General features: G+C 53.9%; 54 protein-coding genes (2 of these 54 only partly in view). 46 read left to right on the forward strand and 8 right to left on the reverse strand.

Annotation, left to right across the window (positions count from 1 at the left end; translation table 11 throughout):
• Both ftsW and FHT67_RS09745 read right to left on the reverse strand, forming a co-directional pair.
• Positions 1-7 carry the beginning of a putative lipid II flippase FtsW gene (gene ftsW / locus FHT67_RS09740; protein ID WP_132306113.1) on the reverse strand. The gene continues 1,169 nt to the left of window position 1, outside the view, so only the first 7 of its 1,176 coding nucleotides appear in the window; it begins with the start codon at positions 5-7; its stop codon lies off the left edge, out of view.
• 3 nt (positions 8-10) lie between these two features.
• On the reverse strand, positions 11-355 hold the full coding sequence (locus FHT67_RS09745) for a YugN family protein (protein WP_167197679.1): 345 nt from the start codon (positions 353-355) through the stop codon (positions 11-13).
• Between the two features lie 314 nt (positions 356-669).
• Between FHT67_RS09745 and FHT67_RS09750 the strand changes: the two genes are divergently transcribed.
• The 9 genes from FHT67_RS09750 to FHT67_RS09790 all read left to right on the forward strand — a co-directional run bounded on the left by FHT67_RS09750 (position 670) and on the right by FHT67_RS09790 (position 9,314).
• Entirely contained in the window at positions 670-1,851 is a 1,182-nt protein-coding gene (locus tag FHT67_RS09750) for a M20 metallopeptidase family protein (protein WP_132306109.1), read from the forward strand.
• Between the two features lie 58 nt (positions 1,852-1,909).
• Positions 1,910-2,332 carry a CBS domain-containing protein gene (locus FHT67_RS09755; protein WP_207918120.1) on the forward strand — a complete coding sequence of 141 codons (423 nt, stop codon included), beginning with the start codon at positions 1,910-1,912 and terminating at the stop codon, positions 2,330-2,332.
• 123 nt (positions 2,333-2,455) lie between these two features.
• Positions 2,456-4,120 carry a DNA repair helicase XPB gene (locus tag FHT67_RS09760; protein WP_167197682.1) on the forward strand — a complete coding sequence of 555 codons (1,665 nt, stop codon included), beginning with the start codon at positions 2,456-2,458 and terminating at the stop codon, positions 4,118-4,120.
• A gap of 18 nt (positions 4,121-4,138) precedes the next feature.
• The gene (locus FHT67_RS09765) at positions 4,139-5,902 is read left to right on the forward strand and encodes a helicase-associated domain-containing protein (RefSeq protein ID WP_167197685.1); all 1,764 of its coding nucleotides are present in this window, start codon (positions 4,139-4,141) and stop codon (positions 5,900-5,902) included.
• 72 nt (positions 5,903-5,974) lie between these two features.
• The gene (locus tag FHT67_RS09770) at positions 5,975-6,451 is read left to right on the forward strand and encodes a YlbF/YmcA family competence regulator (RefSeq protein WP_132306103.1); all 477 of its coding nucleotides are present in this window, start codon (positions 5,975-5,977) and stop codon (positions 6,449-6,451) included.
• Between the two features lie 37 nt (positions 6,452-6,488).
• Positions 6,489-6,752: a YlbG family protein gene (locus FHT67_RS09775; protein WP_041614405.1), complete on the forward strand. Its 264-nt coding sequence runs from the start codon at positions 6,489-6,491 to the stop codon at positions 6,750-6,752.
• A gap of 262 nt (positions 6,753-7,014) precedes the next feature.
• Positions 7,015-7,452, forward strand: coding sequence for a hypothetical protein (locus tag FHT67_RS09780; RefSeq protein WP_132306101.1), 438 nt, complete (start codon positions 7,015-7,017; stop codon positions 7,450-7,452).
• Positions 7,453-7,551: 99 nt separating this feature from the next.
• A complete protein-coding gene (locus FHT67_RS09785) occupies positions 7,552-8,463 on the forward strand; it encodes a selenium metabolism-associated LysR family transcriptional regulator (RefSeq protein WP_132306099.1) in 912 nt (303 codons plus the stop codon).
• A complete protein-coding gene (locus FHT67_RS09790; RefSeq protein ID WP_167197688.1) occupies positions 8,454-9,314 on the forward strand; it encodes a PHP domain-containing protein in 861 nt (286 codons plus the stop codon). The genes FHT67_RS09785 and FHT67_RS09790 overlap by 10 nt, the downstream gene beginning before the upstream one ends.
• 77 nt (positions 9,315-9,391) lie before the next feature.
• Here FHT67_RS09790 and FHT67_RS09795 read toward each other — a convergent pair whose 3' ends face one another.
• On the reverse strand, positions 9,392-9,976 hold the full coding sequence (locus tag FHT67_RS09795) for a C40 family peptidase (protein ID WP_132306095.1): 585 nt from the start codon (positions 9,974-9,976) through the stop codon (positions 9,392-9,394).
• A gap of 465 nt (positions 9,977-10,441) precedes the next feature.
• On the reverse strand, positions 10,442-12,181 hold the full coding sequence (locus FHT67_RS09800) for an Rqc2 family fibronectin-binding protein (RefSeq protein ID WP_167197691.1): 1,740 nt from the start codon (positions 12,179-12,181) through the stop codon (positions 10,442-10,444).
• A 158-nt stretch (positions 12,182-12,339) separates the two neighbouring features.
• On the opposite strand from FHT67_RS09800, the gene FHT67_RS09805 reads away from it, so the two are divergent.
• The 11 genes from FHT67_RS09805 (at position 12,340) to FHT67_RS09855 (ending at position 24,385) form a co-directional block, all read left to right on the forward strand.
• Positions 12,340-15,114: a calcium-translocating P-type ATPase, SERCA-type gene (locus FHT67_RS09805; RefSeq protein ID WP_167197693.1), complete on the forward strand. Its 2,775-nt coding sequence runs from the start codon at positions 12,340-12,342 to the stop codon at positions 15,112-15,114.
• A 112-nt stretch (positions 15,115-15,226) separates the two neighbouring features.
• The gene (dapF, locus tag FHT67_RS09810; protein ID WP_167197696.1) at positions 15,227-16,063 is read left to right on the forward strand and encodes a diaminopimelate epimerase; all 837 of its coding nucleotides are present in this window, start codon (positions 15,227-15,229) and stop codon (positions 16,061-16,063) included.
• A 12-nt stretch (positions 16,064-16,075) separates the two neighbouring features.
• A complete protein-coding gene (locus FHT67_RS09815; RefSeq protein ID WP_167197698.1) occupies positions 16,076-17,974 on the forward strand; it encodes a bifunctional homocysteine S-methyltransferase/methylenetetrahydrofolate reductase in 1,899 nt (632 codons plus the stop codon).
• A 313-nt stretch (positions 17,975-18,287) separates the two neighbouring features.
• Positions 18,288-18,548, forward strand: coding sequence for an extracellular matrix/biofilm regulator RemA (gene remA / locus FHT67_RS09820; RefSeq protein WP_005548256.1), 261 nt, complete (start codon positions 18,288-18,290; stop codon positions 18,546-18,548).
• Between the two features lie 13 nt (positions 18,549-18,561).
• Positions 18,562-19,179, forward strand: coding sequence for a guanylate kinase (gmk, locus tag FHT67_RS09825; RefSeq protein ID WP_132306085.1), 618 nt, complete (start codon positions 18,562-18,564; stop codon positions 19,177-19,179).
• A gap of 17 nt (positions 19,180-19,196) precedes the next feature.
• The gene (gene rpoZ / locus FHT67_RS09830) at positions 19,197-19,409 is read left to right on the forward strand and encodes a DNA-directed RNA polymerase subunit omega (protein ID WP_132306083.1); all 213 of its coding nucleotides are present in this window, start codon (positions 19,197-19,199) and stop codon (positions 19,407-19,409) included.
• A 299-nt stretch (positions 19,410-19,708) separates the two neighbouring features.
• Positions 19,709-20,467: a DeoR/GlpR family DNA-binding transcription regulator gene (locus FHT67_RS09835; protein ID WP_132306081.1), complete on the forward strand. Its 759-nt coding sequence runs from the start codon at positions 19,709-19,711 to the stop codon at positions 20,465-20,467.
• Positions 20,468-20,495: 28 nt separating this feature from the next.
• Positions 20,496-21,224: a heterodisulfide reductase-related iron-sulfur binding cluster gene (locus FHT67_RS09840; protein WP_167197701.1), complete on the forward strand. Its 729-nt coding sequence runs from the start codon at positions 20,496-20,498 to the stop codon at positions 21,222-21,224.
• Positions 21,221-22,735: a LutB/LldF family L-lactate oxidation iron-sulfur protein gene (locus FHT67_RS09845; RefSeq protein WP_167197704.1), complete on the forward strand. Its 1,515-nt coding sequence runs from the start codon at positions 21,221-21,223 to the stop codon at positions 22,733-22,735. Before FHT67_RS09840 ends, FHT67_RS09845 begins: the two co-directional genes overlap by 4 nt.
• A complete protein-coding gene (locus tag FHT67_RS09850; protein WP_167197707.1) occupies positions 22,728-23,468 on the forward strand; it encodes a LutC/YkgG family protein in 741 nt (246 codons plus the stop codon). The genes FHT67_RS09845 and FHT67_RS09850 overlap by 8 nt, the downstream gene beginning before the upstream one ends.
• 332 nt (positions 23,469-23,800) lie before the next feature.
• Positions 23,801-24,385 carry an HAD family hydrolase gene (locus FHT67_RS09855; RefSeq protein ID WP_167197710.1) on the forward strand — a complete coding sequence of 195 codons (585 nt, stop codon included), beginning with the start codon at positions 23,801-23,803 and terminating at the stop codon, positions 24,383-24,385.
• A gap of 44 nt (positions 24,386-24,429) precedes the next feature.
• On the opposite strand, the gene FHT67_RS09860 is transcribed toward FHT67_RS09855, so the two are convergent.
• Positions 24,430-25,338 carry a DnaJ domain-containing protein gene (locus FHT67_RS09860; protein ID WP_167197713.1) on the reverse strand — a complete coding sequence of 303 codons (909 nt, stop codon included), beginning with the start codon at positions 25,336-25,338 and terminating at the stop codon, positions 24,430-24,432.
• A 205-nt stretch (positions 25,339-25,543) separates the two neighbouring features.
• On the opposite strand from FHT67_RS09860, the gene coaBC reads away from it, so the two are divergent.
• The 12 genes from coaBC (at position 25,544) to spoVM (ending at position 38,455) form a co-directional block, all read left to right on the forward strand.
• Positions 25,544-26,779 carry a bifunctional phosphopantothenoylcysteine decarboxylase/phosphopantothenate--cysteine ligase CoaBC gene (coaBC, locus tag FHT67_RS09865; protein ID WP_132306069.1) on the forward strand — a complete coding sequence of 412 codons (1,236 nt, stop codon included), beginning with the start codon at positions 25,544-25,546 and terminating at the stop codon, positions 26,777-26,779.
• Positions 26,776-29,277: a primosomal protein N' gene (gene priA, locus FHT67_RS09870; RefSeq protein ID WP_167197716.1), complete on the forward strand. Its 2,502-nt coding sequence runs from the start codon at positions 26,776-26,778 to the stop codon at positions 29,275-29,277. The genes coaBC and priA overlap by 4 nt, the downstream gene beginning before the upstream one ends.
• Before the next feature lie 33 nt (positions 29,278-29,310).
• Complete coding sequence (def, locus tag FHT67_RS09875) at positions 29,311-29,796, forward strand: peptide deformylase (protein ID WP_132306065.1); 486 nt, start codon at positions 29,311-29,313, stop codon at positions 29,794-29,796.
• A 3-nt stretch (positions 29,797-29,799) separates the two neighbouring features.
• Complete coding sequence (fmt, locus tag FHT67_RS09880; RefSeq protein WP_167197719.1) at positions 29,800-30,753, forward strand: methionyl-tRNA formyltransferase; 954 nt, start codon at positions 29,800-29,802, stop codon at positions 30,751-30,753.
• A complete protein-coding gene (gene rsmB, locus FHT67_RS09885; protein WP_167197722.1) occupies positions 30,750-32,225 on the forward strand; it encodes a 16S rRNA (cytosine(967)-C(5))-methyltransferase RsmB in 1,476 nt (491 codons plus the stop codon). Before fmt ends, rsmB begins: the two co-directional genes overlap by 4 nt.
• Before the next feature lie 97 nt (positions 32,226-32,322).
• Positions 32,323-33,369, forward strand: coding sequence for a dual-specificity RNA methyltransferase RlmN (gene rlmN, locus FHT67_RS09890; RefSeq protein ID WP_132306060.1), 1,047 nt, complete (start codon positions 32,323-32,325; stop codon positions 33,367-33,369).
• A gap of 6 nt (positions 33,370-33,375) precedes the next feature.
• Positions 33,376-34,146, forward strand: a complete 771-nt coding sequence (locus tag FHT67_RS09895; protein WP_132306058.1) for a Stp1/IreP family PP2C-type Ser/Thr phosphatase — start codon at positions 33,376-33,378, stop codon at positions 34,144-34,146.
• Entirely contained in the window at positions 34,143-36,371 is a 2,229-nt protein-coding gene (pknB, locus tag FHT67_RS09900) for a Stk1 family PASTA domain-containing Ser/Thr kinase (protein WP_167197725.1), read from the forward strand. The genes FHT67_RS09895 and pknB overlap by 4 nt, the downstream gene beginning before the upstream one ends.
• Entirely contained in the window at positions 36,358-37,284 is a 927-nt protein-coding gene (gene rsgA, locus FHT67_RS09905) for a ribosome small subunit-dependent GTPase A (RefSeq protein ID WP_132306054.1), read from the forward strand. Before pknB ends, rsgA begins: the two co-directional genes overlap by 14 nt.
• Positions 37,285-37,289: 5 nt before the next feature.
• Positions 37,290-37,934 (forward strand): ribulose-phosphate 3-epimerase, encoded by a 645-nt coding sequence (gene rpe, locus FHT67_RS09910; protein ID WP_167197728.1) that lies wholly within the window; start codon positions 37,290-37,292, stop codon positions 37,932-37,934.
• A gap of 5 nt (positions 37,935-37,939) precedes the next feature.
• On the forward strand, positions 37,940-38,230 hold the full coding sequence (locus tag FHT67_RS09915; protein ID WP_132306050.1) for a hypothetical protein: 291 nt from the start codon (positions 37,940-37,942) through the stop codon (positions 38,228-38,230).
• Positions 38,231-38,374: 144 nt separating this feature from the next.
• Positions 38,375-38,455, forward strand: coding sequence for a stage V sporulation protein SpoVM (gene spoVM / locus FHT67_RS09920; RefSeq protein ID WP_010345573.1), 81 nt, complete (start codon positions 38,375-38,377; stop codon positions 38,453-38,455).
• 441 nt (positions 38,456-38,896) lie between these two features.
• On the opposite strand, the gene rpmB is transcribed toward spoVM, so the two are convergent.
• Positions 38,897-39,085, reverse strand: coding sequence for a 50S ribosomal protein L28 (gene rpmB, locus FHT67_RS09925; RefSeq protein ID WP_015845317.1), 189 nt, complete (start codon positions 39,083-39,085; stop codon positions 38,897-38,899).
• A gap of 301 nt (positions 39,086-39,386) precedes the next feature.
• Between rpmB and FHT67_RS09930 the strand changes: the two genes are divergently transcribed.
• The 5 genes from FHT67_RS09930 to FHT67_RS09950 all read left to right on the forward strand — a co-directional run bounded on the left by FHT67_RS09930 (position 39,387) and on the right by FHT67_RS09950 (position 44,925).
• Positions 39,387-39,746 carry an Asp23/Gls24 family envelope stress response protein gene (locus FHT67_RS09930; RefSeq protein WP_015845316.1) on the forward strand — a complete coding sequence of 120 codons (360 nt, stop codon included), beginning with the start codon at positions 39,387-39,389 and terminating at the stop codon, positions 39,744-39,746.
• A gap of 57 nt (positions 39,747-39,803) precedes the next feature.
• Positions 39,804-41,618 (forward strand): DAK2 domain-containing protein, encoded by a 1,815-nt coding sequence (locus FHT67_RS09935; RefSeq protein ID WP_132306048.1) that lies wholly within the window; start codon positions 39,804-39,806, stop codon positions 41,616-41,618.
• A gap of 24 nt (positions 41,619-41,642) precedes the next feature.
• The gene (locus FHT67_RS09940; RefSeq protein ID WP_132306046.1) at positions 41,643-42,497 is read left to right on the forward strand and encodes a DegV family protein; all 855 of its coding nucleotides are present in this window, start codon (positions 41,643-41,645) and stop codon (positions 42,495-42,497) included.
• Between the two features lie 11 nt (positions 42,498-42,508).
• Positions 42,509-44,563, forward strand: a complete 2,055-nt coding sequence (gene recG, locus FHT67_RS09945) for an ATP-dependent DNA helicase RecG (RefSeq protein ID WP_167197731.1) — start codon at positions 42,509-42,511, stop codon at positions 44,561-44,563.
• A 74-nt stretch (positions 44,564-44,637) separates the two neighbouring features.
• The gene (locus FHT67_RS09950; protein WP_132306042.1) at positions 44,638-44,925 is read left to right on the forward strand and encodes a stage VI sporulation protein F; all 288 of its coding nucleotides are present in this window, start codon (positions 44,638-44,640) and stop codon (positions 44,923-44,925) included.
• Positions 44,926-44,970: 45 nt separating this feature from the next.
• On the opposite strand, the gene FHT67_RS09955 is transcribed toward FHT67_RS09950, so the two are convergent.
• On the reverse strand, positions 44,971-45,669 hold the full coding sequence (locus FHT67_RS09955; RefSeq protein WP_167197732.1) for an SOS response-associated peptidase: 699 nt from the start codon (positions 45,667-45,669) through the stop codon (positions 44,971-44,973).
• Positions 45,670-45,817: 148 nt separating this feature from the next.
• Here FHT67_RS09955 and FHT67_RS09960 point away from each other — a divergent pair, with 148 nt between their 5' ends.
• The 3 genes from FHT67_RS09960 to FHT67_RS09970 all read left to right on the forward strand — a co-directional run bounded on the left by FHT67_RS09960 (position 45,818) and on the right by FHT67_RS09970 (position 49,012).
• Positions 45,818-47,110, forward strand: coding sequence for a DUF2515 domain-containing protein (locus FHT67_RS09960; RefSeq protein WP_167197735.1), 1,293 nt, complete (start codon positions 45,818-45,820; stop codon positions 47,108-47,110).
• 175 nt (positions 47,111-47,285) lie between these two features.
• Positions 47,286-48,539 (forward strand): DNA polymerase IV, encoded by a 1,254-nt coding sequence (locus tag FHT67_RS09965; protein ID WP_167197738.1) that lies wholly within the window; start codon positions 47,286-47,288, stop codon positions 48,537-48,539.
• Complete coding sequence (locus FHT67_RS09970; RefSeq protein ID WP_132306034.1) at positions 48,536-49,012, forward strand: YhjD family protein; 477 nt, start codon at positions 48,536-48,538, stop codon at positions 49,010-49,012. The genes FHT67_RS09965 and FHT67_RS09970 overlap by 4 nt, the downstream gene beginning before the upstream one ends.
• 52 nt (positions 49,013-49,064) lie before the next feature.
• On the opposite strand, the gene FHT67_RS09975 is transcribed toward FHT67_RS09970, so the two are convergent.
• Positions 49,065-49,985: a helix-turn-helix domain-containing protein gene (locus FHT67_RS09975; RefSeq protein ID WP_132306032.1), complete on the reverse strand. Its 921-nt coding sequence runs from the start codon at positions 49,983-49,985 to the stop codon at positions 49,065-49,067.
• Between the two features lie 145 nt (positions 49,986-50,130).
• Between FHT67_RS09975 and FHT67_RS09980 the strand changes: the two genes are divergently transcribed.
• The 6 genes from FHT67_RS09980 to FHT67_RS10005 form a co-directional block, all read left to right on the forward strand.
• Positions 50,131-50,994 (forward strand): ABC transporter permease, encoded by an 864-nt coding sequence (locus FHT67_RS09980; RefSeq protein ID WP_243711642.1) that lies wholly within the window; start codon positions 50,131-50,133, stop codon positions 50,992-50,994.
• A 16-nt stretch (positions 50,995-51,010) separates the two neighbouring features.
• Entirely contained in the window at positions 51,011-51,907 is an 897-nt protein-coding gene (locus FHT67_RS09985) for a carbohydrate ABC transporter permease (RefSeq protein ID WP_132306028.1), read from the forward strand.
• A gap of 75 nt (positions 51,908-51,982) precedes the next feature.
• Positions 51,983-53,683, forward strand: coding sequence for an ABC transporter substrate-binding protein (locus FHT67_RS09990; protein ID WP_167197741.1), 1,701 nt, complete (start codon positions 51,983-51,985; stop codon positions 53,681-53,683).
• Positions 53,684-53,721: 38 nt separating this feature from the next.
• Positions 53,722-55,254, forward strand: a complete 1,533-nt coding sequence (locus tag FHT67_RS09995; protein ID WP_347880085.1) for a glycoside hydrolase family 43 protein — start codon at positions 53,722-53,724, stop codon at positions 55,252-55,254.
• A gap of 400 nt (positions 55,255-55,654) precedes the next feature.
• Complete coding sequence (locus FHT67_RS10000; RefSeq protein ID WP_167197747.1) at positions 55,655-56,437, forward strand: DeoR/GlpR family DNA-binding transcription regulator; 783 nt, start codon at positions 55,655-55,657, stop codon at positions 56,435-56,437.
• A gap of 115 nt (positions 56,438-56,552) precedes the next feature.
• On the forward strand, positions 56,553-57,671 hold the 5' portion of the coding sequence (locus FHT67_RS10005; RefSeq protein ID WP_167197750.1) for a class I mannose-6-phosphate isomerase. It continues 633 nt past the right edge of the window; only the first 1,119 of its 1,752 coding nucleotides appear in the window; it begins with the start codon at positions 56,553-56,555; its stop codon lies off the right edge, out of view.

Below are 57,671 nucleotides of genomic sequence, written 5' to 3' on the forward strand. Positions count from 1 at the left end.
TCTTCATAGATTAGGCAAGCAGCTGTTTCAGCTTCTCGAGGCGTTGATTCGCAATCGCCATGATCGGCTGCGGAACCGGCGATTCGTATTCAAGGCCATGAGGGAATGTAGCTTTTCCGATATATACGTGTTCAATTGCAAGCACGGCATTGGGATTTTCCAGCTTGCCTTCAACGGCGCGGGTGTTGACGCGCAGGAAGTATTCCGAATTTGTTGCTGGATCTTCCAGCTTCAGATCGTATGTAGCGCGATAGTACTCCCACTGCCAACGTACAAAGCCAAGCTGCTCGGCAGACTCGTCCAGATGAGCCAGATCGCTTTGAAGGCCGTTAAGACCCGAGTTTTCAATAATCATCGTTATTTCCTCCTATAGTTGCTTGTGGAATGTATGGTTTATGCTGGCAAAGCCGAGTTTTGCTAAACGCGCAAAACTTATTTGTACATCTTTTCCCATGATAGTATGTTTCCCCAGTCAGCGCAAGACTTACTCTCCGCTATGACTATGCTTTCTCTATGCCGCATCGCGCCGTTCTGTTAGAATAGATGGAAATAAGTTTTGTCTGCAAGGTCATGGTTCAACAAAACTTTTAGGTGATGCTTACGAAGCAAGTTTTGTTTCACATCGCTTTGCGTTCAGTTTATAAACAAAACTTTTAGGAGGTGTGTCCAATGAAGACTAGCAGCTATATAAAAGAGCAGCTGCAGCGTCTTTACCCGGAAATGGTCCGGTGGCGCAGACATCTCCACCAGAATCCGGAGCTGTCTTTTCAAGAGGTGCATACATCCCGCTGGATTGCGGAGCAATTAAAATCGTTCGGCTGCGAGGTGCGCGAAGGCGTTGGCGGACATGGTCTGCTGGTTACGATAAAAGGGGAAATGCCGGGTCCGGTTATCGCGCTTCGCGCGGATATCGACGCACTTCCGATCCAGGACGAGAAGGAGTGCGAATACCGGTCCAAGGTTCCCGGCGTGATGCATGCCTGCGGGCATGACGGGCATACGTCGGCATTGCTTGCGGTAGCGAGTTACTACCAGCAGCATAAGACAGAGCTGGCAGGCGAGCGCCGGCTGATTTTCCAGCCAGCCGAGGAGCAGACGCCGGGCGGCGCGATCCGCATGATTGAAGACGGGGCCTTGGACGGCGTAGACGCCATATACGGGGTGCACTTGTGGTCGCCGATTCCGTTCGGTCAGACTGCAACCAAGCCGGGACCTTTTATGGCTGCGGCAGATGAATTCACTTTGGAAATTATCGGACTAGGCGGACATGGCGGCATGCCGCACAAGACAGTAGATACAATCGTTATCGGCTCCGCTCTTGTGCAGGCGGTTCAATCCATTGTTGGCCGCAACGTTGATCCGTTGAAGCCAGCGGTCGTTACGATCGGCTCCTTCCAAGCCGGAACGACCAATAACGTCATTGCGGAGCGCTGCGCGATGAAAGGGACGGTCCGTACATTTGACGAGGAATCCCGAAAGCTTACGCATGAAAGACTTGAGCAGCTTGTTAACCATACCTGCAGCATGTACGGAGCGAAATACGACTACCATATGCGTATCGGCTATCCCCCCGTCGTCAATGACGAGCAGGAGGCCGGAAGATTCTTCCGGGTATCCGGCGAGCTGTTTGGCGCCGAGAATACCCTCCGCTCGGAAGCGATGATGGTCGCGGAGGACTTCTCGTATTATTTGGAGAAGGTTCCGGGATGCTTTATGTTTGTTGGAGCGGGAAACGAGGAGACGGGAGTCGTATACGCCCATCACCATCCGCGGTTTGATATCGATGAACGTGCGATGCTCCATTCAGCCCAGCTGCTTATACAAATGGCGGAAGATTTTGCGGCAGAATGACAAGGCTTCCGGCTGGTCATCCTAATATGGCAGAATTCGATTAGGAGGTTAGTCCGTCTTGAATAAAACGATCAAAGAGGTTATGTCTTCGCCGTGCATTACAGCAACTTTACAGGATAACGTATATGAGCTTGCCGTTTTAATGAAAAAGCATGATATCGGATTTATTCCAATTGTAGAGGGGTCAAAGCTGATTGGCGCCGTAACGGACCGCGATCTTGTCGTCCGCGGCTATGCGGATAAGCATTCCGGCTCGACGGCCGTCGAGAAAGTCATGACAACCGATGTGCTGACCATTGAACCGGACACAACCATGGATGAAGCGGCAGAGCTGATGGCCAAGCATAAAATACGCCGTCTTCCCGTCGTAGAAAACGGTCGGTTGATTGGCGTTGTCGCAATTGGTGATCTGGCTGTGCGGGATGCCTTTATTCATGAGGCGGGCGCTGCGCTCAATGAAATATCGGAGCACGTGCATTAGATGAAATAACGGGATTCTTTCGGGGCGGATGCCTTGAAAGGGTCCCGTTTTTCGTATAAAAAGATGGATATTTTTACATACTGGGAGGTGAATGCTTACCGCTATGAACGACGGGGGGATCATATGTTGGAACGACAGGATGGACCTTTAATTATTCAGTCGGATATGACGGTGCTGCTCGATTACGAGCATCCTTTATCGGAGGAAGCCCGCAGGAAGCTGATCTTGTTCGCCGAGCTCGTGAAACGTCCCGGAAATTGGCATACGTATAAAATGTCCTCTTTATCCTTGTGGAACGCTGCTTCTACCGGCATGGATGCGGCAACGGTCATCGAATCCCTAAGAAAATATGCCAGATACGGGATGCCTGGAGTATTGGAGACGAATATCCGCACACTAATGGAGCGGTACGGCAAGCTTCGCCTGGAATTAAACGAGCGCCTTCTCCTGTTATACGGAGACGAATCGCTGCTGGCAGAGCTCGCGGGGCACCCGGCCATTCTGGAATGTCTGAAGGAGCGCGGAAGCGACGGCTCTTGGGAGGTTAATCCGGAATACAGGGGCCAGCTTAAGCAGGAATTAATCCGGCTCGGATACCCTGTCATCGATTTGGCTGGCTATCATGCGGGCGAGGCTTTATCCGTGTCGCTTAGACCTGTAACGCTGGATGGCAAACCTTTCGGATTAAGGGATTATCAGCGGCAGGCGGTTGATGTTTTTTATAAGGAAGGAACGATTCAAGGAGGCAGCGGCGTTATCGTTCTGCCATGCGGAGCGGGTAAAACGATCGTTGGCATTGCAGCCTTGGCCAGACTGAACAGCGCTGCGCTTATTCTTACCTCCAACGCAACCAGCGTACAGCAATGGAAGGAAGAGCTGCTGGACAAGACAACCCTTCAGCCTTCGGAGGTCGGCGAATATACGGGCGCCTCGAAGGAGGTCCGTCCGGTAACGATTGCGACGTATCAAATTCTAACCCACCGGAAGTCGAAAAAAGATTCCTTCCGTCACATGAAGCTGTTTTCCGAGCGCGACTGGGGACTCATTATATACGACGAGGTGCATTTGCTGCCGGCGCCGGTATTCCGAATGACAGCCGACATCCAGGCCACCAGAAGGCTTGGATTGACCGCAACGCTGGTTCGGGAGGACGGATGCGAAGAGGATGTTTTTTCTCTGATCGGGCCCAAGCAGTTCGAGCTGCAATGGAAAACAGTCGAAGCGGAGGGGCATATCGCATCCGTAAAATGCACGGAAATCCGCGTGCCGATGGATCAAGGCATATCCGAGCTGTACCATTCCGCCGAGAAGCGTTCGAAGCTGCGCCTTGCGGCGGAGAACCCGGGCAAGGTTCCAATTGTGCGCGAGCTATTGGAACGGCATGTAGGGACGCCTACGCTTATTATCGGTCAATACCTTGACCAGCTTCATTCCATTGCCGACTCGTTAGACGTGCCTGTCATCACCGGAGAATTGCCGCAGAATGAACGCCGGAGTTTATACGAACAGTTTAAGTCGGGGGATGTGCCCGTTCTGGCGGTATCCAAGGTGGCGAATTTTGCGGTTGACCTGCCGGATGCGGCCGTCGCTATTCAAATTTCGGGAAGCTATGGCTCAAGGCAGGAGGAAGCGCAGCGGATTGGCCGGATTTTGCGTCCGAAGGAAGGCCGGAACGAAGCCTGGTTTTATACGATCGTGACCGATGATACCAGCGAAACGGAATATGCCGCAAGGCGTCAAATGTTCCTGCTTGAGCAAGGCTACCAATACGAACTTGAAAAACATTAGCAAAGGGAGTAATTCCTCATGTTTGTACAAGAATGGTCGGAGAAACTGACGAGCCGCGTGAAGCGGCAATTCATGATGTCTCCCCTCTGGACCGGTGCGGCAGGCCGTGGATTGAAATGGGAGGAGGCCGTACTGGACAGGTTATCCATTCAAGAAGCGGTGGACCAAATGGACGAAGCAAGCGCCGCGGTCCTGCGGGCATTTTATAATTGCTTTGGTGCCGGTCCCGTCTCGGAGGAGCGGTTTTTTTCATTGCGGCAAAGATTCTCGGGTGCCGAGTTCCGTTACGGCCTGATCCAATTGCAAAATGCGGGCTTGGTGTTTGCGCTTCGTCAAGGCTGGGGGGAGCGGCTGTACGCGATGCCAAGCGATTGTTTTATGCTGTGGCATCCCTATTTGTTCCCGATTGGTCAGCTGCCGGAAGCTGATCGGATGAGCGTATGGGAGCAGCGGCAGGAGGATATGGCTCTTCAGCCACTAGGCAGGCAGCTGCTGGCCGTTTGGGCGGAGCTTGCACGCAACGGTTCAGGGCTGACGGCGAAAGGAGTCCTGCCGAAGAAAACAACCGCAAAGCTGATGCAGGCTGCGTCCGTTACGGATTCGGATCTTCTTCAGGCCGGCTGGCAGCAGGAAGAGACGGATCCTTATAATCCTGCCGTATCTTTCATGCTGAAGCTTAGCGGACAATTAGGTGTATTGGTGAATGAAAAGAAGCTGCTAAGGTGGGAAACGCAGACGCTTGCCGCATGGTTCTCGAAGGAGGAGCTTTTTCGGGAGGCTTTGTTATTCCAGTGGTGTCTGAATGAGCTTCTGTATAAAAAGCCTGCCATGTGGCATGTCATGGCGCTTTTGACCCGGCTTGAGCCGGGGATCTGGTATTCGGATGCGGCTCTTTCGGACCAGCTTTGCCAGCTTGACTTGCAAGGCATGGAGTGGGACCAGAGCCGCAATGCCTGTTTGAAGCTGCTGCGCGGCTTTGGATGGATGGAGCTCGCATGGGCGGGAGAGAACAAAATGCTCCGGTGGACGATAATGCCGCAATTACTTTATCAGAAGCAACGTCCGCCAGAAAGGCCTGAGCCCATTATGATTGAACCTAACGGCGATCTGCTTGTTCCTCCGGGCTGTCCTTACCGAATCCGATGGGAACTGGAGCTTGTGGCAGAGCGGAAGAGTGACGATTATATGTCCGTATGGCAATTAACGCGAAGCTCGATAGAACGGGCTATTGCTCACGGACGAAGCGTTGCTTCCATTATGGCCCTTTTGCAATCGGCTTCCGGTGGAACGCCTATCTCGCCATTGCTTGCATCAAGTTTGACGGACTGGGGAAAACAAACGGAAGCGGATAAGAAGCCGCTCGCGGACGCGTATCCCGAATTGTCGCTTGAGTATCCATCAGCAGAATTTGGGTTCCCCTTGCGTTCTTCCGAACGAGAGTTTACGGGCTGCGAGCTTATGAATCATGAGGATTTCAGGATTGAACGGTTTCTGCCCGAGCTTGAGCGGGTACCTATAAATTGGATGCAGCAGTTCAGGTCCTATCATCATTCCACGCGCCTTGAGATTCTGGAAAGGGCATTGAGCTGGCAGGCGCCGGTCCAATTAAGGATGAACGACAACACCGTGGCATTCGTGCCTGCCAGACTGGAGAGAAGCGGGAACGGCTGGACCGTCACCGGCGTGCTGCGGGAAGCGGAGACGCACCGCGAAGTATGCCTGTCCCCGGAAATGTGGGAAGGGATGAAGCTGGTTGCGCCGGGAGTCAGTGGATTTGTGTAAAATTGTATCTATTCCTTGAATGATTATGATATGATAGATTCTAAGCAAGGTAAAAGAAAAGAGGGTGAACAAATGCCAACGACCACAGTTCTGCCCTATGATGGTGCAAGCGGCGTTTCTTCGCTGGATATGGCATCGCTGTTGATGTGCGCCTACGAGCTGGGTGATTTTATTAACCAATCGGCGGAAGTTGCCGATTATCTATATTGGAAAGAAGCTGTGCAAAAGGACGAGCAGGTAAAGCTGCTGTCCAAGCAATTCGCCAAAGCGAAAGAGCTGTTCTCGGAATGCGAGCGATTCGGCAGATTCCATCCGGATTACCATGCAGCTAAGGATAAAGTGAAGCAAATCGAGAAAGAGCTGGACCAGATAGAAGCGGTCAAACGGTTCAAGACGGCGGAGCAGCTCGTAGATACGATGCTGTATGACGTATCCCGCATGATTGCGGAATCGGTATCCGATACCATTAAGGTGCCGGGCAATGAAGGGAAAACGGGCGGCTGCGGAGGCGGCGGATCCTGCAGCTGCGGAAGCGGCGGCTGCGGATAAACCTTTGCTTGATTCGACTCGACGGAGGGAATAGATGTTGTTACCGGAACGGACAGGTTATATCATATGGGTGAGCGATCTGAAAGCGGCCAGAACGCTGGAAAAGTACGGAACCGTTCATTATATGTCGCGCAAGATGCATTATGTCGTGATCTATATGAACGCAGAGCGCGCGGAGGAAGCGGTAAAGACAATAAGCCGACTGCCGTTCGTGCGCAAGGTTGAACGATCTTACCGCAACGAATTAAAGACGGAATATACGAAAGATGCCGAGGATAAGACCAGATTCTACAGCATGTAGAACTAGAATTTCATAAGCTATGAACATTTATGAAATTCAAGCAAGGAAGTTAATAATAATTAAATAAAATTGCGGGAAGATCGCTGGTACACAGAGAGACCATTGTACGGCGATCTTCTTTCTTTTATAAAGTTTTACAAATAATTACATTTATGGGCTGAGTTTATTTTATTGTTGAAATCTCGGACAATCATGGTTAAAATATCCTTATACATAAAAGTGGTAAAAAAGACCTGGTTCCTAAGATGGGGGTGTGGTGACGATGAAGGACAAAACGACTAGAAGATGGAGTACATATGAGACTTTTTATATCGAATTGGGCGATAAGAAAGTGGCGGACATCGTTATTACAAACCATGCCAGGAGCCGTTGGGTGGATCGGGTTGAAAGTGAGAGGACGGGATACGAGGATATCGCCGAATTCTTATGGGAATGCCTGAAGCAAGGACGAATTGAGCCTTATTACCGGAAAGAAGAGGATGTTTACCTGATTGATGACGATCTGGTGTTTGTTGCTGAATTTGCTCCATCGGAAACAGACATTGATCTGCTTGGCAATCCGCTGCACAAGATGATTGTAGTAACCTTTTTGGGACGCATGTCGGAGACGATCGAATTGCGGGATTTGAAATCATATTATTCATGGCTTCGTCACTCCAGAAGAATGACCTTGGTGAAAAACAGCCGAAAAAGGAAATAATCGAAGAAACGCTGGCGCAGCATCCTTTCGAAGGGTGCTGCGCTTTTTTGCGTGCATTTGTAGTATAATAACCGCTAAGAAGAGAGGATGGTCGGACAGATGGCGCTTAATTTTCATCAATTGCATATTTTTTATACGGTAGCGGAACGGGGCAGCTTCTCGGCGGCCGCCCAGTCGCTGCATATGACTCAGCCGGCCGTAACGATGCAGGTGCAGTCGCTGGAGGACTATTTCGGGACAAAGCTGCTGCAGCGGTCTACCAAACGGATCGACTTGACGGAAGCGGGAAAAGCGTTGATGCCTTACGCCCGGAGAAGCATCGAGCTGATCCGCGATACCGATCAAGCGATGTCGGCGTTTACCAAGCAGCTTAAGGGGCGGCTTCAGCTTGGCGCCAGCTTGACGATTGGAGAATACATTTTGCCGCGCCTGCTTGGTCCGTTCGGGCAGACGTTTCCGGAAATATCGATCAGCATGAAGGTGATGAATACCGCTCAAATCATTGAAGAGATTATAAATCATCAATTGACCTTTGGGTTGATCGAAGCTCCCGTTAATCACCCGGATATGCAGATGGAGGCGGTTATGAGCGACGAGCTCAAGCTGATTGTCCCAAAAGACCATCCTTTGTCGAAGCGGCCGACGGTTCTGCTGGATGAAGTGGCGGATTATCCTTTTGTCGTCCGCGAACAGGGCTCCGGTACGCGATTAGTAATGGAGGAGCAGCTAAAACGGAAAAAAATCGATCCGGCCGACCTGAAGATTGTGATGGAGCTCGGCAGTACAGGGGCGGTGAAGTCGGCCGTAGAAGCCGGTCTCGGCGTTTCCTTTGTCTCCGAATCTTCGGTGAAGCATGAGGTGGCGCTTGGGCTTCTCCATGTGATTCCGATTGAAGATACCCGGTTCAAACGGCAGTTCTACTCGATTTATTTGAAATCCACGCTTTTGCCGATCTCGGCGGTTACGTTCCTCACCTTTTTAAGAGAGAAGGATTTGCAGCAATGGTTATAGGAAAAGCGGATTTGCACAATCACACGACCGCCTCGGACGGCACGATGCCGCCAGCCGCCGTTGTTGCCCGCGCGAAGGCGGCAGGTCTAGCGGCTGTTGCGATCACCGATCACGATACGATGGCAGGAGTCGAGGAAGCGCTTGCGGAAGGACGGAAGCTGGGGATTACCGTCGTTCCCGGCGCAGAGCTGAGCACGGTTGCCGACGGGCGAGACATTCACGTGCTGGCCTACTATCCGGACTGGGAGAATGAGCTCTGGCAGGAGCGGCTTGCCGGGCTTCGGGCGACACGCGGCGCGCGCAACGAGATGATTGTCGAACGTCTAACTCAGCTCGGGATTCCCGTTAAGATGCAAGAGGTCGAGCATATCGCTGCCGAGCAGGCTTTGGCAGGAGGCGGCAAAGGCAAAGGGAAAACGATTGGCCGTCCGCATATTGCGGAGCTTCTGATCCGGAAAGGTGCCGTTTCCACGATGGCGGAAGCATTCGAGCGGTATCTGGGGGAAGGCGGCGCCGCATACGTGAATCCTCCGCGTCTCCATCCATTTGAGGCGATCGAATGGATTCGGGAAGCGGGCGGGACAAGCGTGATCGCGCATCCGGGTTTGTATGGCCGGGACGATCTGGTCGAGCAGCTCATCGGGAAGGGCGCTCAAGGGATCGAAGTATACCATTCCGACCACGGAACGGAAGAAGAGCAGCGTTACGCAGGGCTGGCGAGGAAACACGGACTCATTATAACCGGGGGCTCGGACTTCCACGGGGAGCGTCAGGGCGAGGTGTTCCATGGCGAGATCGGCAGCAAAACCGTAGACGTCTCCGTACTGGAACAGCTTCGAAAGAACAGATAGCTTTGACGAAAAATAGCGGTGCAGGGAGATGATATCCCTTACGCCGCTATTTTTTAATATATGCCGGTCGGTTTAGTTTAGTTTACGATTCTTTTCGCGTAAACCAGCGAAGAGGCGAACCATGTGCCTTCCATTGGCTCGTAAGTTACTTTCGCGCGTCCGCCGCCGCATTGAAGGATGTAATGCTTGCCGTTGACGACGCCGGCGTAAATGCCGACGTGACCGCCGCCTCCGCTTGTGGAACGATTTAACGAACCGTCACCGGGGTCGGCCGAGTTTTTAAAGAACAGCAGGTCTCCGACCTTCAGATTCTTATATTTATTTTTGGAATCAACGATCACTTGCTTGCCGATGCTGCTGCTGTAACGCTGCGTGCGGGAAGCGCTGGAAAACTTGATTCCGAGCGTGCTGCTGTATACCCAGGAAGTAAAGTTGGAGCAGTCAAAGCCGTAGCCGGCCTTCTGCACACCGCTGCGCCATTTAACGCCAAGCTGGGTTTTGCCTTTCGCAATCAGTTTGCTGAGCTGCGTGCTTTGGGTCGCGGTTGCCGCTGCCGCCTTAGGGGTGGTTACTCCCAGTGCAGGGGCTTGTACAGCACCGGTTAAAGCAATAACGCCTGCCAAAGTGATGATCCCTTTTTTGAAAATCGTTTTTTTCGTCATGTATGTATTCCTCCTATATGGCTTTTTTGTGCAGGAAAGCGTGTAGGCTGCCAGTTCAAGTTTTGTTTGGCACTTTTATACTAATGACTTTCTATCGGTGTAGTCAGCTAATAAAAGTTACCAATTCTATTTTAAAACAATAAAATAAATATTCTTTTATTAATCCTTAATAATCCTATATTGAATAAAATGTTAATAAAATCGAGAATAAATGATTAATTAGGCTGAAAGTGAAAATTATGCAATGGTAATCGAATTGAGTTTGGATGTTTAAAATCAGAAAGGGAAAATAAGGCTTATAAATTGTTGGAAGATGAGTTTTTTCCAAATCGAGGATTTAGAGGGGGAATCGTTAGTTAAAGTTTTCTAATTTTCAGCTTCGTATCAGAATAAAGGTGAAAGGCCATGAACGAACAAGCAGCCCGTCCTCTTTGAAGGACGGGCTGCTTGCCGTTTGAGACGCTCTTAATTCACGCTGCGCGAAGGCATCGCTTTGATTCGTTGCTCATCAGGAGTAATATACAGGGTCTTCTGGTGGTCGTAAATCACAAAGCCCGGTTTAGCCCCGCTTGGCTTGCGGACATGGCGGATAAACGTGTAATCGACCGGGATTTGGCTGGATTGCCGTGCCTGGCTGTAATAGCCGGACAGCATTGCCGCTTCCTCCAAGGTGGCATCCCCAAAGTCGCCTCCGCGGATGACGACATGGGAGCCCGGAATATCCTTCGTATGAAGCCAAACATCCGAAGGAGAAGCAAGCCGGTTCGTTAAGTATTCGTTCTGCGTATTGTTCTTGCCGACATAGATGCTGACGCCTTCGGAAGAAGTGTAGCAAATCAGGGTTGGGCGAGCCGGTTTTTTCCGCTTTGGACCGCGCTTTACCCTGCTGCGAAGATAACCCTGCTCCACAAGCTCATCCCTGATCTCCTCGATATCGGCGAGCGATGCATTGTCCAGCTGCTGCAGCAGCGTTTCCATATAAGTGATCTCGCTTTGGGCGATAGCCATTTGCTCTTCAACGACAGCGATACTGTTCTTTTGCTTCGTATATTTGCGGAAATAGCGCTGCGCATTATCCGACGGCGTAAGCTGAGGGTCCAGCTCGATCGTAACCATTGCCTGCTCTTCGTCATAGAAGTTGATCAGCTCGACCGATGTGTCCCCGCGGTTGATCTGATGCATGTAGGCGGTCAGAAGCTCGCCCATGACGCGGTATTTATCGGCGTCTTGCGCTTCCTCGACCGTTTCCTTCAGCTTTTCTATCTTCTTCTCGTTCTTGACCTTCTCATTCTGGACGAACCGGATGAGATCAAGGGCACGCTGCTTGACCGTATCCCGTTCCGCTTTATCGCCATAGAAGGCCTCCAGGCATTCGCTGATGGAAGCAAAATGCTCGGAAGAACCTTGCACGTGGGTCAGTGGAGTTACGGAGAAGTAGGCTTTGCCGTTCGCATCCACCGCTATGGTTGGCGCGTAGGCATGCGCCCGGACTTCGTTCATCAGCGCCTGGAAGCTGTCCCAGAGGCTGCTGCTTGCTGTCTCCGCGCGGAATACCATCTCTTTGGCGAGCAGAGGGCTTAGTCCGCTAAAGGCCTGAACAAGCTGCCGCTGAGGCGGCAGGCTCTCTTGGCTTTCCTCCGCATGCTGCCCGAGCACGGCCAGAAATTCCTTTTCGCTTGCTATGGCAAGAGGATCCGTCTTTCCTTGATCGGGCGGGGCGGTGTATTTGCTGCCCGGCATAACAATCCGGAATGTACTGATGGCAGGCGTGACGTGATGGATGCCGTCATGAATCGTCCCGGTTGCGGGGTCCAGCAAAATAAGGTTGCTGTGGCGTCCCATAATTTCAATAACGATCGTCTTGAGCGAGATATCGCCAAGCTCATCGCGGTGCCGGACGTCGATATGGATAATCCGTTCGCGTCCGATTTGTTTGACTGCTTCAATCGTTGCGCCTTCGCAATATTTGCGCATCAGCATGCAGAACATCGGTGCTTCCAGCGGATTAACGTATGAAGCATTCGTCCAATGAACGCGCGGGTACGTCGGATTGGCGGACAGGAGCAGCTTGCCCTGCGCCCCGGCGCCGCGGATGCTGAATACGAGATCATTGTCCGTCGGCTGGTGGATTTTATGAATGCGAGCGCCTATGCAGCGCTGAAGCTCTTCAACTACTGCGTGAATAACAATGCCGTCTAAGGCCATGAGGGTTTAAGTCTCCTTTTTCAATGTCTTTCTCTATCATGCCATAGTTAAACCAAAAACTTAAGTCTTTAAGTGGGATATTTTGCAGTTTGTCCGAATACATTTAGGCTTGAGAGGCTGTCCGAGAGCGCTCGGCATATACGGGAGGGAGTCGTACAATGGAACAATTGAAATGGCACCAAATGGAGGCGGGCGAGCTGGCGAATAAGCTGGGCAGCTCGCTTGCGCAAGGGCTGTCTGCATCGGAAGCAGAAGACAGGCTGTCGAAGAACGGGCGAAACGAGCTGGCGGAGGGCGAGCGCATTTCCCCGGTTATGCTTTTCCTGAATCAATTCAAAGATTTCATGGTGCTTGTGCTAATGGGCGCTACTCTCATATCGGGACTCTTGGGCGAATATTTGGATGCCGTGACGATTGTGGCCATTATCGCGATTAATGCGGTATTGGGCTTCATTCAGGAATTCCGTGCGGAAAAGTCGCTTAGTGCCCTCAAGGAATTGTCCGCGCCTACGGCAAAAGTGATTCGGGGCGGACAGCAGGTGATGATAGCAGCCAAAGAGTTGGTTAAAGGGGATGTTATTCTGCTCGAGAGCGGCGACCGCATTCCCGCCGATATCCGGCTGATCGAAGCGAACAGCTGCTATGCCGAGGAATCCGCCCTGACAGGCGAATCGGTACCGGTCGGCAAGCATGCCGCGGCTATTCATGAAGAGGAGCTGCCGCTTGGCGACCAGCGGAATCTGGGCTTTATGGGGACCATGCTTACCCGCGGAACAGCCAAAGGAGTTGTTGTCCGGACGGGCATGGAAACGGAAATGGGTAAAATCGCCGGCCTTATTCAGCAGACCGAATCGATGGAAACGCCGCTTCAGCACAGACTGGAGCAGCTTGGCAAAATCTTAATCGCCGTTGCGATCGGACTTACGATTATGGTTGTTGTTGCCGGCATTCTGCATGGACAGCCTGCCTACGGCATGTTTCTGGCCGGTGTCAGCCTTGCGGTTGCCGCTATTCCGGAAGGGCTTCCGGCCATCGTTACGATTGCGCTGGCTCTTGGCGTACAGCGGATGATTAAACGGAAAGCGATCGTCCGCAAGCTGCCTTCCGTGGAAACGTTGGGCTGCGCTTCGGTGATCTGCTCCGACAAGACCGGCACGCTTACGCAAAATAAAATGACCGTCACGAACGTTTGGCTGGGCGGGCGGCATCTTCAGGTGACGGGCGAAGGTTATGAGCCGGTCGGAGCTGTTTTCGAGGATGGCTCCATGGTGGACGTAAAGCATGATATTGCCCTCAAGCGTCTCCTGCAGATTTCGGCGCTTTGCAATAACGCAACCGTTACGCAGGCGGAGCAGCAGGATTCGAAGAAGCGGAAAAGCAAAGAGCCGCAAGAGGAATGGGTGCTAAAGGGAGATCCGACGGAAGGAGCCCTTACCGTTCTCGCAGCGAAGCTCGGGATGTCCGCCAAATCGCTGGAGGGCTTATATAAGAGGGAAAAGGAATTCCCGTTTGATTCCGAACGGAAGCGGATGAGCGTGCTGGTCTCGCATCAGGGCGGCAGGGTCGTCTATACGAAAGGCGCCTCCGACATGCTGATGGATCATTGCAGCTACGTATTATGGGACGGCAAGGTTGTGCCGTTTACCGCTACGCTCAAGAAAAAATGCGCGGATGCCGCCGAAGAGATGGCGCAGAACGCGCTGCGCGTGCTTGGCCTCGCTTACCGGGATATCCGCAGCGGCGAAGCGGCGGAGACGGAAAGCGACGTGGAATGCCATCTTGTATTTGTTGGCCTCACCGGCATGATCGACCCGCCGCGCCGCGAGGTGCGCGATGCGATTGCGACCTGCCGCCGAGCAGGCATCAAGACGGTAATGATTACGGGCGACCATCAGTTGACCGCCGAAGCGATCGCCCACCAGCTTGGCATCATGCCTCGCGGCGGAGTAGCGCTGAGCGGCAGTCAACTGGAAAATATGACGGATGATCAGCTCGACAAGCATGTGGACAACATCTATGTCTATGCCCGCGTATCGCCGGAACATAAGCTCCGGATCGTCAAATCCCTGCAAAGAAAAGGGCATGTCGTTGCCATGACCGGCGACGGCGTAAACGACGCTCCTGCTATCAAAGCCGCCGATATCGGCATCGCAATGGGCATTACCGGCACGGACGTCTCCAAGGAAGCTTCCGCGCTTGTATTAAGCGACGACAACTTTGCGACCATCGTGTCGGCCATCGAAGAAGGCCGGAGCATCTACGAGAATATCCGCAAATTCATCCGTTACCTGCTGGCCTCCAACGTCGGCGAGATTCTGACGATGTTCCTGGCGATGATGGCGGGTCTTCCGCTTCCGCTCGTGCCGATTCAGATTTTATGGGTGAACCTGGTGACGGACGGTCTGCCGGCCATGGCGCTCGGAGTCGACCAGGCGGAGAAGGATCTGATGCAGCAGAAGCCGCGTTCGGCCAAGGAAAGCGTGTTTGCAAGACGGCTTGGCTGGAAAATCATCAGCCGCGGCGTATTGATCGGCGTATGCACGCTAGGCGCCTTCTGGATTACGCTCAAACTTGCTCCGGGTACGGCCGCCGAGCAGCTTACCAAGGCGCAGACGGTCGCATTTGCCACACTGGTCCTGGCTCAGCTCATTCACGTATTCGACTGCCGCAGCTCGCGATCCATTTTCCACCGCAACCTGTTTCAGAACCGTTACCTGGTGCTTGCCGTTCTATCGTCTTTGATTCTGATGATCGGGGTGCTCTACATTCCGATGCTTCAGCCGATCTTCAAGACGGTGCCGCTTAATTTCCGCGAATGGTGCCTGGTATTCGTGGCCGCCGGCATTCCGACCTTCCTGATGGGCATCGGAAGCGTGCTTGGAACCAGCAAGCCTAAGAACAAACCGGCCAAAATGGCGTTCAAAAATGTGTAACGAAGTACAAACGATGATCGGAATTATGAATAGCGTTTCCCTTTGCTTTGCGGTATGCTAAGGAAAAATGTTAGCTTATTTTATCCATTGGCTGCAGTAAAGGGGGAACACCATGACGAAATTTACAAAAATGCATGGTTTGGGGAATGATTTTATCGTAATCGCCGGCGAGCAACAGCTGCCGGGCAATGCAGCGGAGCTGGCTATAGACCGCTGCAACCGGTTTTTCGGCATCGGCGCAGACGGGCTGGTGTACATCCTTCCTTCGGAAGTGGCGGATTTCCGCATGCGCATCATCAACTCCGACGGCTCGGAGGCGGAGCAGTGCGGCAACGCGATTCGCTGCGCGGCGAAATACATTTACGATAACGGTCTTACGGATAAAGAGGAATTAACGATCGAAACGCTTGGCGCCGGCGCCCAGACGGTTCAGCTGGAAGTGGCGGACGGCAAAGTGCGGCAGGTGCGCGTGGATATGGGCGAGCCGATTCTGAACGGCCTGCAGGTGCCTACAACGGTGGACGAAGAACGCGTTATCGAGCACCCGATTGAAGTGGACGGCCGGGAATTCCGGTTCACCGCGGTATCGATGGGCAACCCGCATTGCGTCATTTACGTGGACGATGCGGCCAGCTTTGATCTTGCGACTTGGGGGCCAAAGCTCGAGACGCATCCGATGTTCCCGCGCAGGATCAATGTGGAATTCGTTACCGTAACCTCCCGCGAACACGCGGAAATGCGCGTATGGGAGCGCGGCGCCGGACCTACGCTGGCTTGCGGCACCGGCGCGTGCGCAACGGTCGTATCCTCCGTGCTGAACGGCTTAACGGACCGCACGGCGGTCGTAACGCTTAAAGGCGGCGACCTGACGATCGAGTGGAACGAAGCGGATAATCATGTTTATATGACTGGACCTGCAGCCGAAGTATACCGCGGCGAATGGGAATAGGGAGAAATGAATATGAAGCCCGATTTAAGAACGAAGCTTAAGCAGCGTATCTTGACCGGGGACGGCGCAATGGGAACCTATCTGTATCAGATGGGGTTCCCTGTCGGCGTTTCTTACGAAGAATTGAATATGACCCGCCCGGATGTCATTGAAGGCGTGCATCGCCGGTACTACGAAGCAGGCGCGCGCGTCATCGAGACCAATACGTTCTCGGCCAATTCGGTTAAGTTGTCCAAATACGGTCTGGAGCCGGATATGGAAGCGATTAACCGTGCCGGGGTGCGTATTGCGAAAGCGGCCGCTGGCGAGGATGCCTACGTGGTTGGCGCTATTGGCTCGATCCGCGCCGGCAAGCTGAAGGATGTGCGGACATCGGAAGTCAGCGATGCGCTTGAGCGGCAGCTGGATGCTTTGCTTGTCGAAGGCGTGGACGGAATTCTGTTTGAAACGTTTTATGATTTTGACGAAATGCGCCTGGCACTGGGACTTGCCCGCAAGAGGACCCAGCTGCCTGTGCTTTGCCAGTTTGCGGTGGAGGATGTCGGACGCACGCAGGACGGCACGGGCTTGCTTAATGCCTTCGCTTTATTGAAGGATGAAGGAGCGGATGTCGTCGGTTTCAATTGCCGGAGCGGTCCAAACGGAATCATGCGGGCGGTTGAGTCGATTGGCGGACCGGTAGAGCTGCCGCTTTCGATCTTTCCGAACGCGGGTATCCCGGATTATGTTGACGGCAAATACAAGTATTCGGCCGGGCCAGATTATTTTGCCGAGACCGCTTTGCAATTCGCGGATCGCGGCGCTCGGATCATCGGCGGATGCTGCGGAACAACGCCGGAGCATATCGCGGCCATGGCGAAGGCTTTGGAGGATTATGCCCCGATAGGCGGCGCGGCAGCCGTTGCGATTGCCGCCCCCCCGGAGGCGGAGGTTATCGTCATAGAGGCGGGAGCGGCCGAGGTGGTGAAGAATGCTTCCGGGGAGCGGGCGGACACGCCAATCGTTTCGGAACCATCGCTGGTCGACACCGTAAAAGTAAGGCATACGGTCATTGTCGAGCTGGATCCGCCGCGCGATCTCGATATTGCGAAATTTATGGCCGGCGCGGCTGCCATTAAAGCCTGCGGAGCGGATGCCGTTACGATGGCGGACAACTCGCTGGCGGTGACCCGCATGAGCAATCTGGCGCTTGCCGCGCTGGTGAAGGACCGAATCGGTTTGCGCCCGCTCGTTCATATTGCTTGCCGGGACCGCAACCTGATTGGAACGCAGTCGCATCTGATGGGGCTGGACGCACTCGGAATCGACCATGTGCTGGCGGTAACCGGAGATCCGGCGCGCTTCGGCGATTTGCCGGATTCCAGCTCGGTATACGACCTTACTTCCTTCGAGATGATCCGGATGACAAAGCAGCTTAACGACGGCATCGCTTTCTCGGGCAAGCCGCTTAAGCAGAAAGCCAAATTCGTCGTAGGCGCGGCGTTTAACCCAAACGTCAAGCATTTGGACAAGGCGGTCCAGCGGCTGGAGAAAAAGATCGCTTCCGGCGCGGATTATATTATGACCCAGCCGGTATACGATCCGGCTCTCATGGAGAAAATCGCGGAAGCGACAAAGCATCTGCCCGTTCCGGTGTTCATTGGCATTATGCCGCTTGCAAGCGGGCGCAATGCCGAATATCTGCATAACGAGGTCCCCGGCATCCAATTACCCGATGAAGTACGGAAGCGGATGGCGGGACTTGAAGGCGCGGCGGGACGCGCGGAAGGCGTTCGAATCTCCCGGGAGCTGCTCGACATTGCCGTCGGTCATTTCAAGGGCATCTACTTCATGACGCCGTTTATGTTCTACGAAATGGCGGTAGAGCTGACCGAGTACGTATGGGCGAAAACAGGCGTGCAAAGACGCTAAAATAGTCTGTTTTCGCAATTTCTCTTGTTTTCTCTTGTTCGTTTCTTCAAAATCCATTAAACTATATAACAATGGATCGGGCTGCCTGTTTGACCGGCTGCATCTTTCCCGGGACAGGCAGTGTCTCCGGAATAGCGGGAACAGGCGTGTAGGCGCGGCGCGGAACGTATGCTCCGGACTTTTTTCGTCAACAATAGTGCAATGGTTCTGTCGTTATTTGGCAGGGTGGAGCAATCCATCAGGGTCCAATACTTTTATACAAATATATGATTATTCGGGAGTTGCACTAGGAAGACCGGAGGGGGAACCTGACTTGGCTATTAAACTTATTAATATCGGCTTCGGCAATATTGTTTCGGCCAATCGCATTATTTCAATTGTTAGTCCGGAGTCGGCACCAATTAAAAGGATCATTCAAGAAGCGCGCGACAGGCATATGCTGATTGACGCGACTTACGGACGACGCACGCGCGCCGTTATCATTACGGACAGCGATCATGTCATTTTATCGGCCGTGCAGCCCGAGACGGTTGCGCACCGCTTGTCGACCAAGGATGACGATAACGACGAATAACACGGGGAGTCATATGGATAAGGGATTGTTGATTGTATTGTCCGGACCTTCAGGCGTAGGTAAAGGAACCGTGTGTTCCGTCCTGCGCCAAAAGGTGCCTGAGCTTGTCTATTCCGTTTCGGCAACGACGCGGAAGCCAAGACAAGGCGAAATCGATGGCATTAATTATTTCTTCAAGACGAGAGAGCAGTTCCAGGAGATGATCGCCAAAGACGCGCTCCTTGAGCATGCCGAGTATGTGGGCAATTGCTACGGTACTCCGCGCGATTTCGTTGAGAGTACGCTTGCCAGCGGCAAGGACGTTATTCTCGAGATTGAAGTGCAAGGCGCGTTGAAGGTGAAAGAGAAGTTCCCGGAAGGCGTGTTTGTTTTCCTGCTTCCTCCATCGCTGGATGAGTTGAAGTCCCGCATTACGGGCAGGGGAACGGAAACCCAGGATACGATCAATAACCGGATGACGGTAGCGGTTGAAGAAATGAGCTTAATCCGTCATTATGATTATGCAGTCGTTAACGACGAGATTGACGCCGCATGCCATCGTATTCAAAGCATTATCGTGGCTGAGCATTGCCGCAGAGACCGGTATTATTCCCATTTGGCAGAGCTGCCGGCTGCTACCGAGAAAGTCTGAGCGAGAGGTGAAGAACAATGTTGTATCCATCGATTGATGAAATGGTGAAAAAAGTAGACAGCAAATATTCGCTTGTAGTTGCGGCTTCGAGACGCGCGCGCATGTTGCGTAACGGTGAAAAATCCGAGCTTCGCAACCCGAGATCCCGTAAATTTGTCGGTGTTGCCCTGGAGGAAATCTTCCATGACATCGTGCAAGTTGAACAAACAGCGGACAAACAACAACAATAAGCTTGACTGAAGAAAGGATGGAGCTAACCAGCTCCATCCTTTTTTTGTTTTTATTCGTTTCCGGTCATGTCCGTTTTTGTTTGAAATAACAGTTTTCAAAAATAAACAAACATGTTAACATAGAAACAAACAAAAACAAATCTAGTCGGAGGGGAAACAAAATGGCTCGTAAGTTATGGGATTCCTGTTAACCCTGCGCATTGTCCCTCTGGTTCTGATCCTTCGTTGTATAATAGATAGCTTGGCCTTAAAATATCGATAGGAATCGAAAAATGAGAAGATAGAGAAAGAGGTAGGCTATGCTGGTTGCGGAACGGTACGAAACGATAGTTCGATTGGTAAATGAGCGGGGCAGCATCCGGGTATCGGAGCTGAGCGAGCTTTGTCAGGTCACGGAGGAGACGATCCGCCGGGATCTTGACCGACTGGAGCAGGCGGGACGGCTTCGCCGCTCGCATGGCGGCGCGGTCAGCGTCAAGGATACGCAGCCGGAGACTCCGGTCGCGGAACGGGAAATTATGCATGCAGACGAGAAACGACGTATTGCGGAAGAAGCGGTCAAGCTGATTAAGCCCAATGACCGGATTTTGCTGGACGCCAGTTCCACGGCATGGTATATGGCATCGATCCTGCCGGATATTCCGCTCACGGTTTTGACCAATTCGATTAAAGTTGCCGTCGCCCTAAGCAACAAGGAGAAGATCGAAGTGATCTCGACCGGCGGTATACTAGCCTCGCGCTCTTTATCCTATGTAGGGCCGCTCGCCGAACGGTCGCTTGAAACCTATCATGTAAACAAGCTGTTTTTATCCTGCAAGGGCGTGCATCTGGAGCGCGGCATCAGCGAATCGAATGAGCTCCAGGCGCGCATTAAACATAAGATGCTCGGTATCGCGGAACAAGTCATCCTGCTTGCGGATTCCAGCAAGTTTGGCGTTCAGGCGTTTACCCACGTAGGCGATCTGGCGGAGGTTAACGCCATTATCACGGACCGCCGGCTTTCCCAGGAGGCTGCAGCGGGGCTATCCGAGCGTTCAATACCAGTTACGATGGTTTAACGAATCGATACGTTTGTGAGGTGACGAGGTGAAGGTTTCATTATTTATCACCTGTCTTAGCGACACGATATATCCCCGAGTGGGAGAGGCAATGGTCAGACTGCTGGCCAAGTACGGGGTTCAGCTTCATTTTCCAACCGTGCAAACCTGCTGCGGCCAACCCGCCTTCAACAGCGGTTATTGGAAGGAAGCGCGTGAGAGCGCGAAGACGATTCTGGATGCCTTTGAGGATTCGGACTTCGTTATTTCGCCTTCCGGCTCCTGTACGGGCATGATTCATCATTATCCCAAGCTGTTTGAAGCGGATCCGGTTATGCATGAGCGGGCATTGAAGCTTCAACGGAAATCCTACGAATTTACGCAATTTCTTGTTCAAGTGCTTGGCGTTAAAGACGTTGGCGCGGTTTTTCCGCACAAAGTGACTTACCATCCTTCTTGTCACGGCAGCAGGCTGCTGGGCATTAAGGAGGAACCGATGGAGCTTATGCGGCATGTGCAGGGGCTGGAGCTTGTTCCGCTTCCTTTCGCGGAGGATTGCTGCGGCTTTGGCGGCACGTTTGCGGTGAAGATGGCCGATATTTCCGGCGCGATGGTTACCGAGAAGGTGGACCATGTGCTGGAGACGGAAGCCGAGGTGCTGGTTGGGCTGGACTTGGCATGTCTGATGAATATTGCCGGCAACCTGCGGTACCGCAATCAGCCGGTAAAGGTGATGCATTTGGCAGAGCTCTTGTATGAAGGGGTGAAGCAGGGATGAATACGGCCGGAACGGCATCAACGGTGAAAGAACGAGCGGAACTGGCGCTAAATGACGAGTTTCTGCGCAAAGCCGTCAAGTTCACGACGGAACGTCTTCGGAACGGCAAAAAGCAGGCTTCCGCCGAGCATGGCAATTGGGATGACTGGCGGGAGCGCGGACGGCAAATCCGGCTTCATACGATCGCTCATTTGGATTACTACTTAAATATGTTTGCGAATCAGGCGCGCGCTAACGGCGTGCATGTGCATTTTGCCGAGACGTCTGCCGAAGCGGTCAAGCTGTCTCTTGAGATTGCGCAGCGGAAGCAGGCGAAGTCGGTTGTAAAGTCGAAGTCGATGGTTACGGAAGAGCTGCATTTGAATCACGAGCTTGAGTCCATTGGCGTTGAGGCCATCGAAACGGATCTTGGCGAGTATATCATTCAGCTGGCCGGCGAGACGCCTTCCCATATTATTATCCCGGCTATTCACAAAAACCGTTATCAGGTGGCTGATCTTCTGTCCCAGGAAGCGGGCGAGACGCTTGCTCCGGATACGTCCATTCTTGCAGGCTTTGTGCGCAAGAAGCTTCGGGAGAAGTTCCTGGAGGCGGATATCGGGATGACCGGCTGCAACTTCGCGATTGCCGAGACCGGCTCGATGGTGCTTTTCGAGAACGAAGGCAATGCCCGGATGGTTACGACCGTTCCGAAGACGCAGATTACGCTGATGGGTATGGAGCGGATTATTCCGTCCTGGGCGGACCTGGAGGTTATGGCTACGCTGCTGCCGCGTTCGGCGACAGGGCAGAAGCTGACGGTATACATGTCCGGCATTACCGGACCAAGACGCGAGGTTGACGCGGACGGACCGGATGAGATGCATATTATTATCGTCGATAACGGACGTTCCCTGCAGCTGGGCGATCCGGAGTTCCAGGAGCTCTTGAACTGTATTCGCTGCGGCGCTTGTCTAAACGCTTGTCCGGTATACCGTCACATCGGCGGGCATGCATACGGCGGAACGTACAGCGGTCCTATCGGGGCCGTGTTGACCCCTGCCCTGCAGAAAAACGTAGCGGAGTGGGATGATATCGCCAACGCTTCAAGCTTGTGCGGAGCCTGCTACGAGGCTTGTCCGGTCAAAATTCCGCTTCACGACATGCTCATTTATTTGCGCCGGCGCAAGCAGGAGCAAGGGCATGGCAATGCGGCTGAGTCGATCGGGATGAAGGGCTTTGCTGCCGTCATGGGCAACTCGAAGCGTTATGCCGGCCTTGTGAAGCTTGGGAAGCTCGGGCAGAAGCTGGTTGTGCGGGATGGCGGCATTCGTCTCAAGCTTGGACCGCTTAAGGGCTGGAATACGTACCGGGTAACGCCAAGCCTGCCGAAGAAGTCGTTCCGCGAGCAATGGGGGACGCTTGAGCAGGAACTGCGCCATGGGCTGAAGGAGCTTGATCCCGACGTGCGCAGCCGGATGGAAGCCATTGTGCAAGGCAGAGACGGCAAGGGAGGCAACGGTCATGGCTAAGCAGGTGGATTCCCATGAGGAATGGCTGAAGCAGTTAGAGGAAGAGTCCAAGCGGAAGCAGGAGGCGTTCATGAACGGGATCGCCCAGAAGCTGAAACGTTCCCGGATGACCTCGGCGCCCGAGCATCCGTTCCGGGGCGCGCCGGATTTCTGGCAAGCCTTCGAATGGCCGCTTGAGGAGCGAATGGACCGATTCGAGGCGAACTTCAAGGCAGCCGGCGGGCATGTGGAGCGGCTTGCCGACATGGAAGCGGCTAAACGGTTTATCGCGGAGAAAGCGGAAGCGCTAAGCGCCAAATACGTCATCCGGCAAAATGAGCCGGAGCTGAATGAGCTTGGTCTCGAAGAGACGCTTGCCGCGTCGGGTGCGGTAGTCCGGGTATGGAACGACGATGCGGATGAGAACTGGAGAGCGCGCGCGGCGGAATCGGACTTCGGTATAGTAACGGCTGATTACGCGGCTGCTTATACGGGCTCCGTTGCCGTCTTATCCTCGAAGGATAAAGGCCGCTCGGTAAGCTTGTTGCCGACCGTATTGTTTGTTCTGATCCCGCTTGATCGTTTGAAGACGCGACTGGGCGAGATCTTGATCAATTTCGATGAAGCGGGACGCGAGCAGCTGCCGGCCGGGATTCACTTTATTTCCGGTCCAAGCCGTTCGGCAGATATCGAGAATGACCTGACAATCGGCGTTCACGGACCCGGCGTCGTCTACGCTTTGCTAGTTGGTTAATTTGTGCATGCCCGTATGCTTGGGCTGGCGCTTCCGGCGCCGGATTAGAGCTTGCGGGCTTTTTTGGCATCAGCAGGCACCTCTTTAAGGGATGCCAAATCTGTCATTTCGCGGATTCCGGCGATTTTTACATCGCTTAACGATGCGGGTATCGTTAAGACAGACCAAACGGGGGGGCTATTTCGCCGAAAATACTGATGCACCGAACATTTAACGGCGCCTCGCATCGTAAACGTGTCAAGCATTGCTGTAGAGCAAGCAGGAAATGACTCGAATGGATTTAATTAATAAAAGGGAGTAATGAGATTATCCGTGAGGAGGTGGCGTTGCCCGTGAAGGCAAAACCGGAGTTGGTTCTAGACGCGGCAGGCGTGATTGCGGCGAATTTCTCGCCGCGTTTTTGGCAGGAGCTTGGAATGCGGTACGAGCTGACTTATGATAGACTGGCCCGATTCAAACGAGAGATCCGAGTAAGTTTATGGAGCGGCTCTATAACCGAAGTGAAATTCTGGGACGAGCTTTGCAGTCGGTTCCCGGCAATCGACAGGGATGAGGCTCGAATCAAGCTGCTGACCCGGATTACGCCGCTGCCCGCGGCGGAACGGATACCGGGCTGGAGCCGGCATGCCAATATCCATCTGCTCAGCAACCACCGCTCGGAATGGCTGGAGCCGATTGTTTCCCCTCTGCGTCCATATTTGCGCAGCGTGACGATCTCCAGCACAGCCGGCTGCTGCAAGCCGGATGCACCCATATACGAACGGGTTGAGCAGCATTTCGAATCAAAGGCGTCCATTCTGTTTGTCGACGATCAGGCGAAAAACTTCAAGGAACCCGAGCTGCGAGGCTGGACAACTCTTCTCGCCGATGAGCAGGGTGACTGGGTAAATCGGGTCGACCGGTTTCTTGCCATATAAAAGCAGCAGGCTCCCCTCCGGGAACCTGCTGCTTTTGCTTCATCCTATTGCTTGGTCTCAAGGAATTTCTCGATGAACTGAACCGCTTTTTCGGTGTTTTTGGAGCCTTCGCGCACGCTGGCGATATAGTTGTCTTTAGCCTGCATCGGAATATTTTTAATGATCGGGCTATCGGAGATTTTCACGCCATACGTATGCTCGGCCGGATCCTCTTCCGTTTTTTGCTTGTAGCCGTCCTCCGGCTTAAGCAGCTTGGTGATATCCGCCTGCGAGTCCAGGTTCATGAACGCGCCTTGCGGGCCTACCCAGTTAAACGCTGCCGTATCCGTGATATAGATGTCCGGGCGTTCCGTCGCAAGCACGACCATGGCTTTTTGCTGGGAGGCAATGTCCATTTGATCCTTCGCATCCAGCGGTACGTACGTAAAGTTGACTTTAAAGCGCTTGAACTCTGGGAACTGCTTCAGGAGCGCTTCTTCGATATCGGCTTCTTCGGTTTGCTTGCCCGTGCTGTCGCTCATGTAATACTCGCCAAGGAACATGATGGACAGGTCTACCGGCGGAAGCTTTGCGAGACGTTCCTGCTCCGCCCGGTGGTCCAGGTAGCTGTTAATGCCAACGATAACAAGAATGAGGGCAATGATGCCGCCAAGCACGTGGAATTTGTAGTAGCGCCAGAAATGGTCTACTTTCTCCGCGGAGCCGGCCATTTTCTTGTACTTGCCGTATTCCTGCTGATTGAATGCTTCGCTGGCTTTCCGGTTGTCCTCGTCGAGAATATACCGGTAGGCGCGCGTTACTTCCTCAAAGTCAGCCTGATCGGTTCCGCCGGGATTTTCTCTTTGTCTTGCCCGAGCTTGCCGCATCAAGGTGGTGTAACGCTTATCGACCTCTTCTTTCGAAGCGTTTTCAGGAAGACCCATCGTTTCGTAAGCTCGTTTCAGTTCGTCCATGGAGTTGCTCTCACCTCTGTTAGGATTAGAAAAAATAATAGCTACTCTCTAGTATACGGATTTGAATAGAAGATTTCCATTCCTCCATCTGGGAACGGCCCAGGCTACAAATTGGGATGACCTATGGTATGATAGGAAAAAGCGCGAATGGGTCTTGCCTAAACGGTCAATACATAGATTAACAGCATAAATCGGGGGAAACAGTATGTTGAGAGGAAAAACGATAGTACTAGGCATTACCGGCGGCATTGCAGCCTATAAAGGCGCGGCGCTCTGCAGCAAGCTCGTGCAGGCGGGGGCCGAGGTGCACGTCATCATGACGGAGTCGGCAGCCAAATTCATTACGCCGCTTACGCTCCAAACCTTGTCACGCCATCCGGTGCACATCGATACGTTCGACGAGAAGGACCCTTCGGTCGTTACACACATTGACTTGGCTGATCGAGCCGATCTGGTCGTAATCGCGCCGGCAACCGCGAATATTATTGGAAAAGCGGCTAACGGCCTGGCCGACGATATGCTGAGCACCACGCTGCTCGCGGCAACAAGTCCGGTTCTGATGGCGCCGGCCATGAACGTGCATATGTACGAGCATCCGGCGGTTGTCCGCAATCTGGAGCTATTGGCATCCCGCGGCGTGATGTTCGTTGAGCCGGGAACGGGTCAGCTTGCGTGCGGTTACGTGGCAAAAGGCCGTCTTGCGGAGCCGGAGGATATCGTCATTGCGGTTCATTCTTTGCTGAAAGCGAAGGAGCACGGAGCGCTTGCGGGCAAGCGCGTGCTGGTAACGGCGGGAGGCACGATGGAGCGCCTTGATCCGGTCCGGTATTTGACAAATGATTCTTCCGGGAAAATGGGCTTTGCCATTGCGGAAGCCGCCAAGGTGATGGGTGCCGAGGTTACGGTTATCGCGGGCAGAACCTCCGTTGATCCGCCTGCCGGCGTGAAGGTTATACGGGTAGAGTCGGCGCAGCAAATGCTTGACGCCGTGCTGGAACGATTCGACGAATCGGATATAGTGGTTAAATCGGCAGCAGTGGCGGATTACCGCCCGGTGACGAGACACGGCCAGAAGATCAAGAAGTCCGGCGAAACCTTAACGCTGGAGCTGGAGAAAACGACGGATATTTTGCAGACGCTAGGCGAGCGGAAGACGCATCAGCTCTTGATCGGTTTTGCCGCCGAGACGGAGCAGCTGGAGAAGTATGCCATGGACAAGCTGAAGCGCAAAAATGCCGATCTGATCGTGGGCAACGATGTCAGCCAGGAAGGCGCGGGCTTCAACGGGGACACGAATATCGTACAGCTGTACGGCCCAGGCGGATTAATTGAAGCGATGCCGCTGCTGTCCAAGCGCGAGACGGCGCAGCGCATTCTGACGATTGCTGCCCGGCGCCTTGCGGAGGTAGCCTCCCGCGATGGAGGTCGGGGCGAAGAATGATTGCCAAAGTGATCGTAGACGTGCCGAGCCGCCAGACGGACCGGCCGTTTGACTATAAAGTACCGCCCGGCATGGAGAGCTGGATTGAGGTCGGCAGCCGGGTAGGCGTTCCTTTTGGCCCCCGGGTCCTGCAGGGCTTTGTCATTGAGCTTGCGGAGACGGCCGACGTGGATCCCATGAAGCTGAAGGCCGTATCCGAGCTGCTCGATCCGGTTCCGCCGCTGCTGCCCGATCTGATCGAGCTGGCCAAATGGATGAGCGACAAGTATTGCTGTTCTTGGACGACAGCGCTGCAAGCCATGATTCCGGCCGCTCTGAAAGGGAAAGCGGAAAGGTATATCAGCCTGAACGAGGATCCGGAATATACGGCGGAGGACTATGGCCTGACGGCGCTGCTGCCGGAGGACTTGCTGACGTGGATCGGCAGGCAGAAGCAGCTTAAGCTGGAGACGCTGCAGCAGCGGTATCCGGAGCATTCGGCATCCATAAAAGAGGCGCTCCGCGACGGGCTGCTGCAGGAGCAGACTTCGATCCGGGACCGTCTGGCGATTCGCAAGGTGCTGACCGTGTTCCCGCCGGATGACGAAGCAGCGGCGCGCGAAGCGCTGGAGAGCTTCCCGGCCCGGGCCGCGAAGCAGCGCGAGCTGCTCGCCTTCATGCTGGAGCGCGGCGAGGCCATGCCGCTGCAAGCGCTGCTGGCGGAAGCAGGCGGTTCGCCTGCCAGCGTCCGTGCGCTCGCGGACAAGGGCCTGCTTGGCCTGCATGAAGTCGAGCAGGAACGGGATCCGTACGCAGGGCGGGATTTCCAGCGGACGCAGCCGCTGCCCCTTATGCCCGGCCAGCAGGACGTGTATGAACGGATTGCGGGCACGGTAAGCCGCGGCGAGCCGCAGGTGCTGCTGCTTCATGGCGTTACGGGGAGCGGCAAAACAGAGGTCTATATGCAATCCATTCAGCATTGTCTGGAATTAGGCAAGCAGGCGATTGTGCTCGTTCCCGAAATTTCGCTCACTCCGCAGATGGTGGAGCGGTTCAAGGGGCGCTTCGGCGAAGCCGTCGCCGTGCTGCACAGCCGGTTGTCGAACGGCGAGCGTTACGACGAGTGGCGCAAGATCCGGAGCCGCCGCGTACAGGTCGCCATTGGCGCCCGCTCGGCGATCTTTGCACCTTTTGAGCGGATTGGGCTTATTATTATTGATGAAGAGCATGAATCCTCCTACAAGCAGGAGGAGAGCCCGAAATACCATGCGCGGGATGTCGCCGTAAGACGCGCCAGGCAGCATGGAGCCGCGGTTGTGCTGGGCTCCGCGACGCCGTCGCTGGAATCGTTCGCCGCCGCCAGCCGCCAGCCTGCGCCCGGCAAGGAATCGGCGCTGCTGCCCATGCCGGAGCGGGTCGGCAGCCGTCCGATGCCGCCGGTTCAAGTCATTGACATGCGCGGCGAGCTGCAGGACGGCAACCGCTCGATGTTCAGCCGCAAGCTGCATGCCGCGCTGGCCGACAGGCTCGAGCGCGGCGAGCAGTCGGTGCTGCTGCTTAACCGGCGGGGCTATTCGACGTTTGTGATGTGCCGCTCCTGCGGGTATACGGCCGCATGTCCGCATTGCGACATTTCGTTGACCTATCATCAGAAATCGCGGGCGCTGCGCTGTCATTATTGCGGTCACGCCGAGCTGGCTCCGAAGGAATGCCCGTCCTGCGGCAGCGAGCATATCCGCTATTTCGGGACGGGGACGCAGCGGGTGGAGGAAGAGCTGGCGAAGCTGTTCCCGGGGATCCGGGTGATCCGGATGGATGTGGATACAACCTCCGAGAAGCATGCGCACGAGAAGCTGCTCAAGCAATTCGGCGAGCGGAAAGCGGACGTGCTGCTGGGCACTCAGATGGTGGCCAAGGGGCTCGATTTTCCGTATGTTACGCTGGTTGGCGTAATAGCCGCGGATACGTCGCTCAATCTGCCGGACTTCCGTTCGGCGGAGCGGACGTTCCAGCTGCTGACGCAGGTAGCGGGACGCGCCGGGCGCCATCATCTTCCCGGGGAGGTTATTATCCAGACTTATTCTCCCGAGCATTACGCCATTCTTACCGCCCAGCATCATGATTATGCCGCGTTTGTGCTGGAAGAGCTCAAGCACCGGAGCGTGATGGGCTATCCGCCTTTTTGCAGGCTGGTTCTGGTGACGATGTCGCATGAACAGCTGCCTCTTTTGTCTTCGGTTAGCGAACAGTTTGCCGAGCGGCTTAGGGGTCTCGCGGCAGGCGAGGGGGTTCTTGGCCCGCTTGAGGGCGGTCTGCCGAGGGCGATGGACATTCTAGGACCGGTCGCCTCGCCCATTTCCAGAATGAAAGATCGCTACCGTTTTCAATGTGTGATAAAATATCGTGGAAACATCGACATACCGGCGCTGCTAAGGCACGCGATGGCGCCTTTTGTGGAGAGCTCGCCGGCAAAGCAGGTGCAGTTCAGCATCGATGTCGACCCGCAAGTCATTTTATAAAATAGATAACGATTGTAAAGGAAGGTAACGGCTATGGCCATTCGTATTATTGTCAAAGAACCCGATCCGGTGCTCCGCGAGACGGCAAAGGAAGTAACGAAATTCAACTCCAATCTGCAAAAGCTTCTGAAGGATATGGCAGAAACCATGTACGATGCGGACGGCGTAGGGCTTGCGGCTCCGCAGATCGGCATCTCGAAACGCGTCATTGTCGTGGATATCGGCGACGAGACAGGTCTGATCTCGATGGTTAATCCCGTTATCGTCGAAAAAGAAGGAGAACAGCTTGGTCCTGAAGGCTGTCTCAGCATTCCGAACCTGAACGGCGACGTAAAGCGCTACGAGCGCATCGTCGTAAACGGGCAGGACGCGGAGGGCAATCCGTTTACGGTAGAGGCGAGCGGCTTCCTTGCGGTTGCTTTCCAGCATGAAATCGATCATCTGAACGGTATTCTGTTCACGGATATTGCGCAAAATGTGTATGACATTACGGCAAGACAAAGAAAAGGCGGCGAGTAAGGAATGCGTATCGTATTTATGGGAACGCCGGAATTCGCCGTTCCTTCTCTGCGGCTTTTGATCGAGCAGGGCTATGATGTAGTCGCTGCCGTGTCGCAGCCGGACCGCCCGAAAGGACGTAAACGCGTGCTGACGCCGCCTCCTCTGAAGGAAGCGGCTCTTGCGCTTGGTCTGCCGGTTCTTCAGCCTGAGCGAATGCGCAGCCCCGAATCGGTTGCGGCCATTGCCGAGCTCCAGCCGGATCTGATTGTCACGGCCGCTTACGGACAAATTTTGCCGAAGGCGCTTCTGGACATCCCGCGGCTTGGCTGCATTAACGTGCACGGCTCACTGCTGCCGCGCTACCGCGGCGGTGCCCCGATTCAGCGCTCGATTATGAATGGCGAAACGGTTACCGGCGTAACGATTATGTATATGGCGGAAGGTCTTGATACCGGCGATATGATCAGCAAGGTTGAAGTTCCGATTACGGACGAGGATACATCGGGTACTTTGTTCGAGAAGCTGAGCGCTGCCGGCGCCGAACTGCTCGGACGCACGCTTCCAGCCCTGATTGCAGGCGAATTGAAGGCCGAGCCCCAGGATAACGAGCTGGCTACGTACGCGCCCAACTTAACGCGCGAGGACGAGCGGATCGACTGGAGCAAGCCGGCGCGCAGCATCTATAACCAAGTGCGCGGATTGTCTCCGATGGCAGGCGCTTTTACATACCTGAACGGCGAAGTGTTTAAAGTATGGGCATGCGCGAAGCCTGAAGAAGGCAAGGCAGGCAACGGTGCCGCTGCTCCGGGTACCGTAGTTGCGGCAAGCACCTCCGGCATTGACGTACAAACCGGTGACGGGCTGCTCCGCCTGCTAGAGGTTCAGCCCGCGGGCAAGCGGGTTATGACGATTGCGGACTGGCTGCCGGGCGCGCGGCTATCTTACGGCGCCGTATTTGGCGGTGGCGAAACATGAGCGAACGGGAATCTTTAAAGTCTCAGTCAAAGCGGAGACCGGGCGGAAAAGGCCAAGGCCGCGGCCCCGGACAGGAGGGGCGCAAGGAACAGCGCCCGGCACGCGTCCGTACGCCGCGCGAGCTTGCGCTTGATACGCTGGTGAAGGTGGCGGAGACCGGTGCGTACAGCAACCTGCAGCTCAACCGTGTCCTGCAGGATGCACAGCTGCAGCGCGCTGACGCTGCTCTCGTAACCGAGCTGGTATACGGAACGATCCAGCGTCAGCTGACGCTGGATCATTGGCTTGGCAAATTTGCGGCCAAAGGGCTGCGCAAGCTGGAGCCCTGGGTGCATCAGCTATTGCGCATGAGCGCCTATCAATTGCTGTATCTTGACCGTATTCCGGCCCATGCTGCGGTGAACGAGGCGGTAACCATTGCAAAGCGCAGAGGACATCAAGGGATTTCGGGAATGGTTAACGGCATTCTTCGCAGCATTGACCGGAACCGTGCGGAGCTGACGGTTGACGCCATTGTGGACAAGAACCCTGTCGTACAGATCTCCGTCAGGCATTCTTATCCGGAATGGCTGGTTGAACGCTGGGTCAAAGCTTACGGCGCGGAAACGGCCGAAGCCATCTGCGCTTCGGGCAATGAGCCGCCGCATGCCAGCGTCCGCGTCAATCCGCTCCGCGCAACGCGTAACGAAGTGCTGAGCCTGCTGGCCGAACAGGGCGGCGATGCAGAAGCATCGAGGCTTGCGCCTGCCGGTATCGTGGTTCGCCGCGGCGGCAATCTGGCCGATACGGAAGGCTTCCGCGAAGGCCTCTGGACGATGCAGGACGAAAGCTCCATGCTGGTCGCAGAGGTTGTGGAGCCTAAGGCGGGCATGCAAGTATTGGATTGCTGCGCGGCGCCTGGCGGCAAAACAACCCATATGGCGGAACTGATGGGCGGCAAAGGCAAGGTCTATGCCAACGACCTTCATCCTCACAAACGCCAGCTTATCGTCGATCAGGCCGTGCGTCTCGGCCTTCAGAACATCGAGGCAACCACCGAAGATGCGGGCAAGCTCGGCGAGCGGTTCGCTCCGGCTTCGATGGACGCGGTACTGCTGGACGCGCCTTGCTCCGGATTTGGCGTTATTCGCCGCAAGCCGGAAATCAAATGGACGAAAACAGCGGGCGATGTAGCCGATATCGCGGCGATTCAGCGCAGGCTGCTCGGGGCAGTGGCAGGCTTGGTTAAGCCCGGCGGGACGCTGGTCTACAGCACCTGTACGATTGAGAGCACCGAGAACGAAGAGCAGGTGGCCGCTTTCCTGAAGGAGCATCCCGAATTCCGGCTTGACGCCGAATGGCCGGAAGAAGCCCTTAAGCCGCTGCGCGAGAAAGGCATTGTCGACAGCTCATTTGACGGACAAGCGCAGCTGCTTCCGCATCATTACGGCAGCGACGGCTTCTTTATTGCCCGTCTCCGCAGACGCCCGTAGGGCCCTTGTGGCTCAGCATGGGCGTTTGTGGTAAAATAAATCATCAGCGCCGGCATAACAGGCGCGCTATTTCAGAGTCAGGTGTGATAATAAGAAGATGAAACCAATAATTTATGACTATAACCTCGATCAGCTTCAAGACTGGATGAAAGAGAACGGCGAGCCGGCCTTCCGCGGCGGACAGCTGTTCGATTGGCTGTACGTGAAGCGCGTGAAGAGCTTTGAAGAGATGTCCAATCTGCCGAAACCGCTTCGCGAAAAGCTGGAAGAGTCCTTCCAGTTCGTGACGCTGTCGGAGATTACAAGATTCGAGTCCAAGGACGGCACGGTCAAATTCCTGTTCGGCCTGCATGACAACCACGCGATCGAGACCGTTATCATGCGCCATGATTACGGCAACAGCATTTGCGTAACGACGCAGGTGGGCTGCCGGATCGGCTGTACGTTCTGCGCTTCGACGCTTGGCGGCCTGAAACGCAATCTGACCGCGGGCGAGATTGTCGCGCAAGTGGTAACGGCCCAGCAGATGCTGGATGCCACCGGGGAACGCGTATCAAGCATCGTTATCATGGGTTCAGGCGAACCATTCGAAAATTATGACGCCACCATGACCTTCCTGCGTATTATGATTCATGAGAAGGGTCTGAATATCGGCCAGCGCCATATTACCGTTTCGACAAGCGGTATCGTTCCAAGCATGTATAAATTCACGGAAGAGAATACGCAGATCAACCTGGCCATCTCAATCCATGCGCCTAATGACAAGCTCAGATCCAAGCTGATGCCGGTTAATCGCCGCTTCCCGTTTGAGGATGTAATGGCAGCCTGCCGCAATCACATTGCAAAGACCGGCCGCCGCATCACGTTCGAATACGCATTGATCGGCGGGGTTAACGACCAGGCCGAGCATGCGCAGGAGCTTGCGGACGTGCTTCAAGGCATGTTGTGCCATGTCAACCTGATCCCGGTTAACCACGTGCCGGAGCGGAACTACGTTCGTACGCCGCGCAATGACATTTTCGAATTCCAGCGCATTCTGGAAAAGAATAAAATCAATTGCACGATCCGCAGGGAGCAAGGCCATGATATTGCGGCTGCATGTGGCCAATTGAGGGCGAAACATATGGAGTCCACGACGAGGTGATCACGGTTGATTACGGCAAACCGAAGCGATGTCGGACGAATTCGTCATATTAACGAAGATCGTTCGTGGGTAGGACAGCTGGATAACGGCATTACTTTAGCGATTGTCGCCGACGGAATGGGCGGTCATCAAGCGGGGGATGTAGCGAGCCAGCTGGCGGTTAATACGTTCAGAGACATGCTCGAGAAGAGCGCGTCGAAGGCGGATTTATCGATGCAAGAGGGGAAAATGCTGATTCGCCAGGCGCTTGTCATGGCCAATGACGTCGTCTACGATATGGCATCACGCAACGAGCAGTACTACAATATGGGAACGACGATCGTTGCTGCCCTGTACAAGGAGCAGCAATTGATCATCGGGCATATCGGGGACAGCCGCGCCTATCTCATTACCGCAGATGGAATTGCGCAATTGACGGAGGATCATACTCTCGTCAACGAACTGGTCAAATCCGGCCAGATCAGCCTGGATGAAGCGGCGCATCACCCGCGCCGCAATGTGATTACGCGCGCCGTCGGCACGGACGCGCAAGTAGAGGTGGATATTTATACCGCAGTCTTGTCCGATAACGATGTACTGCTGCTGTGCAGCGACGGTCTGACCAATATGGTTAGCGACGAAGAGATGCTGCAGACGGTTCGTGAGGAAGGGCTCGGATTGGATGATAAAGCGGATCGCCTCATTCAATTGGCGCTGCAAGCCGGAGGAGACGACAATGTTACGGTCGTGCTTCTTCAGGAGGAAAGCGCTGCTTATCGAGGGGGTGACAACGGATGATCGGACATCAATTAGGTGGTCGCTATGAAATTTTAACGAGAATCGGCGGAGGCGGAATGGCGCTGGTCTATAAGGCGCACGATATTCTGCTAAACCGTAATGTCGCAGTAAAGGTGCTGAGACAGCAATTCGTCCACGACGAAGAATTTATTCGGAGATTCCGGAGAGAAGCGCAGTCGGCTGCCTCTCTGTCTCATCCGAATGTCGTCAGCATTTACGATGTAGGGCAGGAAGAGGATACCCACTACATCGTAATGGAATATATCGAGGGTCATAATCTTAACGAAATCATTCATGAGCGTGCGCCGCTGCAGGCCGACGAAGCGGTGCGGATTGCCGTGCAGATTTGCGATGCGCTGGAGCACGCCCATCAGAATCATATTATTCATCGCGATATTAAGCCTCATAACATCTTGATTGGCAAAAACGGAAGAGTGAAGGTGACGGACTTCGGGATTGCCCGTGCCGTAACCTCCTCAACGATTACGCAGACCGGATCGGTTGTCGGTTCGGTTCACTATTTTTCGCCCGAGCATGCCAAGGGCATCAGTACGGGGGAGAAGTCCGACCTGTACTCCCTTGGCATCGTGCTCTACCAGATGCTGACGGGGAAGCTTCCGTTTTTCGGAGAAAGCCCGATCAGCGTTGCGCTCAAGCATTTGCAGGAGGAGTTCGAGGAGCCTAGGAAGGTAAACCCTCACATCCCGCAGAGCGTGGAAAACGTCATTTTGCGCGCGATGCGAAAAAACCCGAACGAACGCTATCAGTCGGCCCGCGAGATGCTTAACGACCTGGATACGTGCCTCAAGCCAAGCCGCTTGAGCGAGCCGAAGGCGACGTTCACGAGCGGCAGCGATCTCGATGAGACTCGCGTGATGCCTGCGATACGGGGCGATATGCTCAGCTCCGTTCCGCAGTACGAATTATCGCCTGTTCCGCCCCCGGAAGCATCCGCTCCGCTTGAACGGGCAAGTAAAGCGGCGGCTGCATCCAGTCAGCCGGAAGCGGAATGGAAGGATGAGAAAGCAAGCAGCAAGCCCAAAGGCTGGAAACGCCCTACAACGATTGTAACGGTAACCCTGGTCATTTTGGGTTTGATTATCTGGGGCTTCTTTGCTCTGCTGAACAAGCTTGACGTGCCGGAAGTGGACGTGCCTTTCGTAGTCGGCAAGCAGGAAGATGTGGCTCGGGCTATGATCGAGGATGCCGGGCTTAGGGTCAAGGAGCCCGTTATTCACGAGTTTATGGGCGACGTGCCTGCCGGCGAGGTCTTTGAGCAGGACAAGGCCAACATGCGGGTGAAGGAAGGCTCTTGGATTCAGCTGTCCGTCAGTGACGGCGCCGTACTGGAGAAGATAGCCGACTATAAGGGCAAGCAGCTGCAGGAGGCCAAAGATGATTTGATGGCACTCGGTGTACCTGAAGATCAGATTTCATCGGAGCCAGTATTCAGCGACCAGGATCCGGACACAATTATAAGTCAGACGCCGGAGTTTGGCTCGGAATTTGATCCGAAGACGGCAACCATCAAGTTTATGGTGAGTAAAGGACGGGAAACGATCCCTATGCCAAATTTGATCGGCCATACCGTTGCCGAAGCGAAGGATATCGTGAAGTCGAACGGGCTGGTCCTGCAGGATGACGACATCCTGGAGGAACCAAGCTATACGCAAAGCAAAGGGCTTGTTATCGACCAGGATCAGTTCAAGCCTAACGATCCGGTGCCTAAAGGATCGAAAATAACGATCCGCGTCAGCTCCGGTCCGCCGAAGGATGCGAAGAACCATACGTTCAACGTAACGATATCGCCGGCCGAAGCGGGGAAAACCAGCGAAATCCGGATTGTGTATTCCGATGCGCGCGGTCAGGATATCGAGTGGGGCAAACGCCAAATTCAAGATACCCAATCCTTCCCCGTGCAGGTCATTTTGGCGCCAAATACGGAAGCCAGAGTGACGGTATACCGGGACGGCCAGTTCGTGGATACGCGCACGATCACTTACGAGGAGCTGGCCCAGGGCTCGAATTCCTCCTCGCTTACCATACCGGGCTCCGGCAATAGCAACAACGGCAATAACGGTAATAACGGTAATAACGGTAATAACGGCACGGACACGGAGACCAGCACCGACCCGACAGAGAAAACCGAGAACCCGGATCAGCCGGCAAATGCGGATCCGGCAGATAGCAACGACAACGGAGGCACTCCAGATGAGCAGCACTAGTGAAGCCAAGGGAAGAATCGTCAAGGCGCTCAGCGGTTATTACTACGTATTGCCGCATGATGCGGAATCGCCGGAGCAGACGGTGCAATGCCGTGCTCGCGGCGTATTCAAGAAGCGAGGTTTAACGCCGCTTGTAGGCGATGACGTGCTGTACACCTTGACGGAGAACGGCGAGGGCACGGTGGAAGCGCTCCTGCCCCGTTCTTCGGAGCTGATCCGGCCGCCGGTCGCCAACGTAGACCTGGCTATCCTCGTCTTTTCCGTGACGGAGCCCACCTTGAATTTGCAGCTGCTTGACAAATTTCTTGTCCATATCGAGCATTCGGGTATTGAGGCGGTGCTTTGCTTAAGCAAGCAGGATTTGGAGCAGGACGGCGAGGAGACGAAAGCAGCGATAGCCGCCGCCGAAGCGGTAAACCGGATTTATACGGCTATTGGCTATGAAGTATACGGAACAAGTTCGCGCCGGGGAGTGGGCGTCGAGGAGCTGCATGACCGTCTTAAAGGGCATGTAGCGGTCTTCGCGGGTCAATCCGGCGTGGGCAAATCCTCGCTGCTGAATGCTCTCGTGCCGGGCCTTAAGCTCGAGACAAACGAAATCAGCAACAGACTTGGCCGGGGCAAGCATACAACGCGCCATGTAGAACTCGTCGAGATAGGCGGCGGTTACGTGGCGGATACGCCGGGCTTCAGCCAGCTTGATTTCACGGAGCTTGGCATTGAGGACCTGGGGTACTGCTTCCGCGAGATGCGCGAGCTTGCGCCGGACTGCAAATTCCGGGCCTGCACCCATGTGCACGAGCCGGGATGCGCCGTGCTGAAGGCGGTGGAGGAGGGCGCGGTTGCGCCTAGCCGCCATCAGAATTATTTGACGTTTATGACGGAAATGAAAGAGAGAAAGCGGAGGTACTAAACCATATGGCTATTATCGCACCATCTATCCTGTCGGCGGATTTCGCACGGCTTGGAGACGAGATTAAAGCAGCGGAACAGGCGGGAGCGGATTGGATTCACGTCGATGTTATGGACGGTCATTTCGTACCGAACCTAACCTTTGGTCCTCCGGTTATCGCGGCCGTTCGTCCGGCTACGAAGCTTCCGTTTGACGTGCATCTCATGATCGAACGCCCGGAGCTGTCCATTCCGAGCTATGCAGCCGCGGGAGCGGACCGGATTACGGTTCATGCCGAAGCAACGGTGCATCTGCACCGCACGATCCAGCAGATCAAGGACTTGGGTCTGCCGGCCGGCGTTGCGCTTAACCCGAGCACGCCGTTGTCGGTTCTGGAACATATTCTCGGGGACGTTGATCTGATTCTCATTATGACGGTTAACCCCGGTTTTGGCGGACAAGCCTTTATCGAGGAGTCGCTCAATAAGCTTCGCCAGCTGCGCAAAATGCTTAACGAACGCGGCCTCAGCCATGTTCATGTGCAAGTGGACGGCGGTATTAACAGTATTACTGCTAAGCAGGTTGTAGAAGCCGGTGCGAATGTGCTTGTCGCAGGCAATGCCGTATTCGGGGAAAGGGATCGCGCGGCCGCGATTGCTGCGCTTCGGTAACGAGTGTGGACGAAGATTTCGAGTTAGAGGAAAGCATTTGGAAGAAATTATTTTGGATCGCTTTTTACGCGATAACAGCAGGCGTTTTGCTAGGACTTTTTACGGCCATCAGCTCGCCTATCAAATACGTCTTCTCCCTGGTGGCTTTGTACATCGCGATTAAATGCTTCAAGCGCTTCTCTACCTGGGGACCGCGGATTTCCTTTATCGTTTCTGCAATAATCGTTTATTTCGCTACGGCTCTGGTAATCGCAATCGTTGTCTATATGCGCGATAATCCGGTGCCGGCAGGCTAATAGAATACTAGCTGGCGCTTTGGAATAGGACAGCTTAGCATCGCATAGGATGGTTACATGAACGAAGGTTCGTGTAGCCATTTTTGCGTTTATATTATTTGGTACACATCCAATTTCGATGAGCGTGTCTGAGGAGGGATGGGCATGAAATTTTACACGATCAAACTGCCGAAATTTCTGGGCGGATTCGTAAAAGCAATATTGAATACCTTCCAAAAAAACTAGGTCCGATGCACGGCTTAACGAACGATCGTGGGCAAGGCGGAACGGTTTTGCTGTCTATAAGCAGCAAGACGCGTTCCGATCCGTAGAATTCTAAGCGAGATTATAAGGTAAACTTATAATCCTTAGAATTCAAGGCGGAACGGTCCGCCATTTTAGCGGCGGCGGGAGGCGTTCCGATCCGGAGAATTCTAAGCGATATAAGAGTAACCTTATGAATCCTTAGAATTCGAGGTGAAACGGCTCCACCTTTCAGTGTCAGAGGGCGGTCGCATTCCGGAGCGGTAAACAAAGAAAAAGCACCTGGGCTCAGGTGCTTTTTGTCTAAATATAAGAAAGTATAAACAAGTATACGACGCTTATATTTCATAGCGAACGTTCGCTGCGCCGCCAAAATGACGGCGTCAGCCGTTTGCGCTAGACCGCTCGGTTGGAATCCGTCAATTAAACGCGAGTTACTTTGCCGGATTTCAGTGCACGTGTGCTGACATAAACGCGTTTCGGTTTGCCGTCAACCAAGATGCGAACCTTTTGCACGTTTACACCCCAAGAACGACGGTTTTTGTTGTTTGCGTGGGATACATGGTTGCCTGTACCAGGCGATTTACCAGTAATGAAACATTTGCGGGACATGAGTACACCTCCTTAAGTTTGTGCCGCAAGAAAGCAGGGCTTTCCTGCAAGCATGCGCTTAGAGTTTGCTTATTGAGCTATTAGCTGCATTGTTAGCACAAGCTGTATTAAAAAATACTGGGTCAAGCCTGCACATAAACATACTTGACTATCGTATCACAATTGTTGTGTATCAGCAACTTAAATGTACATGAAATGATGGATTTTGTCATCGTTTTTGCCTTGCGCCCTTCTATAATCAAGCGGTTTATAGTACAATAATCCTTAGTCCATATTATTTACGGTAAAGGAGTGTATTCCCATACCACTGCAGATTAAGAACGAGCTTGGACAGATAATTGTGAATGATGACTGCATTGCAGTGATTGCAGGCTCTGCAGCCATGGATTGTTATGGGCTTGTCGGGATGGCTTCCCGCAAACAGCTTAAGGATGGCATCGCCGAGCTGCTCGGCAGAGAAAACATGTCGAAGGGCGTCGAGGTACGCCGGGAGAATGAACAGCTTCATATCGAGCTGCATATTATCGTAAGCTACGGCACGAAAATTTCCGAAGTGGCGCATAATATACAAAACAAGGTAAAGTACGTCCTCAATGATGTAATTGGTCTTCAAGTGGACCAGGTCCATATATTTGTTCAAGACGTAAGGGTATCTACGTAGTCTATGCTTACGAAGTTAGAATTGCTTTTGCAATTCTTTTAGGAAGGGGAATTGTCGTTGAGTAAGCGCTCCATTAACGGATCTGATTTTACCGCCATGGCACTGCTCGGTGCGGAATACTTAGAAAGAAATGTAGACCGGGTGAATGCATTAAATGTGTTTCCGGTGCCAGACGGAGATACGGGTACGAACATGAATCTAACGATTGTCTCGGGGGTTCGTGAACTGCGGAACAAGCCGTCCGCCCATTTGGGAAAGGCTGCTGAAGCATTGTCCAAAGGACTTCTGATGGGGGCAAGGGGCAACTCGGGGGTTATTTTGTCCCAGTTATTCCGCGGCTTTGCCAAATCGCTCTCCAATCTGGAAGAGGCCGGGACGCTGCAGATTGCCGCCGCCTTCCAGAATGGCGTCGACATGGCTTACAAAGCGGTCGTGAAGCCGGTAGAAGGAACGATTCTTACGGTAGCAAGAGAAGCCGCCAAGCATGCCGTTCAGTATGCCCGCAGAACGAGCGATGTCGTTGAACTGATGCAAGAGATTCATGCGAAGGCAAATGAAGCGCTTCAGCGCACGCCGGATCTGCTGCCGGTATTGAAGCAGGTTGGCGTCGTTGATTCCGGCGGACAAGGTCTCGTCTTTATTTACGAGGGCTTTGTTCAGTATTTGACGCATAGCGGTACGATTCAGGAAAAGGTATTCGCATTCCCGTCCGAAGCGGCGGCACCCGAAGAAGTGGCTGCAGCGCAGCCGGCAGCGGTGCACAGAACGTCAGCCGCCGTAAAACCGTCGGCCCCGGCATCCGCGCAATCGAAGCTGGCGACAGAGGATATCGAGTTCCTGTACGACATGGAATTCTTTATTAATCGCAAAATCAGCGGGAAACCTGCAGCGTTTTTTAATGAATACGCTTTCAAGAAGGCGCTGGAAAAGGACGGCGATTCGATTCTCGTCATTGCAGACGACGATATTATCAAAGTGCATGTCCATTCCCGCAAGCCTGGCGATGTATTAAACCTTGCAATGGCTTATGGCGAGCTTACGGACTTTCACATTCTGAATATGCGGGAACAGCACCGCGATCTGCTTGAGCATGAAGCGGCGGCGGAGCCTTTTGCGCCGGTACCCGAGTACGCGCTGACCGGCGACATTTCGTCGACCGAGCTGCTGGCGGGACCGGCCGCGCAGGTAGTCGCGCCGGAGCAGCTGCATGAGCTTGCGCCATTTGGCATTATTGCGGTTGCGCTTGGCGAAGGCATCGCGAATATTTTCCTCGGCAACGAGGTGGATATCGTATTGTCCGGGGGGCAAACGATGAATCCGAGCACCGAGGATTTCGTGAACGCGATCGAATCGCTGCCTGCCGAGCATATCTACCTGCTGCCTAACAACAGCAACATTATTCTCGCGGCAGAACAAGCGGCAGAGCTGAGCGGACGCCAGGTAACGGTTATTCCGACAAAAACGATTCCGCAGGGCCTGGCAGCGATTCTTGCGTTCAAGGAAGAGGAATCGGCGGAGCGCAACGCCGCATGGATGAAGAGCGCGGCGGAGCAGGTCGTGTCCGGCCAAGTGACGCAGGCGGTGCGGAATACGTCGATTGACGGCGTAAACATTCAAGAAGGCGACTACATGGGGATTAAAGAGAAGACGATTGTCTCCTCCAAGCCAACCCTGCTTGAGGCCTGCCAGCTGCTGATGGCGGCGATGGCCGAGGAAGGCGGCGAGCTGCTGACGATCCTGACCGGCGAGGATGCGAAAGAATCCGACACCGCGCAATTATGCGAATGGATCGAAGAGGCATATCCGGATATCGAGCTTGAGGTGCATAACGGCGGCCAGCCTTTATATCCTTATTTGTTCGCTATGGAGTAGCCATAATAAGTTGGGAGGGGACGTATGGGGAACATACGCATCGTAACCGACAGCGCATCGGACATTCCACTCGCGCTGAGGCAAGAGCTTGGCATCGAGATGGTTCCGCTGAAAATTCTGTTCGGGGAAGAGACTTACTATGATGCCGTTACGATTAATACGGAGCAGTTTTTCGAGAAGGTAGCGGCATCGCCGCAAATGCCTACTTCGTCCCAGCCATCGCCGATGGAGTATCAAGAGGTGTACGAGCGCATTTTGCAGGAGGATCCGGGGGCGTCCATTATTTCGATTCACTTGTCGGGGGCGGTCAGCGGGACTTACCAGTCCGCCGTTATTGCCAGCTCGATGATTGACGGGGATCCGGACATTACGGTTATCGATTCAAAAACAGCTTCCTATGCCTATGGCATGCGCGTTGTAGCCGCGGCCAGAATGGCAAGAGAAGGGGCTTCGAAGGAAGCGATTATGGCTGAAATCCAGCGGATGCAGCGGGAAACGCAGTTGTATTTTCTCGTGGATACGCTTGAATATTTGCAAAGAGGAGGACGGATCGGCAAAGCTTCCGCTCTTATCGGATCCATTCTTAATATTAAGCCGATTCTGTCGCTCGACAAAGAAGGCATGGTGTATGCCGTAGATAAAATGCGCGGTACAAAAAAAGCAATGGCTCGGATTATGGATATGCTTGGCGATGCTTGCGGCCAGGATCCGGTTATTGTAACAATCGCCTGGAACACGAATAAGGAAGCTGCTTTGGAATTCCTCGAGCTGATCAAGGCTCGCTTCAATGTTCAAGGGGTTGAATACGCAACCGTCGGTGCCGTAATCGGAACCCATGTGGGTCCCGGCACGATGGCTGTGTTCGTGCGCAGAGTGTGAGGTAGAGAACAATGACGCTGGAACAGTATTCGGTCCGGCAAATTAAAGGCGTGAGCGCTCCGAAGGAAGAAGAGCTTCACGCCTTTGGCGTTCAGACCGTCGCCGATTTGCTGGATTATTTTCCATTTCGATATGAAGATTACCGCATCCGGGAGCTTGCCGAGATCAAAGACGGCGAGAAGGTGACGGTGCAGGGGACGATACGCGGGAACGGGATTTTGCAGCGGTACGGCAAAAACAAATCGCGCTTGACCTGCAAAATCGAGGTTAACCATATGCTGGTGACGGCTGTTTGGTTCAACCGTCATTTTTTGCAAAATCAGCTGACGCCGGGCAGAGAAATTATGCTGACGGGCAAATGGGAGCAGCAGCGCCTGCAGCTTACCGTGTCGGAATCCGAATTTGCGGACAAGTCTACCGGCATGGTGAGATCGGGTACGCTTCAGCCGGTCTATTCCGTGGGCGGAGACATTACGCAGGCCTGGATGCGCAAGACGATCAAGCAAGCGCTTCTCCAATACGGCTCCATGATTGAGGAAGTGCTGCCGCATGAGCTTGTCGAGCGCCACCGGCTTATGGCAAGGCGTGATGCCGTGCTGCGGATCCACGATCCGGGAGAGGTTAAGGAAGGCCTCGAAGCCCGCCGTCGGATGGTCTATGAGGAGCTGTTTCTCTTTCAATTGAAGCTGCAGGCTTACCGGGCTATAACCCGGAAACGCGGGGACGGCATTGTTCATCAGGTAAACGGGGAGACGATCCGCAACTTTGCGGCTACGCTTCCTTTCGAGCTGACGGACGGCCAGAAGAAGGTTGTTAACGAAATAATGGCCGACATGCGTCAACCGGCCGCGATGAACCGTCTGCTGCAGGGGGATGTCGGTTCCGGCAAAACGGTCGTTGCCGCTATTGCGCTGTATTGCACGATCAAGGCCGGCCATCAAGGAGCTCTTATGGTGCCGACGGAGATTCTGGCCGAGCAGCATTTGCGTTCGCTGCAGAAGCTGTTTGCGGGTACGGGTATTGAAGTCGCGCTCCTGACGGGCAGCTTGACGGAGAAGAAGCGCCGGGACGTGCTTGCCGGGCTGCAGATGGGCATGATCGATATTCTGGTCGGCACGCATGCGCTTATTCAGGACGATGTCTTTTTCCGCAGCCTGGGTCTTGTTGTGACGGACGAGCAGCACCGGTTCGGGGTGAACCAGCGGAGCATTCTGCGCCGCAAAGGGCTGAATCCCGACGTGCTGACGATGACGGCTACTCCGATTCCGAGGACGCTTGCCATTACGGCGTTTGGGGATATGGACGTATCCACGATCAAGGAGCGCCCCCATGGCCGGAAACCGATTAAAACGTATTGGGTAAAGCATGACATGATGGACCGCGTTCTTGGCTTTATCCGGCGCGAGGTTGGCGAGGGACGCCAGGCGTACGTGATCTGCCCGCTGATCGAGGAGTCGGACAAGCTGGATGTGCAAAATGCGATAGATTTGCACGTGCAAATGCAGCAGGCTTTTCCGGATTTGAAGGTGGGGCTCCTGCATGGCCGGCTGTCGGCTTCCGAGAAGGAAGAAGTGATGCGCGCGTTTGGCGCGAACGAGACGCAGCTGCTAGTTGCCACAACGGTCGTTGAGGTTGGCGTCGACGTTCCGAATGCCACGCTTATCATTATCATGGATGCGGAGCGGTTCGGACTTTCCCAGCTGCATCAGCTGCGCGGGCGCGTCGGGCGGGGGGAGCATCAGTCGTTCTGCGTGCTGGTGGCGGATCCGAAGTCGGAGAACGGACGCGAGCGGATGAAGGTTATGACGGAGACCAACGACGGCTTTGAAGTGTCGCGCCGGGATCTGGAGCTCCGGGGACCGGGGGATTTCTTCGGGACGAAGCAAAGCGGCTTGCCGGAGTTCAAGATCGCCGATATGGCAGCGGATTACGAGATGCTGGAGCTTGCCCGCGACGATGCGGCGGAGCTTGCCGGACGGGATGATTTTTGGACGAATCCGGCGTTTGAACGGGCGCGCGTCCGGCTGCTGAAGGATCAAATTTTTCAAGGTGAACAGCTCGACTAAGCAATATCTTCCCTCTTGCGGCATATAGTTAAACGATCGAATTATCGGAATGCCGGATGGAGGTGTAAGCCTAAGTGAGTTACCAAAAGTACGGCATTCGGCCGCAATTGGTCGAACGCGTCAAAATCAAATTGAAAAATCCGGTCGTTAAGGACCGGATGCGGCTGTTGCTGGGCAATGTCACGAAGTATGATCTGCAGGACCGGGTAAAGGTGCGGAAGCTGGTGAAATCGGCGACTTCTATTTTGCAGGAACCGCTGACGGATATTCAGGAAGAACAGATTATCGATTTTGTCCTCGCGCAAAAAATAGATCCAAACAACACCTTCCATTTGCTGAAGCTATGGGGGATGTTCCGCTGACCGCTTGCGGTCGGCTTTTTTTTGTTAGGCGGTGCTGCCTAGTTTTCACCATAGATGCAGCTGGTCGCCCGTGTTTAGCGGTTCGATGCATTCGGCGGTGTCATTCTTGACGCTTCCGACTGCCGGGGATACCGGATAGGCTTCGAGCTCTTCCGCCGCATACGGCAGGAACAGACGCTGCAAGGCCTGCGGGTCCTGCACGGTTCGGTCAAGCCAGAAGGGCTCGTCCTCCGGGCGCAAAATCACCGGCATCCGGTCGTGGATCGGAGCCATCAGCTCGTTGGGCGAGGTCGTCAGAATGGTGCAGGTGCTGACCGTTGTTGTGCCGTCCGCCGCAAGCCACGACTCGTAAAGACCGGCCATGCTGAAGATGGAGCGGTCCTTGCGGACAATACGCATCGGCTGCTTGCCGCCGTTCGTCTTTTTCCATTCGTAGAAGCCGTCTGCCGGGATGAGGCAGCGCTTGCGGCGGAGCGGCGTCTTGAAGGCCGGCTTCTCGGCCGCTGTCTCGGAGCGGGCATTGAGCATTTTATTGCCGATCTTCGGGTCGTCGGCCCAAGGCGGAACAAGTCCCCACTTCAGCTCGCCGAGCCGGTTGCGCTGACCGTCATTTATAATGGCAAGCACCTGCTGGCCCGGCGCTACGTTATATTTGGGACGATGGTAAGGCACCTTCGTCTCGCCGATCATATAACGGATCATCAGCTCCTCGAGCGATACGGTGATGGTGTATCTTCCGCACATGGCAAGTCCTCCTGAAAAATTTTTTGGAAATGAAAAACTTACTTCGAAAGCATACGCTTCACGTCCGTTGTTTACTTTTTATTATGCATGAACAGGCGGCCTGACGGCAAATACTTGTGTTACCAGTATCAGTACGGGAGGGCGGTCGATGTTAAGCAGGGGGAGAGGGCGCGGCCGCTACGGACTACGGCTTCGCAAAATCAAACAGTTCTTTTCTCTGCCCGCTGCGGCATGGGATTATGCGGTCGGCAAATGGCATGGGCTGGAGGCTTCGCATGAGATGCTAGCGGAAGCTACCCCATTGCAGCTTGCCGAGGATGCGGTTGCCGGGCTGGAGGGGGAATGGCGGAAGCTGGAGGAGCAGCAGGCGGAGCCGGTGACGAGCGCATGGAGCGGGGAGGAGAAAATCCTGATCGAACGGATCCGGGAGGAGACCTCCCGTCTGAACCGCAATAACGTGACGCGGACGGAAGCCTACCGGCTGATGCATCAACGCCATCCGGAGCTGCACTGGGCGATGCTGGCCCATCTCGTTTCCCGCAACGGGGGCTGGAATATGACGGATCTGGCAGGCGAATGGCTGCCGCAGCTGCTCCCGGACGATAAACGCCAGTCCGTCTTCCTGCTGCTCGAGCATGCGAATTCGTTTATTTTTGGCGATGCTTTTCCGCAGCTGCTGCTCTACGGGGAAAGCGTCCGCCTGGGACGCCCGTTGTTTCATCTGCTTCCGGCCTTCGGAGTAACGCGGTTTATGAAGCCGGTGTGGGAGCAGTTCTGGCGAACACGCGATCCCGCGCCGCTGACGGTCGCGCTAATTGTGAACGAGCAGCATTTCATCGAGCAGCGGGTGGTGCAGGACGATTACTTCCGCAAAAACGTGCTCGATACCTTCTTCTTCGGCATGCAGTCGCTGCTGCAGCTGAACGCGGTGATGTTCCCGTATCATGCCGAAGCGGAGCCAGAGCTGCGGCTGGCGGGATTAATCATGGAGGATTTCGACGATGTGTCCGAACGGATTGAATTCGGCAAGTCCTTGTATGCGATTTTGTTCGGCGTCCCCCGGGTGCGGGAAGGAGCGCTTGCTTTTGCGGGCAAAGGACGCCATACCGGGTCAAGGGCAGATTATGCCCCGCATCTGTTCGCCCGGATACGCCGGGAGCCGCCAGCCGCGCTGTACAAGGAGCGCTTGCTGGGCGGCAAGCTGCTGCCTGGCGCGGCGCCGTTATACAGCCCGGAGCTTCGCGACGCCTGGGCGGACCGGAAGCTCGAGAGCGCGAAGCGGGAAGACTGGTTCGCTTCGGCTTCCGGCATCATGCCTTATTTCCGAAAGCTGAAGCTGCCCCGCAGCTTCGAGCTGACAGGCGAGTACGGCCTGCTGCTCAACAAGATTGAGCTCGCCGTGCTTGCTGCCCAGCAGCTGAGGCAGCAGGAGCATCCTTGAAAACGAAAAGAAGCCTGAAGTTCGAGCCGGACTTCAGGCTTCTTTTTCCATCGCAGATTTTTTCGGCCGGCCCAACTGTTTGAAATTACCTTTAAATATCCCTTGCATAGCGAACGTACATTCGGTATATAATAATATACGAACATACTTTCGCATTTGCATTGGAGTGGGGATTATGGAACGTGTCATTATGCTGATTGACTGCCAGTCGTTCTACGCGTCCGTCGAGAAGGCCGCGCATCCCGAATATAAGAACGATCCGGTCGTTGTGGCCGGCGATCCTTCGAGGCGTTCGGGCATTATTCTGGCAGCTTGTCCGCTTGCGAAGCAGTACGGCGTGACGACCGCCGAGACCCTTGGCGAGGCGCTGGGCAAATGTCCGCATCTCGTCATTATCAAGCCGAGGATGCAAGCTTATATCGATGTCTCACTAATGATTACCGACATTTTTCGTTCGTTTACCGATCTGGTGGAGCCCTTCTCCATCGACGAACAGTTCCTGGACGTTACCGGTTCCTTGTCTTACTTCGGCACGCCCGACGAGATCGCAAGGCAAATCCAGACCAAGATTATGCTCTACACCGGCGTATGGGCCCGGGTTGGCATCAGCTCCAACAAGATTCTGGCCAAGATGGCCACGGATATTTGGGCGAAAAAAAACGAGACCGGCCAGTTCACTCTCCCGAAATCCGAGGTGGAATCTTTATTATGGCCGCTGCCCGTGAATAAAATGTTTGGCGTCGGCTCGCGGATGACCGCGCATTTCCAACGGATGGGGATTGCAACGATCGGAGATCTCGGCTGTCTTCCCCTGCCGGAATTCAAGCGCAGGCTGCGGGCGCGGATGGGCCGCAACAGCGATATTCAGGCAGAGCTGTTCTGGCAGACCGCAAACGGCATTGACCCGAGCCCGGTCAAGCCAAGCACCCATGACGCGCAGCAAGCGGTCGGCCATCAGATGACGCTTCCCCGGGATTACAGCAAGCCGCAGGAGATTGACGTTGTTCTGCTGGAATTAAGCGAGGAGGTATGCCGCCGCAGCCGAGCCAAGGGATATATGGGCAGCGTCGTTGGAGCAGGCGCGCAAGGCGCGGATTTCGACCGCCCGACCGGTTTTTTTCGCCAGATGACGGTACCCGATCCGACGAATATTACGAAGGAAGTATTCGCTGCGGCCCGCACGTTGTTTTACGCCCATTGGGACCGGCTCCCCGTCCGCAAGCTTGGCGTGACCTTATCGAAGCTGGTGCCCGACGACCAATATCAGCTTACCCTGTTCGGAAACAGGGAGAAGGAAAGAAAGCTGGATCGCGTCACGGACGCGATCCGTCATAAATTCGGAACGACCTCGATTCTCCGGGCGTCCTCGCTGCTCGAGTCAGCCCAGGCCCGTGAGCGCAGCGTCAAAATTGGAGGACACTACAAATGAGCAAGAAACTGGAAGGAAACGGCCGCTGGGAATCCAGCCGTATGATGCTGCCTGAACACCGGGAGCAATATCTAGAACGGCGCGAGCCGCCCCAAGCCTCCGGACCTGTCCCCGTTCCAAGCAAAGAGGAGCTTGAGCTTATCCGCGATTACGTGCTGCTCCCCATGATGCTGACGATCGTAGATAAGAACTGCAAGGACATCGAGCTGTCCTTTTACTCCATGAAGCAGCTGTACATGAAAGCCTCGCGCGTCCTGATGGGGCATATTCACACGGATCTAACCGCTGTTCGCAAAGCGCTTAAGGAGCGCAATATCCGGGTCTTCCTCGAGGAGAGCGACAGCGAGCATGGAGCTATTCATTACAGGTTTGTCTGCCGCGGCTACGAGGACCGCTTCTCCATGATCCGCGACGCGGCCCGCGCCGAGATTAGCGTCCGCATCGCCAAATATATCTCCACGATGTTTAAGTGAACTTTACGAAAGCACCGCCCGCTGGCAAGCAGCGCGGTGCTTTTTGATTGGGTCAATTCACATGCTCCCGGCGGTATGCCTTCGGGGACATTCCGAAAACCTTCGTAAATTGGCGGGTGAAATAGTTGCTGTCGTTAAAGCCGCTTTTATAAGAAATTTCCGTAATCGGGATACGGGTTGTCTTAAGCAGGTTGCACGCATGCTCCAGGCGGAGGCGCAGAAGATAGGCAAAGGGCGTCGTTTGATAATAGGATTGAAAGATCCGGTTCAAATGCCTCACCGATATGCCCGATTTATCCGCGATCTGCTCCCGCGTAAGCGGTTCGAGATAGTGATCCTCCATGAAGGAAATGGCATTCGCCAAATGCATCAGATTTCCTTGGATTCCTTGCTGATCCTGGTTCTGATATTGCCTGGACAAATAGACGACGAGTTCCATGAAACGAGAGCGCAGCATGGTCTGATAGCCCTGAAGCCTGCCCGTGTATTCCTCAATCATAAAGGCGACGAGGGAGGATACGTATTCCAGGCTCGGGATCGGCAAGCTAAGCTTGCTGTTAAAGGGCTGGATATTCCGATAAAACGGTTCCAATACAAAAAGCGCCTGATAGCCGATTGACGTTCTCAGGTCAGGGCCGGCTGACGTTAGGATCTCCGGGCGGTACATGATGTTGCAGATCCGGAAATCATGGGGATCCTTGTATGCATGGGAGGTAGCGCCGTCGATAACAAAGACATCCCCTTTCTTAATAAACGAGGCTTCGGTGTTTACGATATGAGTCGCATTCCCGTTCAAAACAATAACGAGTTCGGAAAAATCCACATGATCGTGAAGATACATGTCCTCGTCATGCCCGCCATACCCGATATAGAACAGAAATTGCTCGTCGGATGTAAACCAATTCAAATGGACACTTCTCGTAAGACTCTCTCCCTTCTTAACCCCGGCACAACAATCCAATGTCCTAATCATGCTATTTTAAGACCCTAAAATCAAGGATGAGGTCTAATACGCTCCATTATAATGCTAAGTGAACAAGAAAAAGCAGAGGAGTGGTACAGACTTGTCCGTCGTAAGCATCTGGCAACGCATCGTTAGGCAGCGCTATCTTTATTACATGTCAGTTCCTTTTGTCGTTTTTGTTTTTCTATTCAGCTATTTGCCGCTATGGGGCTGGACGATGGCGTTTCAGCAATTTCGAGTAGGCAAATCCTTCTTCGACCAGAAGTGGGTCGGCTTTGATAACTTCCGGATGTTATTTCAGGACGATCAATTCTTTAACGCGCTGCGAAACACCTTGGCGATGAGTTTTATGGGGCTCATTGCAAGCTTTACCATTCCGATCCTCTTCGCGGTTCTTTTGAACGAGGTGCGTGTTTCGTTTCTGAAACGCTTCGTGCAGACGGTTTCGTATTTACCGCATTTTGTCTCCTGGGTGGTTGTCGCGGGGATTGTGACGAAGATGCTTTCGGCTGAGAATGGCGTCGTGAATCAAATTCTGACAGGCTTGCATCTCATTCATGAGCCGATTCAATTCATGGCGAAGGAAAATTTATTCTGGTACCTGGTGACCAGCGCGGATATTTGGAAGGAAACCGGCTGGAACGCGATTATCTATCTGGCCGCCATTGCCGGGATAGGCCCGGAACTATACGAGGCAGCCCGGGTTGACGGTGCAAGCAGGTTAAAACAGATTTGGCATATTACGCTGCCGGGTATCCGTTCCACGATCATTATTTTGCTGATCATGTCAATCGGACATCTGATAAGCATCGGCTTCGAGAAGCAGTTTCTCCTCGGCAACAGTCTGGTAAAGGAGAAATCCGAGGTGCTTGACCTGTATGCCCTTAACTACGGACTAGGAATGGGACGTTATTCCTTCGGCACGGCAATTAACATTTTCAACTCCGTAGTCAGCCTGATTCTGCTATTCGTCGCGAACGGCGTTTTCAAGAAAATCACCAAAGAAAGCATTATGTAAGGAGGATTTCAAAACAGTGAAAGTTCGCATCCCACTGACGGACCGGCTCTTTGACGTGATCGTTTACCTCGTTATTTCGCTGGTAGCGGTCTGTACCCTTTATCCGTTCCTGAATGTGCTGGCCATATCCCTGAATGATTCAACCGATACGGTAAGGGGAGGCATTACGGTATTTCCTCGCCACCTCACCTTTGACAATTATTCGCTCATTTTTTCGTTCGCAGGGCTGCTTACCGGACTCAAGATTTCGGTGCTGCGGACATTGGCCGGTACGGTATTGGGACTTATCAGTTCTTCCATGCTGGCTTACGTGCTAAGCCGGGCGGATTTCGACGGACGAAAATTTTTGTCCCTATTCCTGGCGCTTACGATGTATGTATCGGGCGGTCTTATTCCTTTTTACCTTCTGATGCGCGATATGCATCTTATCGGAACGTTCTGGGTGTATGTGCTGCCCGGACTCGTAAGCGCATTCAACGTATTTATCATTCGCTCGTTTATCGATGGGCTGCCGTATGCTCTTCAGGAATCGGCCAAGCTGGACGGAGCCAATGATTTTACGATTTACTGGCGCGTCATTCTTCCGTTATTGCTGCCGGCACTGGCAACGGTTGCGCTGTTCCTTGCGGTTGGCCAATGGAATTCCTGGTTTGATACGTATTTGTACAACGGCTCGAAGGAGCATTTGACCACGCTGCAGTTCGAGTTAATGAAAGTGCTGCAGAGCACCCAGGTGGGCAGCAACGGTCAAGAGGTTAACGGGACGAACATGAATCAAGTGATGAACAGAATTTCTCCGGAATCGGTCAAAATGGCGATCACAATCATTGTTACGGTTCCGATTCTTCTGGTCTATCCGTTTCTGCAGCGGTATTTCGTTACGGGGATGACGCTTGGCGCGGTGAAAAGCTGATGGATCCGACAGCGGTATCGGCAGGGAAACCTGTTTATACAATATACGAATCTTAATCTAAATGGGGGTATACAGATGGTAAAAGCAGGAGAAATTTCGAAGCTGGGCATGGTCTTGACGCTCGCGGCAGGCGTGCTGGCCGGATGTGCGGGAAATAGCGGCAATAGCAATGTTGTAAGCGATAACACGGGAAAAGAGCAGGGAAATGATACCTCCCCGGTCACCTTCTCGTTCTTCGGAGAGGATCCCAATCCCAACTGGAGAGATATGCAGGATGATGTAGGCAAAGAAATTACAAAGCAGACGGGCGTTACGCTGGATGCCGAGTTTGCGGTTGGCGACCCGGCACAGAAGGTAGCTCTCATCGCGACCAGCGGGGATTATCCCGATCTGATCAGCCCCAAAGGGGATTTGAACAAAATGGTCGATGCGGGAGCCATGCTTGATCTGACGGATTTGATCGAGAAATATGCCCCAAATCTCAAGAAGCTGTTTGGCGATCAAATGAATCGGTTGCGCTACAGCAACGACGATCCGTCCATCTATGTGATCCCGACCTATTCGGCTGTCGACGGCCAGACGTTTGTAGCGGGGGGCGGATTCGAGCTGCAGCACCGCGCGGTGAAGGAAGCGGGTTACCCTGAGATCAAGACTCTGCAAGATTACGAGAATGTCATCAAAGCTTATATAGAGAAGCACCCGACGGATGAAAACGGGAATAAAAATATCGGACTCACCCTCAACGGGGATGATTGGCATACGTATATTTCCGTTACCAACCCGGCAGCGGAAACGACCGGCAAGTCAGGGGACGGCGAGTATTACATTGATCCGAAAACGAATGAAGCAACCTATCATTACCGTACGGAAGGCGAGAAAGAGTATTTCCAGTGGCTCAACCACATGTACAACATCGGGCTGCTGGACAAAGAAAGCTTTGTAGAGAAGAATGACCAGTACCTGGCGAAGGTAGCTTCCGGTCGGGTCATCGGTTTGATCGATGCGGACTGGGGTTATGCGGACGGCGAAAAATCACTGAAAGCGGACAACAAGCTGGACCAAACCTACGGGCATTATTCGGTTATGCTATCGGGCGCTTATAAGGATAACCGCTTCCAGTCCACGGGCTTTATGGCTGGCTGGGGCATCGGCATCACAACATCCTGCAAAGATCCGGTGAGAGCGATTAAATTCCTGGATTATCTGGCGTCCGAGCAAGCCCAGGTTCTTAACAACTGGGGCATTGAAGGCAAGCATTATACGTTGCAGGATGGAAAACGCGTCGTTCCGGAGGACGTTCAGAATCGCATTATTAACGATAATACGGCTTTTAGCCAAGAATCCGGCATTGGCTTTTATTCCAATATCGGCGCGCATTACGGTGATGGCGTCAAAGATTCCACGGGCAATTATTATACGAAGAATTTCCCGGAGCAAATCGTGAGCACGTACACAAGCGCCGATAAGGAAACGCTCAAGGCGTATAACGCGACTACCTGGAAAGACCTGTTCCCGCAAGAGGATCAGTTTCCGGTAAAGGCTTGGGGAGCGGCTTGGAATATAACCGTGCCCGGCGATGACGAAGTGACCATTCTCGCCAATAAAATGAAGGACATTACATGGAAGCAGATTCCGCGAATTGTCATGGCGAAGCCGGAAGACTTCGATAAATTGTGGGACGGCTACCAGAAGGAACTGCTGGACGCAGGGGTAGAGAAAATGGAAAAAGGCTTTACGAAGTATGTTCAGGACCGCGTAAAGCTCTGGAGCGAATAGGCCTCAAGGAAATGGAATGGATGAGGAGAGAGAACATAGTGAAGCAATATAGCAATCAATATAGCAATCCCGTTATTAGCGGGTTTCACCCTGATCCCAGCGTGTGCCGGGCAGGAGAAGATTACTATTTGGTGACAAGCTCATTTGAATATTTCCCGGGCGTTCCCTTATTTCACAGCAGGGATCTTGTGAATTGGGAGCAGATCGGGCATGTCCTAACGCGTACGGAACAGCTGGATTTAAGCAAAGCGGGAAGCTCGGGCGGCATTTATGCGCCAACCATACGCTATAACAACGGAACGTTCTTCATGACAACGACCAATGTATCCGGCGGCGGAAACTTCTATGTCCATGCAGACGACCCAAGAGGAAAATGGTCGGATCCCGTCTTTGTGGACCAGCCGGGTATTGACCCCGATTTGTTTTTCGACGAGGATGGCACCGTCTATTACACCACCTCTCATGATGCCAAGGGACAAGGCGTCTATCAGAGCCGAATCGATATTAAAACCGGGGAACGCCTGTCCGACGTGAGCTTGCTGTGGAAGGGGACCGGCGGTCAATATCCGGAAGCTCCGCATGTTTACCGCATTGGCGAGTGGTACTATCTCATGATCTCCGAGGGAGGAACGGAGTACGGCCATATGGTCACCGTTGCGAGGAGCAAGAGGCCGGACGGTCCATTCGAGGGATGTCCTCATAATCCGATCCTAACCCATCGCAGTCAATTGAGAACCATTCACGCAACGGGGCATGCCGACTTTATTCAAGGGCCGGATGGCGGCTGGTGGGCCGTTTGCCTGGGCATTCGCCCTGCCGGTTATCCCCATCATCATTATTTGGGGCGGGAGACCTTCTTGGCTCCCGTTACTTGGACGGAAGATGCGTGGCCTGTCATTGGAGATCACGGAACGATCGGTGAAATCATGCCGGCGGGAAATCTTCCGCTGCAGCCCAAGACGGAGCCTGCAGGAAGAGATGACTTTGATGAGGCATCGCTTGCCTCGTGCTGGAATTTTCTACGCTCGCCGGATCCAGGCAATTGGTCGCTTTCAGCGAAGAAAGGCAGCCTGACGTTATATGGCTCAGGGGATACTTTGAATGAAACGGGAGCTCCGTCTTTTGTAGGGCGCAGGCAGCAGCATTTTTCATTCCGGGCAAGTACTCACCTCACCTTTGCGCCAAAGCGGGATGGGGAGGAAGCGGGTATCGCCGTGTATATGAACGAACGCTTCCATTACGAGATTGCGGTCACGCAAATAGCAGGCGCTCGCAAGCTGATTTTCCGTCGAAGGCTTGGGACGCTCTGGAAGGTAGAAAGCGAGATTCCGTGGTCCACTGACTCCGTTGTACTAAGCATTCATGCGGATGGAATGAGCTACGTCTTTGGCTTCGCCGGAAGCGGGGAAGAAGAGCCAATCCGAATGGGGCAAGGGGAATGCAGATTGCTGGCCACGGAGGTAGCCGGCGGGTTCACCGGCGTATTTATCGCCATGTATGCGACAGGTAATGGGGCCCGCTCTATAACGCCGGCTTATTTCGACTGGATGGATTACCGGGCTGCAGAGTAGACGCGCCGATCCATTAAACTAAAAAAGATGAACGTATAAACAAACAGCAGCTGTTCACGTGATAGGCTCCTCTTACGGGAGACAGGTAAAAGAACCTGTTACTGAATGAGGAGCTTTTTCAGGGAGGGGGCAACGATTGTGCGACGTTGTTATAAGAAAGATTAGCAAAATGACGTTGTATGACCGCATGAATCTAAAGGACAAGCGAATGCAAGTACGAGAGCCAACGTTGGTCTGTCAGAGATTGTCGTGAAGTAGACTCATGAACGTCATTTGGGCTAGGGGAAACCTAAGCCCTTTTTTTGCTGTGCGGGATTATATGGTTGTAAGTAATCTTCATCATAAATACAGATTGTGTTCATTTGTGATAGAATAAGAAAAAAATAGACGAGGTGTCGTTATGCTGCCCTTACAAAGAAAACAAGCGTTACTGGCCTATCTGGCCGACAAAGGCGCTGCTACGTTAAAAGAGATGAGTGACCGCTTCGGTGTCTCGGAGATGACGATTCGCCGCGATTTGAATGCGCTGGAGCAAGAAAACCGTATACGCCGTTCCCATGGCGGAGCGGTCTATGAGGAGCAAAAACAGGAAATTAGCCAGGACGAGCCGGAGATCGAAGCAAAGCAGGCCGTCAACCAAGATATCAAGGAACGGCTGGCCGCGTATGCCGCGCAGAGGTTTGTTCGAAGCGGAGATACCATCGTGCTCGAGAACGGTACCACCGTATCGAGAATGGCAGAGCGGTTGGCCCATCTGGATCAGTTAACCATATTGACGAACGGGATCGATACCATTAGCCGTTTCCGTCCCTATGCAACCGACAATAGGATGATCATTAGCTGCGGAGGCATGTTCAGGGACATATCCGGCACGTTCGTAGGCCCCATGGCGGAGGAGTTCTTCTCGCGCTTTCATGCCGACACCTTGTTTTTGTCCGCGCTGGGCTATACGCCGGAAGCGGGTTTTACGGATCCGAATCTCATGGATACGCAAGTTAAAAAAATAATGATGCGTTCGGCCAAAAAAGTCGTGATGCTGCTTGATTCCTCCAAAATCGGCAAACGCTTTTTCTCGCCGGTTGCAGCCCTGACGGACATCCATGTGTTCGTGACGGATGACAATTTGACGCATGATCATAGAAAGCTCATTGAGGAGAGCGGCGTGGAGCTTCACATCATCTAGAACTCGATGGTCTATTCCGTATCTGTATTCGCGATAATTTGTGAAAAATTATGTTAGTTTGTGTTAGTTTATGTTATATTGTAATAAACCAACGCAAAGGAGTGGCATCATTCATATGTCATCAAGCTACGATAAAGAGCCTTTTATCGCGATTCGGGGATGGGAAGACGAGGCCTGGGAGGGGTACGAAGCGGTTGGCTTCGAGCTTGCTTCCGCGATCAAGCGCCTTGGGAAAAGAAAAACGGTGGTTGTGCTGGAATGCTACCCGGGCGTCCGCCAGGAGGAAGTCGTCGAAGGATTAAGTCGTGCTATGGATTCGTTAGCCGTCGTTAAAGCCGAGGAAGCGGCGTTGACTCCCGATGCAGTCGACGGCAAAGTAGAACGTTATCTGACGGATGACCGCGTATTCGGTTTTATGGCGCCTTTTCGAATCGAAGAGTTTTATGAAACGGATCGGATCCGCGCTCTTCGCAGCCGGATTGATGCTTTGGAGGATGGCATCGTTCTTGTCATCGGCTTCGGCGCTTCGCTGATCGCCCGGGGAGACCTGGTCATTTATGCGGATCTGGCCCGTTGGGAGATCCAGCAGCGATACCGGGCAGGAGAACTCGGCAATTGGCGAGCGGGACGTCGCGAGGACGATATCCTGCGCTTATACAAGCGGGGGTTCTTCTTCGAGTGGCGCATGGCGGATCGGCTTAAGAAGAAGCGGCTCGGCGAAATCGACTACTATCTGGATACGAACGTTCAGAATTCTCCCAAGATGGTTACCCGTCAAGCGCTGTTTGAGGGGATGGACCAGGCGGCAAGCCGTCCATTCCGGCTGGTTCCTTATTTCGATCCCGGCGTATGGGGAGGAACTTGGCTGGAGAAGCGGATCGATCTGCCCAAGCGCGAGCATCCCTATGCCTGGGGGTTCGACGGCGTACCGGAGGAGAACAGCCTGTATTTTCAATATGGCACCATTCTCGTAGAGCTGCCGGCGATCAATCTGGTATTCTTCCAATCTATTAAATTGCTTGGCGAGAAGGTATACGCGCGGTTCGGAGCTGAATTTCCCATCCGTTTCGACTTCCTCGATACCATAGGCGGTCAGCCTTTAAGCCTGCAGGTCCATCCGACAACGGAGTATATCCGCGAACACTTCGGCATGACCTACACCCAAGACGAGAGCTATTACATTCTCGACGCCTCTCCGGGAGCGCAAGTGTATCTCGGGCTGCGGGAGAACGTC

Origin of the sequence: Paenibacillus sp. BK720, from assembly GCF_011761545.1 — a bacterium.
Lineage (GTDB): Bacteria > Bacillota > Bacilli > Paenibacillales > Paenibacillaceae > Pristimantibacillus.

Excerpts from the sequence above, each read along its gene's own strand:
- FHT67_RS09790 (WP_167197688.1), top strand. The coding sequence starts at position 8,454 with ATGGTTATAGGAAAAGCGGATTTGCACAATCACACGACCGCCTCGGAC.
- FHT67_RS09975 (WP_132306032.1), bottom strand. The coding sequence starts at position 49,985 with ATGATTAGGACATTGGATTGTTGTGCCGGGGTTAAGAAGGGAGAGAGT.
- FHT67_RS09955 (WP_167197732.1), bottom strand. The coding sequence starts at position 45,669 with ATGTGCGGAAGATACACCATCACCGTATCGCTCGAGGAGCTGATGATC.
- FHT67_RS09785 (WP_132306099.1), top strand. The coding sequence starts at position 7,552 with ATGGCGCTTAATTTTCATCAATTGCATATTTTTTATACGGTAGCGGAA.
- FHT67_RS09780 (WP_132306101.1), top strand. The coding sequence starts at position 7,015 with ATGAAGGACAAAACGACTAGAAGATGGAGTACATATGAGACTTTTTAT.
- FHT67_RS09745 (WP_167197679.1), bottom strand. The coding sequence starts at position 355 with ATGATTATTGAAAACTCGGGTCTTAACGGCCTTCAAAGCGATCTGGCT.
- gmk (WP_132306085.1), top strand. The coding sequence starts at position 18,562 with ATGGATAAGGGATTGTTGATTGTATTGTCCGGACCTTCAGGCGTAGGT.
- priA (WP_167197716.1), top strand. The coding sequence starts at position 26,776 with ATGATTGCCAAAGTGATCGTAGACGTGCCGAGCCGCCAGACGGACCGG.
- FHT67_RS09860 (WP_167197713.1), bottom strand. The coding sequence starts at position 25,338 with ATGGACGAACTGAAACGAGCTTACGAAACGATGGGTCTTCCTGAAAAC.
- rsgA (WP_132306054.1), top strand. The coding sequence starts at position 36,358 with ATGAGCAGCACTAGTGAAGCCAAGGGAAGAATCGTCAAGGCGCTCAGC.
- FHT67_RS09850 (WP_167197707.1), top strand. The coding sequence starts at position 22,728 with ATGGCTAAGCAGGTGGATTCCCATGAGGAATGGCTGAAGCAGTTAGAG.
- FHT67_RS10000 (WP_167197747.1), top strand. The coding sequence starts at position 55,655 with ATGCTGCCCTTACAAAGAAAACAAGCGTTACTGGCCTATCTGGCCGAC.
- FHT67_RS09845 (WP_167197704.1), top strand. The coding sequence starts at position 21,221 with ATGAATACGGCCGGAACGGCATCAACGGTGAAAGAACGAGCGGAACTG.
- FHT67_RS09980 (WP_243711642.1), top strand. The coding sequence starts at position 50,131 with ATGTCAGTTCCTTTTGTCGTTTTTGTTTTTCTATTCAGCTATTTGCCG.
- rpmB (WP_015845317.1), bottom strand. The coding sequence starts at position 39,085 with ATGTCCCGCAAATGTTTCATTACTGGTAAATCGCCTGGTACAGGCAAC.
- FHT67_RS09750 (WP_132306109.1), top strand. The coding sequence starts at position 670 with ATGAAGACTAGCAGCTATATAAAAGAGCAGCTGCAGCGTCTTTACCCG.
- spoVM (WP_010345573.1), top strand. The coding sequence starts at position 38,375 with ATGAAATTTTACACGATCAAACTGCCGAAATTTCTGGGCGGATTCGTA.
- FHT67_RS09940 (WP_132306046.1), top strand. The coding sequence starts at position 41,643 with ATGGGGAACATACGCATCGTAACCGACAGCGCATCGGACATTCCACTC.
- FHT67_RS09760 (WP_167197682.1), top strand. The coding sequence starts at position 2,456 with ATGTTGGAACGACAGGATGGACCTTTAATTATTCAGTCGGATATGACG.
- FHT67_RS09800 (WP_167197691.1), bottom strand. The coding sequence starts at position 12,181 with ATGGCCTTAGACGGCATTGTTATTCACGCAGTAGTTGAAGAGCTTCAG.
- fmt (WP_167197719.1), top strand. The coding sequence starts at position 29,800 with ATGCGTATCGTATTTATGGGAACGCCGGAATTCGCCGTTCCTTCTCTG.
- def (WP_132306065.1), top strand. The coding sequence starts at position 29,311 with ATGGCCATTCGTATTATTGTCAAAGAACCCGATCCGGTGCTCCGCGAG.
- FHT67_RS09990 (WP_167197741.1), top strand. The coding sequence starts at position 51,983 with ATGGTAAAAGCAGGAGAAATTTCGAAGCTGGGCATGGTCTTGACGCTC.
- rpoZ (WP_132306083.1), top strand. The coding sequence starts at position 19,197 with ATGTTGTATCCATCGATTGATGAAATGGTGAAAAAAGTAGACAGCAAA.
- rpe (WP_167197728.1), top strand. The coding sequence starts at position 37,290 with ATGGCTATTATCGCACCATCTATCCTGTCGGCGGATTTCGCACGGCTT.
- rlmN (WP_132306060.1), top strand. The coding sequence starts at position 32,323 with ATGAAACCAATAATTTATGACTATAACCTCGATCAGCTTCAAGACTGG.
- pknB (WP_167197725.1), top strand. The coding sequence starts at position 34,143 with ATGATCGGACATCAATTAGGTGGTCGCTATGAAATTTTAACGAGAATC.
- coaBC (WP_132306069.1), top strand. The coding sequence starts at position 25,544 with ATGTTGAGAGGAAAAACGATAGTACTAGGCATTACCGGCGGCATTGCA.
- FHT67_RS09770 (WP_132306103.1), top strand. The coding sequence starts at position 5,975 with ATGCCAACGACCACAGTTCTGCCCTATGATGGTGCAAGCGGCGTTTCT.
- rsmB (WP_167197722.1), top strand. The coding sequence starts at position 30,750 with ATGAGCGAACGGGAATCTTTAAAGTCTCAGTCAAAGCGGAGACCGGGC.
- FHT67_RS09805 (WP_167197693.1), top strand. The coding sequence starts at position 12,340 with ATGGAACAATTGAAATGGCACCAAATGGAGGCGGGCGAGCTGGCGAAT.
- FHT67_RS09965 (WP_167197738.1), top strand. The coding sequence starts at position 47,286 with ATGGAACGTGTCATTATGCTGATTGACTGCCAGTCGTTCTACGCGTCC.
- FHT67_RS09765 (WP_167197685.1), top strand. The coding sequence starts at position 4,139 with ATGTTTGTACAAGAATGGTCGGAGAAACTGACGAGCCGCGTGAAGCGG.
- dapF (WP_167197696.1), top strand. The coding sequence starts at position 15,227 with ATGACGAAATTTACAAAAATGCATGGTTTGGGGAATGATTTTATCGTA.
- FHT67_RS09960 (WP_167197735.1), top strand. The coding sequence starts at position 45,818 with ATGTTAAGCAGGGGGAGAGGGCGCGGCCGCTACGGACTACGGCTTCGC.
- FHT67_RS09835 (WP_132306081.1), top strand. The coding sequence starts at position 19,709 with ATGCTGGTTGCGGAACGGTACGAAACGATAGTTCGATTGGTAAATGAG.
- FHT67_RS09795 (WP_132306095.1), bottom strand. The coding sequence starts at position 9,976 with ATGACGAAAAAAACGATTTTCAAAAAAGGGATCATCACTTTGGCAGGC.
- FHT67_RS09970 (WP_132306034.1), top strand. The coding sequence starts at position 48,536 with ATGAGCAAGAAACTGGAAGGAAACGGCCGCTGGGAATCCAGCCGTATG.
- recG (WP_167197731.1), top strand. The coding sequence starts at position 42,509 with ATGACGCTGGAACAGTATTCGGTCCGGCAAATTAAAGGCGTGAGCGCT.
- FHT67_RS09815 (WP_167197698.1), top strand. The coding sequence starts at position 16,076 with ATGAAGCCCGATTTAAGAACGAAGCTTAAGCAGCGTATCTTGACCGGG.